The sequence below is a fragment of the Nocardia niigatensis NBRC 100131 genome (assembly GCF_000308655.1).
Classification (GTDB): domain Bacteria; phylum Actinomycetota; class Actinomycetes; order Mycobacteriales; family Mycobacteriaceae; genus Nocardia; species Nocardia niigatensis.
In genome coordinates this window covers 227,093-282,253 of sequence record NZ_BAGC01000041.1, presented here as the reverse complement: position 1 = coordinate 282,253, position 55,161 = coordinate 227,093, and the positions used below count along the sequence as shown (strand labels likewise).

Annotated in this window: 60 protein-coding genes and 1 pseudogene (1 of these 61 running past the window's edge); 35 read left to right on the top strand and 26 right to left on the bottom strand. The window is 67.0% G+C overall.

Annotated features, from left to right (window positions below; all coding sequences use genetic code 11):
- From ON33_RS16400 to ON33_RS16385, 5 genes are all read left to right on the top strand, one after another.
- On the top strand, nt 1–878 hold the 3' portion of the coding sequence (locus ON33_RS16400; protein ID WP_040859757.1) for a cobyrinic acid a,c-diamide synthase CobB. Its footprint begins 667 nt before the window's first position; the window shows 878 of its 1,545 coding nt (coding positions 668–1,545); its start codon lies beyond the left edge, outside the window; its stop codon occupies nt 876–878.
- A complete protein-coding gene (locus tag ON33_RS16395) occupies nt 865–1,233 on the top strand; it encodes a cobalamin biosynthesis protein (RefSeq protein ID WP_040859756.1) in 369 nt (122 codons plus the stop codon). The genes ON33_RS16400 and ON33_RS16395 overlap by 14 nt, the downstream gene beginning before the upstream one ends.
- Before the next feature lie 75 nt (nt 1,234–1,308).
- Nucleotides 1,309–2,394, top strand: a complete 1,086-nt coding sequence (locus ON33_RS16390; RefSeq protein ID WP_083869006.1) for a DUF222 domain-containing protein — start codon at nt 1,309–1,311, stop codon at nt 2,392–2,394.
- 18 nt (nt 2,395–2,412) lie between these two features.
- Entirely contained in the window at nt 2,413–2,757 is a 345-nt protein-coding gene (locus ON33_RS38270; protein WP_373281033.1) for an HNH endonuclease signature motif containing protein, read from the top strand.
- A 195-nt stretch (nt 2,758–2,952) separates the two neighbouring features.
- A complete protein-coding gene (locus tag ON33_RS16385) occupies nt 2,953–3,315 on the top strand; it encodes a hypothetical protein (protein ID WP_040859754.1) in 363 nt (120 codons plus the stop codon).
- A 127-nt stretch (nt 3,316–3,442) separates the two neighbouring features.
- Here the strand turns inward: ON33_RS16385 and ON33_RS16380 are convergent, their stop codons facing one another.
- Both ON33_RS16380 and ON33_RS16375 read right to left on the bottom strand, forming a co-directional pair.
- Nucleotides 3,443–4,543 (bottom strand): Rv3169 family protein, encoded by a 1,101-nt coding sequence (locus ON33_RS16380; RefSeq protein ID WP_040859752.1) that lies wholly within the window; start codon nt 4,541–4,543, stop codon nt 3,443–3,445.
- 11 nt (nt 4,544–4,554) lie between these two features.
- Nucleotides 4,555–5,682, bottom strand: a complete 1,128-nt coding sequence (locus ON33_RS16375; RefSeq protein ID WP_040859750.1) for a phosphotransferase family protein — start codon at nt 5,680–5,682, stop codon at nt 4,555–4,557.
- Nucleotides 5,683–6,005: 323 nt separating this feature from the next.
- Between ON33_RS16375 and ON33_RS16370 the strand changes: the two genes are divergently transcribed.
- The 3 genes from ON33_RS16370 to ON33_RS16360 all read left to right on the top strand — a co-directional run bounded on the left by ON33_RS16370 (nt 6,006) and on the right by ON33_RS16360 (nt 10,470).
- Nucleotides 6,006–7,361, top strand: a complete 1,356-nt coding sequence (locus ON33_RS16370; RefSeq protein WP_245550552.1) for a DoxX family protein — start codon at nt 6,006–6,008, stop codon at nt 7,359–7,361.
- Nucleotides 7,362–7,703: 342 nt separating this feature from the next.
- Complete coding sequence (cobA, locus tag ON33_RS16365; protein ID WP_040859917.1) at nt 7,704–8,909, top strand: uroporphyrinogen-III C-methyltransferase; 1,206 nt, start codon at nt 7,704–7,706, stop codon at nt 8,907–8,909.
- Between the two features lie 97 nt (nt 8,910–9,006).
- The gene (locus ON33_RS16360; protein ID WP_040859748.1) at nt 9,007–10,470 is read left to right on the top strand and encodes an MFS transporter; all 1,464 of its coding nucleotides are present in this window, start codon (nt 9,007–9,009) and stop codon (nt 10,468–10,470) included.
- A 3-nt stretch (nt 10,471–10,473) separates the two neighbouring features.
- On the opposite strand, the gene ON33_RS16355 is transcribed toward ON33_RS16360, so the two are convergent.
- On the bottom strand, nt 10,474–11,463 hold the full coding sequence (locus ON33_RS16355) for an SMP-30/gluconolactonase/LRE family protein (protein ID WP_245550551.1): 990 nt from the start codon (nt 11,461–11,463) through the stop codon (nt 10,474–10,476).
- Nucleotides 11,464–11,519: 56 nt separating this feature from the next.
- Here ON33_RS16355 and ON33_RS16350 point away from each other — a divergent pair, with 56 nt between their 5' ends.
- Nucleotides 11,520–12,095 (top strand): TetR/AcrR family transcriptional regulator, encoded by a 576-nt coding sequence (locus ON33_RS16350; RefSeq protein WP_040859746.1) that lies wholly within the window; start codon nt 11,520–11,522, stop codon nt 12,093–12,095.
- 74 nt (nt 12,096–12,169) lie between these two features.
- On the top strand, nt 12,170–12,799 hold the full coding sequence (locus ON33_RS16345; RefSeq protein ID WP_040859744.1) for an HD domain-containing protein: 630 nt from the start codon (nt 12,170–12,172) through the stop codon (nt 12,797–12,799).
- A 7-nt stretch (nt 12,800–12,806) separates the two neighbouring features.
- Here ON33_RS16345 and ON33_RS16340 read toward each other — a convergent pair whose 3' ends face one another.
- Nucleotides 12,807–13,283: an Lrp/AsnC family transcriptional regulator gene (locus ON33_RS16340; protein WP_040859742.1), complete on the bottom strand. Its 477-nt coding sequence runs from the start codon at nt 13,281–13,283 to the stop codon at nt 12,807–12,809.
- 84 nt (nt 13,284–13,367) lie between these two features.
- On the opposite strand from ON33_RS16340, the gene ON33_RS16335 reads away from it, so the two are divergent.
- Nucleotides 13,368–14,495: a metallophosphoesterase gene (locus tag ON33_RS16335; protein ID WP_040859740.1), complete on the top strand. Its 1,128-nt coding sequence runs from the start codon at nt 13,368–13,370 to the stop codon at nt 14,493–14,495.
- An 8-nt stretch (nt 14,496–14,503) separates the two neighbouring features.
- On the opposite strand, the gene ON33_RS16330 is transcribed toward ON33_RS16335, so the two are convergent.
- The 3 genes from ON33_RS16330 to ON33_RS16320 form a co-directional block, all read right to left on the bottom strand.
- Nucleotides 14,504–15,919 (bottom strand): NAD(P)/FAD-dependent oxidoreductase, encoded by a 1,416-nt coding sequence (locus ON33_RS16330; RefSeq protein ID WP_040859738.1) that lies wholly within the window; start codon nt 15,917–15,919, stop codon nt 14,504–14,506.
- Between the two features lie 246 nt (nt 15,920–16,165).
- Nucleotides 16,166–17,545, bottom strand: a complete 1,380-nt coding sequence (locus ON33_RS16325) for an aspartate aminotransferase family protein (protein WP_040859736.1) — start codon at nt 17,543–17,545, stop codon at nt 16,166–16,168.
- A gap of 25 nt (nt 17,546–17,570) precedes the next feature.
- Nucleotides 17,571–19,061 (bottom strand): CoA-acylating methylmalonate-semialdehyde dehydrogenase, encoded by a 1,491-nt coding sequence (locus ON33_RS16320; RefSeq protein WP_040859734.1) that lies wholly within the window; start codon nt 19,059–19,061, stop codon nt 17,571–17,573.
- 125 nt (nt 19,062–19,186) lie between these two features.
- On the opposite strand from ON33_RS16320, the gene ON33_RS16315 reads away from it, so the two are divergent.
- A complete protein-coding gene (locus tag ON33_RS16315) occupies nt 19,187–20,788 on the top strand; it encodes a PucR family transcriptional regulator (RefSeq protein WP_040859732.1) in 1,602 nt (533 codons plus the stop codon).
- A 62-nt stretch (nt 20,789–20,850) separates the two neighbouring features.
- A complete protein-coding gene (locus ON33_RS16310; RefSeq protein ID WP_040859729.1) occupies nt 20,851–21,087 on the top strand; it encodes a hypothetical protein in 237 nt (78 codons plus the stop codon).
- On the opposite strand, the gene ON33_RS16305 is transcribed toward ON33_RS16310, so the two are convergent.
- Nucleotides 21,077–22,162 carry an NAD(P)H-dependent amine dehydrogenase family protein gene (locus tag ON33_RS16305; protein WP_040859726.1) on the bottom strand — a complete coding sequence of 362 codons (1,086 nt, stop codon included), beginning with the start codon at nt 22,160–22,162 and terminating at the stop codon, nt 21,077–21,079. The two genes, ON33_RS16310 and ON33_RS16305, sit on opposite strands and share 11 nt — an antisense overlap.
- A gap of 39 nt (nt 22,163–22,201) precedes the next feature.
- Nucleotides 22,202–23,230, bottom strand: coding sequence for a Rieske 2Fe-2S domain-containing protein (locus tag ON33_RS16300; protein WP_040859724.1), 1,029 nt, complete (start codon nt 23,228–23,230; stop codon nt 22,202–22,204).
- 141 nt (nt 23,231–23,371) lie between these two features.
- Here ON33_RS16300 and ON33_RS16295 point away from each other — a divergent pair, with 141 nt between their 5' ends.
- Both ON33_RS16295 and ON33_RS38265 read left to right on the top strand, forming a co-directional pair.
- On the top strand, nt 23,372–23,989 hold the full coding sequence (locus tag ON33_RS16295) for a TetR/AcrR family transcriptional regulator (RefSeq protein WP_040859723.1): 618 nt from the start codon (nt 23,372–23,374) through the stop codon (nt 23,987–23,989).
- 224 nt (nt 23,990–24,213) lie between these two features.
- Entirely contained in the window at nt 24,214–24,786 is a 573-nt protein-coding gene (locus ON33_RS38265) for a methyltransferase family protein (RefSeq protein WP_051152310.1), read from the top strand.
- 92 nt (nt 24,787–24,878) lie between these two features.
- Here ON33_RS38265 and ON33_RS16285 read toward each other — a convergent pair whose 3' ends face one another.
- Nucleotides 24,879–25,721 carry an SCO6745 family protein gene (locus ON33_RS16285; RefSeq protein ID WP_040859721.1) on the bottom strand — a complete coding sequence of 281 codons (843 nt, stop codon included), beginning with the start codon at nt 25,719–25,721 and terminating at the stop codon, nt 24,879–24,881.
- Nucleotides 25,722–25,783: 62 nt separating this feature from the next.
- Between ON33_RS16285 and ON33_RS16280 the strand changes: the two genes are divergently transcribed.
- From ON33_RS16280 to ON33_RS16270, 3 genes are read left to right on the top strand one after another with little or no spacing between them, the layout of a single operon-like run.
- Nucleotides 25,784–26,233: a nucleoside deaminase gene (locus ON33_RS16280; protein WP_051152366.1), complete on the top strand. Its 450-nt coding sequence runs from the start codon at nt 25,784–25,786 to the stop codon at nt 26,231–26,233.
- The gene (locus tag ON33_RS16275) at nt 26,230–27,189 is read left to right on the top strand and encodes an isopenicillin N synthase family dioxygenase (protein ID WP_040859717.1); all 960 of its coding nucleotides are present in this window, start codon (nt 26,230–26,232) and stop codon (nt 27,187–27,189) included. Before ON33_RS16280 ends, ON33_RS16275 begins: the two co-directional genes overlap by 4 nt.
- Before the next feature lie 47 nt (nt 27,190–27,236).
- Entirely contained in the window at nt 27,237–27,938 is a 702-nt protein-coding gene (locus ON33_RS16270) for an NADPH-dependent F420 reductase (RefSeq protein ID WP_040859715.1), read from the top strand.
- Between the two features lie 80 nt (nt 27,939–28,018).
- Here ON33_RS16270 and ON33_RS16265 read toward each other — a convergent pair whose 3' ends face one another.
- Nucleotides 28,019–28,381, bottom strand: coding sequence for a DUF4189 domain-containing protein (locus ON33_RS16265; RefSeq protein WP_040859713.1), 363 nt, complete (start codon nt 28,379–28,381; stop codon nt 28,019–28,021).
- A gap of 171 nt (nt 28,382–28,552) precedes the next feature.
- Nucleotides 28,553–29,041, bottom strand: a complete 489-nt coding sequence (locus ON33_RS16260) for a nuclear transport factor 2 family protein (protein WP_040859711.1) — start codon at nt 29,039–29,041, stop codon at nt 28,553–28,555.
- Nucleotides 29,042–29,097: 56 nt separating this feature from the next.
- Here ON33_RS16260 and ON33_RS16255 point away from each other — a divergent pair, with 56 nt between their 5' ends.
- Both ON33_RS16255 and ON33_RS16250 read left to right on the top strand, forming a co-directional pair.
- The gene (locus ON33_RS16255) at nt 29,098–30,174 is read left to right on the top strand and encodes an NAD(P)H-dependent amine dehydrogenase family protein (RefSeq protein ID WP_040859709.1); all 1,077 of its coding nucleotides are present in this window, start codon (nt 29,098–29,100) and stop codon (nt 30,172–30,174) included.
- A complete protein-coding gene (locus tag ON33_RS16250) occupies nt 30,171–30,659 on the top strand; it encodes a carboxymuconolactone decarboxylase family protein (RefSeq protein ID WP_040859707.1) in 489 nt (162 codons plus the stop codon). The genes ON33_RS16255 and ON33_RS16250 overlap by 4 nt, the downstream gene beginning before the upstream one ends.
- A gap of 642 nt (nt 30,660–31,301) precedes the next feature.
- Here ON33_RS16250 and ON33_RS16245 read toward each other — a convergent pair.
- The 3 genes from ON33_RS16245 to yaaA form a co-directional block, all read right to left on the bottom strand.
- The gene (locus tag ON33_RS16245; RefSeq protein ID WP_040859704.1) at nt 31,302–31,505 is read right to left on the bottom strand and encodes a hypothetical protein; all 204 of its coding nucleotides are present in this window, start codon (nt 31,503–31,505) and stop codon (nt 31,302–31,304) included.
- A gap of 177 nt (nt 31,506–31,682) precedes the next feature.
- Nucleotides 31,683–32,075 (bottom strand): ankyrin repeat domain-containing protein, encoded by a 393-nt coding sequence (locus tag ON33_RS16240; protein ID WP_040859702.1) that lies wholly within the window; start codon nt 32,073–32,075, stop codon nt 31,683–31,685.
- 63 nt (nt 32,076–32,138) lie between these two features.
- A complete protein-coding gene (gene yaaA, locus ON33_RS16235) occupies nt 32,139–32,885 on the bottom strand; it encodes a peroxide stress protein YaaA (protein WP_040859701.1) in 747 nt (248 codons plus the stop codon).
- Nucleotides 32,886–32,943: 58 nt separating this feature from the next.
- On the opposite strand from yaaA, the gene ON33_RS16230 reads away from it, so the two are divergent.
- Nucleotides 32,944–34,692, top strand: a complete 1,749-nt coding sequence (locus ON33_RS16230) for a proline--tRNA ligase (RefSeq protein ID WP_040859699.1) — start codon at nt 32,944–32,946, stop codon at nt 34,690–34,692.
- 52 nt (nt 34,693–34,744) lie between these two features.
- Here ON33_RS16230 and ON33_RS16225 read toward each other — a convergent pair whose 3' ends face one another.
- Both ON33_RS16225 and ON33_RS16220 read right to left on the bottom strand, forming a co-directional pair.
- Nucleotides 34,745–34,951, bottom strand: a complete 207-nt coding sequence (locus ON33_RS16225; RefSeq protein WP_040859697.1) for a hypothetical protein — start codon at nt 34,949–34,951, stop codon at nt 34,745–34,747.
- Nucleotides 34,932–35,168: a hypothetical protein gene (locus tag ON33_RS16220; RefSeq protein ID WP_040859695.1), complete on the bottom strand. Its 237-nt coding sequence runs from the start codon at nt 35,166–35,168 to the stop codon at nt 34,932–34,934. Before ON33_RS16220 ends, ON33_RS16225 begins: the two co-directional genes overlap by 20 nt.
- 111 nt (nt 35,169–35,279) lie before the next feature.
- Between ON33_RS16220 and ON33_RS16215 the strand changes: the two genes are divergently transcribed.
- The 4 genes from ON33_RS16215 (at nt 35,280) to ON33_RS41290 (ending at nt 38,055) form a co-directional block, all read left to right on the top strand.
- The gene (locus tag ON33_RS16215) at nt 35,280–36,434 is read left to right on the top strand and encodes a DUF5753 domain-containing protein (RefSeq protein WP_157184567.1); all 1,155 of its coding nucleotides are present in this window, start codon (nt 35,280–35,282) and stop codon (nt 36,432–36,434) included.
- Nucleotides 36,431–36,622 (top strand): DUF397 domain-containing protein, encoded by a 192-nt coding sequence (locus ON33_RS16210; RefSeq protein ID WP_040859691.1) that lies wholly within the window; start codon nt 36,431–36,433, stop codon nt 36,620–36,622. The genes ON33_RS16215 and ON33_RS16210 overlap by 4 nt, the downstream gene beginning before the upstream one ends.
- A gap of 724 nt (nt 36,623–37,346) precedes the next feature.
- Nucleotides 37,347–37,739: a hypothetical protein gene (locus ON33_RS16200; protein ID WP_040859687.1), complete on the top strand. Its 393-nt coding sequence runs from the start codon at nt 37,347–37,349 to the stop codon at nt 37,737–37,739.
- A gap of 115 nt (nt 37,740–37,854) precedes the next feature.
- Nucleotides 37,855–38,055 (top strand): hypothetical protein, encoded by a 201-nt coding sequence (locus ON33_RS41290; protein ID WP_157184566.1) that lies wholly within the window; start codon nt 37,855–37,857, stop codon nt 38,053–38,055.
- A 181-nt stretch (nt 38,056–38,236) separates the two neighbouring features.
- On the opposite strand, the gene phoU is transcribed toward ON33_RS41290, so the two are convergent.
- Nucleotides 38,237–38,908 (bottom strand): phosphate signaling complex protein PhoU, encoded by a 672-nt coding sequence (gene phoU, locus ON33_RS16190; RefSeq protein ID WP_040859683.1) that lies wholly within the window; start codon nt 38,906–38,908, stop codon nt 38,237–38,239.
- Between the two features lie 297 nt (nt 38,909–39,205).
- Between phoU and ON33_RS44410 the strand changes: the two are divergent.
- Together ON33_RS44410 and ON33_RS16185 are read left to right on the top strand one after the other, a co-directional pair.
- Nucleotides 39,206–39,277 (top strand): annotated as a pseudogene (locus ON33_RS44410) (pyridoxamine 5'-phosphate oxidase); the annotation flags it as partial.
- 392 nt (nt 39,278–39,669) lie between these two features.
- Nucleotides 39,670–40,092: a hypothetical protein gene (locus ON33_RS16185; RefSeq protein WP_040859682.1), complete on the top strand. Its 423-nt coding sequence runs from the start codon at nt 39,670–39,672 to the stop codon at nt 40,090–40,092.
- A 393-nt stretch (nt 40,093–40,485) separates the two neighbouring features.
- Here ON33_RS16185 and ON33_RS16175 read toward each other — a convergent pair whose 3' ends face one another.
- Both ON33_RS16175 and ON33_RS16170 read right to left on the bottom strand, forming a co-directional pair.
- Nucleotides 40,486–41,469, bottom strand: coding sequence for a lysophospholipid acyltransferase family protein (locus ON33_RS16175; RefSeq protein WP_373281037.1), 984 nt, complete (start codon nt 41,467–41,469; stop codon nt 40,486–40,488).
- A gap of 151 nt (nt 41,470–41,620) precedes the next feature.
- Nucleotides 41,621–42,070: a MarR family winged helix-turn-helix transcriptional regulator gene (locus ON33_RS16170; protein ID WP_040859678.1), complete on the bottom strand. Its 450-nt coding sequence runs from the start codon at nt 42,068–42,070 to the stop codon at nt 41,621–41,623.
- A gap of 130 nt (nt 42,071–42,200) precedes the next feature.
- On the opposite strand from ON33_RS16170, the gene ON33_RS16165 reads away from it, so the two are divergent.
- Entirely contained in the window at nt 42,201–42,668 is a 468-nt protein-coding gene (locus ON33_RS16165) for an SPW repeat protein (RefSeq protein WP_040859676.1), read from the top strand.
- A 185-nt stretch (nt 42,669–42,853) separates the two neighbouring features.
- Here ON33_RS16165 and ON33_RS16160 read toward each other — a convergent pair whose 3' ends face one another.
- Both ON33_RS16160 and ON33_RS16155 read right to left on the bottom strand, forming a co-directional pair.
- Entirely contained in the window at nt 42,854–43,252 is a 399-nt protein-coding gene (locus ON33_RS16160; protein WP_040859674.1) for a PPOX class F420-dependent oxidoreductase, read from the bottom strand.
- A 678-nt stretch (nt 43,253–43,930) separates the two neighbouring features.
- A complete protein-coding gene (locus tag ON33_RS16155; RefSeq protein WP_157184565.1) occupies nt 43,931–45,112 on the bottom strand; it encodes an alpha/beta hydrolase family protein in 1,182 nt (393 codons plus the stop codon).
- Nucleotides 45,113–45,520: 408 nt separating this feature from the next.
- On the opposite strand from ON33_RS16155, the gene ON33_RS16150 reads away from it, so the two are divergent.
- From ON33_RS16150 to ON33_RS16130, 5 genes are all read left to right on the top strand, one after another.
- Entirely contained in the window at nt 45,521–45,967 is a 447-nt protein-coding gene (locus ON33_RS16150; RefSeq protein ID WP_157184564.1) for a hypothetical protein, read from the top strand.
- A 165-nt stretch (nt 45,968–46,132) separates the two neighbouring features.
- Nucleotides 46,133–46,681 carry a hypothetical protein gene (locus ON33_RS16145; RefSeq protein WP_040859670.1) on the top strand — a complete coding sequence of 183 codons (549 nt, stop codon included), beginning with the start codon at nt 46,133–46,135 and terminating at the stop codon, nt 46,679–46,681.
- A gap of 451 nt (nt 46,682–47,132) precedes the next feature.
- Nucleotides 47,133–47,582: a hypothetical protein gene (locus ON33_RS16140; RefSeq protein ID WP_157184563.1), complete on the top strand. Its 450-nt coding sequence runs from the start codon at nt 47,133–47,135 to the stop codon at nt 47,580–47,582.
- A gap of 283 nt (nt 47,583–47,865) precedes the next feature.
- Nucleotides 47,866–48,522: a TetR/AcrR family transcriptional regulator gene (locus ON33_RS16135; protein WP_063711003.1), complete on the top strand. Its 657-nt coding sequence runs from the start codon at nt 47,866–47,868 to the stop codon at nt 48,520–48,522.
- A 36-nt stretch (nt 48,523–48,558) separates the two neighbouring features.
- On the top strand, nt 48,559–49,449 hold the full coding sequence (locus ON33_RS16130; RefSeq protein ID WP_040859662.1) for an alpha/beta fold hydrolase: 891 nt from the start codon (nt 48,559–48,561) through the stop codon (nt 49,447–49,449).
- A gap of 206 nt (nt 49,450–49,655) precedes the next feature.
- Here ON33_RS16130 and ON33_RS16125 read toward each other — a convergent pair whose 3' ends face one another.
- The 4 genes from ON33_RS16125 to ON33_RS16110 all read right to left on the bottom strand — a co-directional run bounded on the left by ON33_RS16125 (nt 49,656) and on the right by ON33_RS16110 (nt 53,859).
- Nucleotides 49,656–50,063, bottom strand: a complete 408-nt coding sequence (locus tag ON33_RS16125) for a hypothetical protein (RefSeq protein WP_157184562.1) — start codon at nt 50,061–50,063, stop codon at nt 49,656–49,658.
- Nucleotides 50,064–50,071: 8 nt separating this feature from the next.
- A complete protein-coding gene (locus tag ON33_RS16120) occupies nt 50,072–50,491 on the bottom strand; it encodes a hypothetical protein (protein ID WP_040859658.1) in 420 nt (139 codons plus the stop codon).
- Between the two features lie 658 nt (nt 50,492–51,149).
- Nucleotides 51,150–51,740 carry a hypothetical protein gene (locus ON33_RS16115; RefSeq protein ID WP_157184561.1) on the bottom strand — a complete coding sequence of 197 codons (591 nt, stop codon included), beginning with the start codon at nt 51,738–51,740 and terminating at the stop codon, nt 51,150–51,152.
- Between the two features lie 1,207 nt (nt 51,741–52,947).
- The gene (locus ON33_RS16110; RefSeq protein ID WP_040859656.1) at nt 52,948–53,859 is read right to left on the bottom strand and encodes an SDR family oxidoreductase; all 912 of its coding nucleotides are present in this window, start codon (nt 53,857–53,859) and stop codon (nt 52,948–52,950) included.
- Nucleotides 53,860–53,964: 105 nt separating this feature from the next.
- Between ON33_RS16110 and ON33_RS16105 the strand changes: the two genes are divergently transcribed.
- Both ON33_RS16105 and ON33_RS41280 read left to right on the top strand, forming a co-directional pair.
- A complete protein-coding gene (locus ON33_RS16105) occupies nt 53,965–54,552 on the top strand; it encodes a TetR family transcriptional regulator (RefSeq protein ID WP_040859655.1) in 588 nt (195 codons plus the stop codon).
- A gap of 397 nt (nt 54,553–54,949) precedes the next feature.
- Nucleotides 54,950–55,096 carry a hypothetical protein gene (locus tag ON33_RS41280; protein ID WP_157184560.1) on the top strand — a complete coding sequence of 49 codons (147 nt, stop codon included), beginning with the start codon at nt 54,950–54,952 and terminating at the stop codon, nt 55,094–55,096.
- Nucleotides 55,097–55,161 lie beyond the last annotated feature (65 nt).

The following is a 55,161-nucleotide window of genomic DNA, read 5'->3' as shown; positions in this document are numbered from 1 at the left end:
ATATCGATCTCGCGGCCGTGGCAGCTCTGGCAACATCGACCGCGCAGGGTCACGGCTGGGATCCCCTTGCCGAGATGATCGCGGCCGAAGCCGGGCCGCTGATCGGGGCGGAGTCCGCGTCGGTGACGGCGTCGGGATCCGGACCGGTTGTCGCGGCCCGATTCGGGTCGGTGGGGGTGGCGGGACCCGGGGCGGTTGTGGCGGCCCGAACGGGGTCGGCAGTCGGGTCGGTTGGGGCGAGAGCCGAATCCGGTCCAGTGGTGGCGATGGCAGGCGGACCGGCGTTCACCTTCGGGTATGCCGAACACCGTGAGTTGCTGGCGGTTGCGGGTGCGCGGGTGCGGGTCTTTGATCCGCTCCGAGACGAATTGCCCTCTGATGCTGCCGGATTGGTCCTTCCGGGTGGATTTCCCGAAGAGCACGCGGCCGAGTTGGCCGCCAACACGGGCCTGCTCGCCACCATCGCCGAACTGGCCGGCCGCGGCCTCCCGATCCACGCGGAATGCGCGGGCCTGCTCTACCTGACCCGAACCCTCGACGGCCACCGCATGGCCGGAGTCATCGACGCCGAAGCCGAATTCGGTCCGCGCCTCACCCTCGGCTACCGGGATGCCGTGGCGCTCACCGATTCCCCACTCTGGAGCGCGGGCGAACGCGTCCGCGGCCACGAATTCCACCGCACCCGCCTGGTCACTCCCAGCTCCGCTCCCGCGGCCTGGGCCTGGCGCGCACCCGCCGGAGAGACCGTCCGCGAAGGCGCGGTGGTGAATCGCGTCCAGGCCTCCTACCTCCACACCCACCCCGCCGGGAATCCCGCCGCCATCGCCCGATTCGTCACCACCGCAGCCGATTTCGCCCGCACCCATGCCCCGGCCTGACCTGGCCGTCGGAGTCGGCCTACGCCCCGGAACAACCACCGACACCATCCTCACCGCCATCCGAGCCGTGATCGGCGACCGCCCGATCCGCTGCCTGGCCACCCTCGACCGGCGCTGCTCGGAACCCGGAATCCGGTCAGCCGCCGACCGATTGGGTGTCGAACTGGTGGGGTTCACAGCCGCGGAACTGGAGGCCGTGCCCGTTCCGAACCCATCCGACCGGGTTGCGCTCGCTGTCGGCACCGCAAGTGTCGCGGAGGCAGCCGCCCTCCTCGCCAGTCATGGCGGGGATTTAGTCATTCCCAAAACGGCCTCCACTGGTTTGATTATTGCTGCGGCACAATATAACTCGTAATCATAAATGTGAAAATCTGTGCAATACAGGATATTTCGTGTTCCTGGGCTGTGTTTGCGGCGGTAAAATTAGTACATGAATTCGATGGGGGTGACACTGGACACGTGCGGTATCGCCGAAGTGGCTACCGTCGTCGAGGCCCTGTCGAATTCCGTCCTCCACGCAAATCTCGACACGTTCGCCGACGGCGATGTGGTGGAGTTGATGCAGCGCCTGGAGACCTGCAAAAGGCAACTGTCGGCGTTGGATTCACGGCTGATCATCGAAGCCTGCGACCGTTCCCTGCCGAAGGGCAGTGCGGCGGAGGAAGTCGTACCGTTCCTGCGTCAGACCCTGGGTTTGTCGAGGTACGACGCGTCGGTGCGGGTGAAGATCACCCTGCAGTGCGGGGAGTTCTTCGAATCCACCGGCCACCTGCGTCCGGCCACCCTCGCCAAGACCGCCGAAGACTATGAGGCCGGCGATATCTCCCGTGATCATGTGCGCAACATCATCGACGTGATGAACCACTTGCCCACCGATATCCCTGCCGAAGGCCGTGTCGAGGCTGAGGAGATCCTGGTCGGTCATTCCCGTGTCGGGTGGCCCGATGATTTGCCCAAGATCGGGCGTGACATTCTCGCCCGTATCGACCCCGACGGGAAAGTCGTCTCCGACGCCGACCGCCGTCGCCGTCGTGGCCTGATATTGGGTCGTCCCGGCGTGGATGGGATGTCGTGGATCGAGGGCTGGCTCACCCCGGAGTTGCGTGCGCTGCTCGATGCCGTGTTCGCCAAGCTCGCCCGTCCGGGCATGTGCAACATCGACGATGTCGACAGCATCGCCACCACCAAGGCCGTCGATTCGAAGGTATTGGACGCTGCCGCGTGTCGTGATCGTCGTGACGCGGGTCAGCGCACCCACGACGCTGTGTACGCGGTGCTGCAGCCCGGTGCCGACCCCGCCGAACTCGGCTCCCACCGTGGCCTGCCGGTCCAGGCGATCGTGACCATGTCCCTCAACGACCTGGAGCGCGGCGCAGGGGTCGCGACCACCGCCTCCGGCGGCCACATCTCGATCAACGAAGCCCTGACGATGGCCGCGGGCACCAAACCCGGTCCTGGCGGTCCTGGACTCGAACGGGCTGCCGCTCTACCTCGGCCGCTGCAAGCGGTTGGCTAGCCCGGCGCAGCGGTTGCGTTGATCGCCCGCGACAAGGGCTGCACCCGCCCGGGTTGTGAGACCCCGGCTTCGATGTGCGCGGTGCATCACGTCACCGACTGGGTCCAGGGCGGGCCCACCGACCTGGACAACCTGACCCTGGCCTGCGACCACTGCCACGCACTGGTCAACGACAGTGCCGAGGGCTGGAAAACCGTTGTGATGGGCAAAGATTCCCCATACAGGGGACGCACCGGGTGGATCGCCCCGAGGAGTCTCGACCCCACCGGTATCCCGCGTGTGAACGACAGGCATCACGTCGGGGAGCGGGTCGCTGCTGCGATCGAATCGAGTTGCCTGGGGTGGGGTTCACGGGCCGCATGAACTCCCGGCTGCTCGTGTCCTGCTGGCGTGCGCAGGAAGGTTGGGGACGCGCCTTCGGCTACCAGCCCCTCGCCTTTGAGCCTGCACGTGGGTGTCGTTGCAGGAGGTCCCGTTCCCCTCCCTCCTCGAGGCTTCTTTATTGTTTTCTGTCTTTTGCCTTTGGTCTTTCGTCCTTCGTTCCTTATCTTTTGCGATGTGGCGTATCCCACCCTCGTACCCGACAGCTGGCGCAGCTTCCTGATGTGGTGGCGTTTCTGGGGCACCGTAGGCTTCTGCGTCACCGCCTTCCTCTCGTTCCTGATCATCAGAAACCTGGACGGTATCCCAGCCTTCTGCGGTTGGCGGCACCCCTGCCCACCCCAGATCATCCTGTGGATCGGCGCCTTCCCGCTCTATAGCTGGGCAGCAGGCGGAGCTATCTCGTGGCAGCTGGCTCGCATGGCATTACGCCACGGCTGGCGTCCCACATGGGGAATCGGAGTCGGCGCCCTGGTCTTCCTCTCCGGCCTGATCCTCAGCCTCTACATGGTCGTCAACTACTGGTGGCCGACGCCCTGAGCGATCAATCGCCCGCCGCACCGACCAGTTCGCCGCCGCGATCTTGCGGCTCCTGAGTACCCGAGCGCGACATGCCGCAGCCCCCGCCGGGTGGTTGGAAGCCGGCGGGGGCTGCGGTTGTGCGCGATCAGGGTGCCACAGAACCCCAATCGGCGAACCCGGTCGGATCGTGGCGACCCATGCTGCCGTGCTCGAAGAGGCCCCAGCCTTCGGCGTCGCCGCAGCGCGCCTTGCCGACGTGGTCGATGACGCCGAATGGAATGCGCCCCGCCACAGCGGGATCGGTCAGATCGTAGAGGCGGCTCTCGGACCAGTTGCGGCCCTTCCACTGACCGTGCTGCCAGTCCGGGTCGCCGCCGTAGCCGCATCCGGCGTTGAGCGCGATGAAGGTGCCGGCCTCGACCTCGACCTCGAGCGGCTTGCCGTCCGGGGTGTTGAGTTCGAGTCGCAGCGCGGTGGGGATGCGGGTGCCGGACTTGTAGGTGAGATGCACACGCGGCCAACCCAACTGCTCGATCCGGCCGTCGTTCCAGATCCGGGTGGCGTCGTTGAGGGTGCGGAAGCCGTTGGGCTCCTCCTGCACGATCACGATGATGGAGAAGTCGTCGAACTTCAGCGGCACGTACAGCCACCAGAAACCCTCGGACGGCTCGTCGGCCACGCGACCCGCCGGGTCGGATTCGCCGACCGGCCGGATGCCCCAGGACCGGTCGCGGGTGCCGCACCACACGCCGGGGTCGATGCTGAAGTCGGCGCCGTCGACATTCAGTGTGCCCGACCAGGTTCCGACCTGCGCGAACCGCTGCGCGTCGATGATGGGCCGGTTGAGCCCGGTGATGATGGTGTGCGGCTGCTCCTGCACGGTCGGGAACGCGCCCTCCCAGATCAGGTCGAACGACAGGTCGTCGTGCTCGCACACGACGCGCAGCTTCTGCAGCGGTTCCAGCACCTCGATGCGGTAGCCGCCGACGGCCAGGTCCAGCCCGCGCTGGTCGAGCGCGTCCGAGAAGCGCACCGCGCGCTGGCTGTTCCCGCGTCGCACGGTGGCGAAGGCATCGGTCACGCCCAGGTTCGGGTACACGCCGAACCCGGTGATGAGCATGGTGTCGCCGCCGGTCTCGATGGCGTTGTAGTAGCTGCGGTCGTAGAAGTTCCGATCGCTGCTCGCCACCCGCGCCATGGGCAGCGGGGTCTGATGGATGGGGTATTCGTCCAGCGGACCGATCATGTCCTCGTCTCTCAATCCCAGTCGTAGGTGCCGTCGAGCAGCGCCTTCAGCAGCGGTGTGTGCATGACGAATTCGTCGCGGTGCTCCGGTTCGGTGGTCTCACCGAAGTGGATCATCCGACGCCAGATCCGGGCCATCACGATGCCGTGGCGCAGGGCGGCGTAGGTGAGGTACCAGTCCAGATCGCGGGGGGTGTATCCGGTGGCTTCGGTGTAGAGCTTCTCGACGTCGCTGCGGCGCATGTAGTCCGGTACGCCGGGCTGCCCGTACTGGGTGGCCATGTCCTGGAAGAACCGGTGGATGAGCAGGGTCCAGGCGATATCGAGTTCACGCGGGCCGAGGGCCGCCATCTCCCAGTCGAGGATGGCGGTGGGCGCGAAGTCCTCGAACATGATGTTGCCCGGCCGGGCGTCGCCCCAGCTGAGCACGTCGGGTCCCGGGTCGGCGGGGAAGTTCTCCTCGAGCCAGGCGAAGGCCCGGTCGAGAATCGGGATGTTGTACCCGTCATCGGTCAAAGCCCATGCGTACCAGCGCTTCTGGGCGTCGAGGTGCCGGCGCAGCGCCGATCCTTCGCCGTCGAGGTGCGGGAAGCGCTCGGCCGGGTTCTCGATGGCGTGGATGCGGGCGATGACGTCCACGGTGTGCTGCGTGATCTCGAGCCGCTGCTCCGGGGTGGCATCGAACAGCCAGCCGGTGAAGACGTACGGCGGATTGTCGGACGGCGCCTGGCCGTTCACCCGGCGCATCACCAGGAACGGTGAGCCCAGCACGCCGCCGTCGGCCTCGAACCAGCACAGCGGCGGGATCGGCAGGTCGGTGGCCGCCGCGACGGCCGCCATGGTCGCGAACTGGCCTTCGAGGTCGTATTTCTCGAACACCGGGAAGGAGTCGGCCTCCGGGGCCAGCCGGGCGACGAAGGAGCCGCCCGCGGGCTGCCCGCCCTCGGTCCATTCGGCGTCGAACAGCAGTGTGGCGCTGGACATTCCGCCGGCCTGAGGATGGGTCAGCGAGGTGACGACCGGCGGTTCGTCCGACTCGACCTTGGTGGCGAGCCACTGCGCCAGTTTCGTCGCGAGCTCGTTGTCATCGCGGTCGGAGACCGTCAATTCCCATTTCTCATTGAGGTCGTCGGCGGACATCCCCGTCCCTTCTAGCGGACCAGCATCAGCGTTGTGCGTCCCGTTCCCCGTGTGCTCTCGAGATGGCGCTGTGGTCTGGGTAACACGTGTCCAAAAATGTAACGCGTTCTAGAGGGGCTGGGAAGCGAACCGAACAAATATCGTCCGCAGTACCGGTGACCGGGACGGCCGTTGTTCGGGGGCCGGACTCGTGCTGCCACGTAATCCCTTGGGAGTACTTCCGATTAGGCATATTCCGGGTCGGCTCGGGGTCTTCACGGAGGCGGCCGGGCGTCCCGGCGGCCTACGGTCGAGATTCCGGATCGATGACGAGGGGACATGGGATGAGCCTGCTGACAGCCGATAGCGCAACCGATCTGGAGGGGAGGGATCGGGACGCGGTCGACGAGTGGAGACCCGCCATCCGGATTCTGTTTCGATTCAGCTTTCTGTATTTCGGCCTTTTCTGCGTCTTCTATCCGCAGCCCGTCTACGCCTTTCTCGGCGTAATCGCGCGATGGCTGCCGGACAATGCGCCGATAACGGTGGTCAACTGGTACAGCGGCCCGGTGAAATGGGTCGGCCGCACCGTTTTCGGCGCCGATGTCGCGCTGAATCCGAACTCCGGGAGCGGCGATCAGGCCTACCTGTGGGTCCTGGTCTTCTGCGTCCTGATGCTCGCCGTCGTCGGTACTGTCGTCTGGAGTGTCCTGGACCGCCGCCGCACCGAGTACCGCCGCCTCGCGGGCTGGTTCCTGCTGTTCATCCGCCTGTGCCTGGCCGGGCAGATGCTGGGTTACGGCTTCGCCAAACTGGTTCCGACGCAAATGCCGGTGCCCCCGTTGGACGCCTTGATCCAGCCGCTGGGCAATATGACTCATTCGTCCATGCTGTGGCTGCAGGTGGGCACCTCGCCGGTCTACGAAATGCTGCTCGGCGCCGCCGAGGTGATGGGCGGAATTCTGCTGCTGCTCCCGCGCACCACCCTGGCGGGCGTGCTGCTGAGCCTGGTGAGCATGGCGCAGGTCTGGATTCTGAACATGACCTTCGACATCCCGGTGAAGCTGCTGTCGTTCCATCTCATGCTGCTGTGCCTGGTGCTGCTGGCTCCCGAAGCGCGCCGATTGACCGCGGTCCTCACCGGATCGGCGGCCGGACCGGCAGCCACGCCCGAGCCGGTCGAAAGTGCCCGCGGACGCCGGATCATCGCGATCGCGCAGGTGGCATTGCTGATCTGGTTCCTGATCGCGGAGGTGACCCTGAGTGTCAAGGCGTACCACGACTGGGGTCCGGGCCGTCCGAAGTCGGACCTGTACGGCATCTGGACCGTCACCGAGTTCACCCGCGACGGTCAGCCCGTGCCGCCGCTGACCACGGACGAAATCCGTTGGCGTCGAATGGTGTTCGACAATCCCGGCGCGGTCGGCGTTCAGGCCATGGACGACTCGCTGACCACCGTCGGCGCGCAGCTCGACGGCACCGCGCACACGCTCGTGCTGCAGTCCGCGGGCGGGCCGTCCGAGGCGCCGCACGCCCTGGCGACTTTCACCTTCGATCGCCCGGCCACCGACCGGCTCGTCCTCACCGGAGACCTGTCCGGTCACCCGGTGACCATCGCGTTGCAGCAGGTCGACGAGAGCACGATTCGCCTGCGGCAGGGCGGAATCCACTTGATCCAGGACGTCCCGCGCTTCAACTGATCCCGCTGCTCTGGTTGTCCCAGTGCGGGTTCGGGGCGAGGAACTCGCCGGTCCCGGCGACGAAGTCCGGCTGGGCGTCCGCGCGGCGCAGCAGGCGGGCGGTCGGATAGCCGAGGTAGCCGTGGACGCCCGAGGTGCACGGCCAGGCGGCCTGTGAGGCGTGTTCGCGGCGAAAGACGTCCCGACCGTTGTGAACTCTGTATCGATTGCCACCAGGACGCCAGGCGATTGTCGTGCGCCGCCGCTCACGCCGTACGCTGAATCCTTGTGCAGAGCCCCGAAGCCACCCCCGATGACCAGCCGGTTCCCGAGTCCCGGGTCGACACCGGTGATCCGAACTACCTGGTCGGTCTCGATCTGAACGGTCGCCGCGTGGTCGTGGTCGGCGGCGGCACGGTGGCCCAGCGGCGGCTCGGACTGCTCATCGCCTCCGGTGCGGACGTGCACGTGATCAGCCGCGAGGCCACGCCCGCGGTGGAGGGCATGGCCACCTCGGGCCAGCTCACCTTGGAGTTGCGCGCTTACGCCGACGGCGATCTCGACGGCGCCTGGTACGCCATGGCCTGCACCGACGAGCCGGACACCAATGCGGCCGTGGTCGAGGAGGCCACCCGCCGCCGCGTGTTCTGCGTCCGCGCCGACATCGCCCGGTTCGGCACCGCGGTCACCCCGGCCACCGCCCGCTACGACGGCATGACGCTGGGCGTCCTGGCCGGCGGGCAGCACCGCCGTTCGGCCGCGGTCCGCAACGCGCTGCTGGAAGCCCTGCAATCCGGTGTGGTGACCGATGATTCGGCTCCCGTGACCCCGGGTGTGGCGCTGGTCGGCGGCGGCCCCGGTGACCCGGATCTCATCACCGTGCGCGGTCGCCGTCTGCTGGCCCGCGCGAATCTCGTTGTCGCCGACCGGCTCGCGCCGCCGGAGCTGCTGGCCGAGCTCGGGCCGGAGGTCGAGGTCATCGACGCCGCCAAGATCCCGTACGGCCGGGCCATGGCGCAGGAGCACATCAATGCCGCGCTCATCGAGGGCGCGAAGGCGGGCAAGTTCGTGGTGCGGCTCAAGGGCGGCGACAACTATGTCTTCGGCCGCGGCTACGAGGAGCTCGAGGCCTGCGTCGACGCCGGTATCCCGGTGACCGTGGTTCCCGGTGTCACCAGTGCGATTTCGGTGCCGGCCCTGGCCGGTATCCCGGTCACGCACCGCGGGGTCACGCACGAGTTCGTGGTCGTCAGCGGCCATGTCGCCCCCGAGCACCCGGATTCGCTGGTCGACTGGCCGGCGCTGGCCCGGCTGCGCGGCACCCTTGTGCTGCTGATGGCGGTCGAGCGGATCGAGAAGTTCGCCGACGCGCTCATGTCGGGTGGTCGTGCGGCCGATACCGCGGTCACCGTGATCCAGGAGGGCAGCCTGCGCACCCAGCGCATCCTGCGCGCCGACCTGGCCACGGTCGCCGAGCGGGTGCGGGCCGAGGGCGTTCGCCCGCCGGCCATCATCGTCATCGGCCCGACCGCCGGATTCACCGCGGGCGCGCCGGACCCGCGCTCCTGACGGTGTGTCCCGAGGTCGCGACGGTGCGCCCTGAGTTCGGCGACCCGATCACCGCATCTATTACAGTGGGCGGGTGCTCGATAACCCCGCTGCGACGATGCAGTATCCGGTAACCAAGCGGGCGTTCGGGCTCGCGATTCTCGTCCTCAGCGGGCTGCAGCTGATGGTCGTGCTCGACGGCACCGTGATGATCCTGGCGCTGCCCCGACTACAGGAGCAGCTCGGCCTGTCGAGCGCGGGCAGCGCGTGGACGGTCACCGCCTACGGTCTGCCGTTCGCCGGACTCATGCTGCTGGGCGGCCGCCTGGGCGACTCGTTCGGCCGCAAGCGCATGCTCATCCTCGGCGTCGGGCTGTTCACCCTCGCCTCGGCGCTGTGCGGCACCGCGCAGAACGAGGCTTGGCTGATCGCGGCCCGCGCCCTGCAGGGCACCGGCGCGGCCATTGCCGCCCCGACCGCCTTCGCGCTGGTGGCGAGCACCTACGCGCCCGGTCCGGCCCGCAACCAGGCGGTCGCCATCTTCGGTTCCATGGTCGGTGTCGGCTCGGTCGGTGGTCTGGTCATCGGCGGCGCGCTCACCCAGGTCGACTGGCGCTGGATCTTCTGGATCAATGTGCCGATCGGCCTGCTCATCGTGTGGGGCGCGATCTACCAGCTGCGCGACACCGCCCACCAGCGCATGTCCATGGATGTGCGCGGCGCGATCCTGGGCACGCTGGCCTGTGTGTCGATCGTCTTCGGCGCGACCGAGGGACCCGAAATGGGTTGGGACAGTCCGGTCATCCTGGGCGCGGTGATCGGCGGCCTGATCCTGCTGATCGTGTTCGTCCTCGCCGAGCGCGATGTGGAGAACCCGCTCCTGCCATGGTCGCTGTTCGACAGCCGCGACCGCGTGATCACCTTCGCGGCCATCTTCCTGACCTCCGGCGTGCTCGGCGCGACCACCTTCTTCGTGGCGCAGTTCCTGCAGAACGTGTTGCGCTACAGCCCCTTGCAGGCCGGTCTGGCCAGCATCCCGTTCACCCTCGGCGCGGGTGTCGGCACCGCGGTCGCGTCCAAGGCGTGCATGTACGTCCGCGCGCGCTGGCTGCTGCTGGCGGCGGCGATCGTGCTGGCGGGCGCGCTGTATTTCGGTTCCACGCTGGACAGTTCGGCCGACTACTTCCCGACGCTGCTGGTCATGATGTCGATCGTCGGCTTCTGTGTCGGCACCGCGATCGTGATCCTGCCGCTGTGTGTCCTGGTCGGCGTGGACATGGCCCACATCGGCCCGCTGTCCGCGGTCGGGCAGATGTTCATGAACATGGGCACGCCGTTCGCGGTCGGCATTCTGGCCCCGGTCGCCCTGTCGCGCACGCTGTCACTGGACAAGAGCGCGACGGGCAAGGTGAGCGGGATGTCGCAGCATCAGATCGATGCCCTCGGCAGCGGGTACACCCTCGTCCTGCTGGTGTGTGCCATCGGCACCGCGGCCATGGGCCTGCTGGCGCTGACGTTGCGGTACACGCCGACGCAGCTGGCCCAGGCGCAGCACGCGCAGGACGAGGCTCAGAAGCGCTAGGGCCTAGGGCACCCGGGTCACGGCGATCGCCGGTTCCGAGAGGCTGCCCAGATAGAGCGTGCCGTCCCGTTCCGCGACCCCGGTGACCATCGCGTAGTCGGTGCCCTCGCGCTGCAGGTCGTGCACGAGGTTCCCGTCGAAGTCGAAGGCCTGCACCCACACCGTCCGCGCCGGTTTCGGCTGCAGCGCTTCGGGAATCGCCCACACCAGCCGTCGCAGTACGCCGGGCAGCGGAAGCAGTGTGTCCAGCAGCGGATTTCGCGGCGACACCAGCGCCACCCACGCCAGCCCGTCACTGCCGAGGCCCATATTGTCGGGGAAGGCGGGCAGGTTCTCGGCGAAGTAGTCGTGGGTGCCGGCTGTCGGCCCGGTCAGCCAGTAGCGGGTGATGCTGTAGCCGCCGGTCTCGGCGACCAGCACGCACGAGCGGTCCGGGGCCAGCACGATGCCGTTGGCGAATTTCAGCCCGTCGACCAGGGTTTCGACGCTGCCGTCGGGATTGCGGCGCAGCAGCCGCCCGGTCTCGGAGTGCTCGAGCATGTCGCCCATGTACTCGCCGAGTTTCCAGTGCCGGGTGGATTCGGAGAAGTAGATGGTGTCGCCGTCGGCGACCACATTGCTGGCGAAGTTCAGCGGCACCCCGTCGACCTCGGACACCAGTACCTCGATCTGACCGCCCGGCTTGTCCAGGCGGAGGAGGCCGCGCTCGGCGTCGCAGATCAGCAGTGAGCCATCGGCATCGGCGTGCAGCCCGAGCGGCCGTCCGCCGGTGTGTCCGATGCGCTCGACCGCGCCGTCGGCCGGGTCGACCGCGACCAGGGTGCCGTCCGCGAGTCCGGCGAGGATTCTGCCGTCGGGGGCGATCACCACATCCTCGGGTCCGGTTCCGGGCACCTCGAGTCGCCGTACCGGCGGCATGGGTGGCGCACTGTGGTTTTCGCGGGCGCGGGCGGTCGCCTTGGGTGGCGTCCAGCGCTTGGGCTGCATGGACATGGCTCACTCTAACCCGCCCATTGGTAGTCAACACCTGTTGGCCTACACTTGTGGGCATGACTGTGGAGACGGGTCCGCGGCGGTCGGATGCGACCCGCGCGGCGATCCTGGAGGCGGCGCGACGCCGCTTCGCCGAGGACGGCTACCGGAAGGCCACGATCCGGGCGATCGCGGCTGATGCCGGGATCGATCCGTCGATGGTGATGCGCTACTACGGCAACAAGGACGGATTGTTCGACGCCGCCCTGGATGTCGACCTGGAGCTGCCGGATCTCGGTGCGGCCGCCCCGGATTCGCTGGGCGCCCTGCTGGCCGCGCGCTTCCTGGAACTGTGGGAGCAGCCGCCGACCAGCGAGATCCTGCTCACCCTCATGCGTTCGGCGCTGACCGACGAGGCCGTGGTCGAACGCACCCAGCGCATCTTCGCCCAGCAGCTGATGCCGGCCGTGCTGCGTTTCGGTGACCCTGCCGACGCCTCGTATCGGGCCGGCCTGATCGCCACCCAGATCCTGGGACTCGCCCTGTGCCGCTACGTCCTGCGGCTGCCGCCGGTGGTGGCCCTGACCTCGGAGCAGATCGTCGCCGACATCGGGCCCACCATTCAGCGTTACCTCACGCTCGGCGACGCTTGACCCTATGTATCAGTGGTGAAAACCACGCTGCCCGAGGGGTTTTCTCCGGACCGAAGATTCGGCACACTGCCCGGATGGGGATGAGCCTGGACGCGGACCTGCTGGACCGCTGGACGAAATTGGCCGGGCCGCGGGCGCGCCCGGTCGGGGAGGACCTGGTCCGCCGATACAGCGAGCCGCACCGCCGCTATCACACGGTCGAGCACCTGGCCGCCATGCTGGTCGTCATCGATGATCTGGCCGCCGACGCCGAGGATCTGGACGCGGTCCGATACGCGGCGTTCTTCCACGACGCCGTGTACGCCATGGACGGCGGCGACAACGAGGAGGCCAGCGCCCGCCTGGCCGAAACCACCCTGCCCGCACTGGGTGTCGACGCGGCGACCGTCGCCGAGGTGGCGCGCCTGGTCCGATTGACCGGCGGCCATCACCCGGAGCCCGATGATCGCAACGGCGCCGTCCTCTGTGATGCCGACCTGGCGATCCTCGCGGCCGACGAATCCGCCTATGCCGCATACACGGCCGCGGTCCGCGCGGAATACGCGCACGTCCCCGACGAACTGTTCCGGGCGGGCCGTGCGGCGGTGCTGGCGGCATTGGCCGAGCAGCCCCGGCTGTTCCGCACCCCGGCGGCCTGCGACCGCTACGAATCCGTCGCCCGCGCCAACCTCGCCGCCGAACTCGCCGAGCTCACCGACGAGTGAGGCGCGTTCAGCGCGTGCCGTACTTGTACGTCTGCTTCCGGAGCTTGAGGTAGACCATGATCTCGGCGTGCCGGACACCGGCCAGCGCGCGGATACGGTTGGACACCAGATCCAGCAGGGCCTCGTCGTCCGGGCAGACCGCTTCGCAGAGGATGTCGTAGCGGCCCGCGCAGATGACCACGTAGTTGATCTCCTCGATCGCGGCGAGGTTGTCGGCCACCGGCTGGGCCGGCCCGTCCACGGTGATCGCGATCATGGCCTGCCGGAACAGCCCGACCTGCAGCGGATCGGTGACTGCCACGATCTGGATGACCCCGGCGTCGGCGAGTTTCTGGACCCGCTGGCGCACGGCCGCCTCGGACAGGCCCACCGCCTTGCCGATGGTGGCGTAGGCCCGGCGGCCGTCCTCCTGGAGTTCGGCGATGATCTGTTTGGCGATGTCGTCGAGGATCGGCGCTCCCCGGCCGGAGGTCTGGTCGGTCACGTGTGATCATCCTTCCCGATGGGCGCGGTACGTTGGATAGCACGCCTTCTCCGGCGGCGTTCGGTCCGACAAGGATGATCTCCCGTGAAGTATGTTCCCCGTGCGGTTCTGTTCCTGGCGGTTCCCGCGCTGCTGTTCCTGCTCCCGTGGTGGCTGCTGGTGTACACGACCCTGTCGGGTCCGTGGTTCTGGCTCGGTACCGCAGTGTTCCTGCTCGGTTATCTGGCATTGCCGGCGGGCATGCTGCTCGGGCACGGCCCGCGGCAGTCCGACACGGCGTCGCTGGTGGGCGACACCATGCTGGGCGTGATGTGGGTGGTGTTCACCTGGTCGGTGATCGGCGCCGCGGCCCGCGGCGTGCTCGCGGTCGCGGGGGTGGACGATCCGCTGCGCTCGCGTGTCGTGGCCGGCGGGGTGCTGGCGGTGTCGGTGGTGCTGACCGCGTGGGCGATCTACGAGGCGCGCCGGCTGCCCCGGGTGCGGACGGTCGAGGTCGAGATCCCCGGTCTCGGTGCGGGTTTGGACGGTCTGCGGATGGTGGTCGTCACCGACACCCATTACGCCGCGACCGATCGGCTGCGCTGGTCGGAGCGGGTGGTCGAGGAGGTCAACGCCCAGCGTCCCGATATCGCCTGTCACGCTGGCGATCTCGCGGACGGTTCGGTGGCGAAGCGCCGGGCCCAGGTCGATCCGCTCGGCAAGGTCGAGTCCGAGTACGGCCGTTTCTACATCACCGGTAATCACGAGTACTTCGGTGACGCCCCGGGCTGGATCGAGCACATGTCCGGGCTGGGCTGGCAGCCGCTGCGCAACCAGCACGAGGTCATCACCCGCGACGGCGACAGCCTGGTGCTGGCCGGTATCGACGATCCCACCGGCAGCGGCCTGCCCGGCCACGGCCCGGACATCGAGGCGGCCCTCGCGGGCGCCGATCCCGCGCTGCCGGTGATCCTGCTGGCCCATCAGCCCAAGCAGGTCACCGACGCGGTGTCCGTGGGTGTGGCCCTGCAGATCTCGGGCCACACCCACGGCGGGCAGATCTGGCCGTTCCGCTATCTGGTGCGCCTGGATCAGCCCGTGGTGGCCGGGCTCAGCCGCCACGGCGAGCGCACCCAGCTCTACACCAGCCGCGGCACCGGCTTCTGGGGTCCGCAGCTGCGCCTGTTCGCGCCGAGCGAGATCTCCGTCCTGATCCTGCGCTCGCCCCGGTGATCCACTGATCAGCTGTCGAAGCCCAATCCGGTGTAGTCCAGGGTCTTGAGCCACAGGTTGCGGCGGCCCTGGTGGGCGTCGGCGCGGGCCAGGGACCACCGGGTGAGGTGAATTCCCGCGGAGCGCAACGGTTCCGGTGGCAGGGGCAGCGGCCGGGAGCGCACCATGCGCAGGCGGGTGCGTTCGGTGTCGCGGCCCCACAGCTGGTCGAGCATGACCTCCGCGCCGAAGCGGGTCGCGCCCACGCCGAGCCCCGTGTAGCCGGCCGCGTAGACGAGCCGGCCCTTGTACGCGGACCCGAAGAAGGCGCAGAACCGGCCGCAGGTGTCGATGACCCCGCCCCAGCGGTGGGTGAAGCGCAGGCCGTCGAGCTGCGGGAAGATCTGGAAGAAGTGCCGGGCCAGGGTTTCGAAGGTGGCCTCGTTGTATTCGAGGGCGGGGGCGATGCGATTGCCGAAGTGGTAGATGGCGTCGTAACCGCCGAAGAGGATGCGGTTGTCGCTGCTCAGCCGGTAGTAGTGGAAGCGGTAGGAGGCGTCGCCGAGGCCCATGCGGGTGCCCCACCCGATGCTGTCGAGCTGTTCGGCGGTGAGCGGTTCGGTCATGAGCGCGTAGTCGTAGACCGGCACCACGTGGCGGGACACCTTCGGCACCGGGCCCGCGAAAGCGCTGGTGCACAGGGCGACCCGGGGCGTCCGGACCTCACCGTGCGGGGTGTGCAGGGTCAGCGTGCCACCCGGTGATTTCGAAATGCGTTGTGCGGGAGTGCCTTCGAAGATGCGCACACCGGCGTCCAGGCACGCCCGGCGCAATCCCCAGGCCAGCCGGGCCGGATCGAGCATGGCGACGCCGTCGCGGTCCCACCAGCCGCCGAGGTAGGTGGGGGAGTGCACCAGGTCCCGTACCTGGCCGGCGTCGAGCAATTCGGTGCGGTAGCCGAGGGATTCGGCGGCCTCGTGGCTCTCCTGCAGCCATTCGATCTCATGTGGCGCGGTGGCGATCTCCATCTCGCCGGTGCGTTCGAAGTCGCAGTCGATGCCGTAGCGGAGGATGGCCTTCTCGATGTCGTCGAGATTGGACCGGCCCAGTCGTTCCAGCTGGGCGATCTCGTCGGGGAAGCGTTCGAGGCCGTTGGCCAGGCCGTGGGTGAGGCTGGCGGAGCAGAAGCCGCCGTTGCGACCGGAGGCGGCGTGCCCGCAGAGGCCGGATTCCACCAGCGCCACGTCGGTGCCGGGATCACGTTCCTTGGCCAGCAGAGCGGTCCAGAGCCCGCTGTAGCCGCCGCCGATGACGGCCAGGTCGGCGTCGGTGGCGGTGGTGAGGGGGTCGGTGGGTGTCGGCCGCTCGGGCCGGTCGGTCCAGTACGGCGTCGGCGCTGCGTCCTCGAGTGCCGACGCCCACGGTTTGCTTCCCTTGGCCGACATGGCCGATCAACTCCTTCTCTCTCGTGCCGAAACGGCGAATTGTCGCGTCTCCGAGCCCGGGGTACGCAAAAGCCGCCGATGGTCACCCGAAGGGGGACCTGTCGGCGGCTTTCGAGAGAGTCAGCTGGTGGCGGCGCGATCCTCGGAGCGGCGGGGCATGCGCGCGATGGACCGCAACACCTGCGTCGGCGTCGTCGGCCGGTCCATGTCCGCCTCCTCCTGTGTCCTGAGGATAGCCCAGCGGATTCACCCCGTGTGCGCGTCGGCCACTGTGAGTGCGTGATCGAGAATCGCGAGTCCCTCCTTGGCCTCGGCTTCGGTGATGATGCAGGGCGGAACCACGTGCAGGCGGTTGAAGTTCACGAACAGCAACAGTCCGGCGGCCTTGGCGGCGGCCACGGTCTCGGTCATGGCCGGGCTGCTGCCGCCGTAGGGTGCCAGCGGTTCGCGGGTGTCGCGATCGAGGACCAGATCGAGGGCCCAGAACACGCCCAGGCCCCGGACCTCGCCGATGCTCGGGTGCCGGTCGGCCAGCTCGCGCAGGCCGGGACCGATGACCCGCTGGCCGATATCGGCGGCGTTCTCGACGATGCCCTCGTCGCGCATGGCATTGATGGTCGCGACCGCGGCTGCGGTCGCGAGCGGATGCCCCGAGTAGGTGAGCCCGCCCGGGTAGGGGAGGTCGTCGAAGGTGGCCGCGATGTGCGGTGCGATGGCGACGCCGCCCAGCGGCACATAGCCCGAGTTCACGCCCTTGGCGAAGGTGAGCAGGTCCGGGACCACGTCGCGGTCCCCCTCGGAAGCGTGCTCGATGGCGAACCATTTTCCGGTACGGCCGAAGCCCGACATCACCTCGTCGGCGATGAACACGATGCCGTACCGGTCGCACAGTTCGCGCACGCCCGCCAGGTATCCCGGTGGCGGGACCATGATTCCGGCCGTGCCCGGCACGGATTCCAGGATGACGGCGGCGATGGTGCCGGGTCCCTCGAAGGCGATCGTCTCCTCGAGGTGCCGCAGTGCCCGCTGGGTCTCCTCGGCCTCGGTCGTCGCGTGGAAGTGCGAGCGGTACAGGAACGGCCCGAAGAAGTGCACGACCCCGGCATTGCCGTGATCGTTGGGCCAGCGCCGCGGGTCGCCGGTGAGATTCACGGCTGTCTCGGTGCCGCCGTGATAGGACCGGTAGCGCGCGAGCACCTTGTAGCGCCCGGTGTGCAGCCGCGCCATGCGCACCGCGTGCTCGACGGCGTCCGCGCCGCCATTGGTGAAGAAGATCCGGTCCAGGTCACCGGGCGTGCGTTCGGCGATCAGTCGCGCGGCTTCCGAGCGGGCGTCGTTCGCGAACGCCGGGCCGATGGTGCACAGCGTCGCCGCCTGCTCCTGGATGGCGGCCACCACCTTCGGATGCTGGTGCCCGATATTGGTGTTCACCATCTGCGAGGAGAAGTCGAGCAGCCGGTTGCCGTCGCCGTCCCACACGTAGCAGCCCTGAGCGGCGGTGATCACCATGGGGTGCAGCGACTTCTGCGCAGACCAGGAGTGGAAGACGTGCTTGCGATCCAGTTCGTAGGCGCGGGTGGCGATCTCGCGCGCGGCCTCCGGGGTCGGGCCGTGGTGCAGGGTCATCGCATGTCCTTCGGTGTCGTCGCCGTCAGTGGTTCTGGGGGAAGCCGAGATTCAGGCCGCCGTGGCTGGGGTCGAGCCAGCGGGTGGTGACGGCCTTGGTGCGGGTGAAGAAGTGCACGCCGTCGGTGCCATGCGCGTGCGAGTCGCCGAACAGGGAGTTCTTCCAGCCTCCGAAACTGTAGTAGGCCATGGGGACCGGGATGGGGACGTTGATGCCGACCATGCCGACCTCGACCTCGTTGTGGAAACGCCGGGCGGCGCCGCCGTCATTGGTGAACAGGGCGGTGCCGTTGCCGTAGGGGTTGGCGTTGATGAGGGCGAGGGCTTCGTCGTAGCTGTCCACGCGGAGCACCGACAGCACCGGGCCGAAGATCTCGTCGGTGTAGACGCTCATGTCGGTGGTGACGTGGTCGAGAATGGTGGGGCCGAGCCAGAATCCGCCGACCGCGCCGTCGGCGGAGACCGTGCGGCCGTCGAGAACCACTGTCGCGCCGGAGGATTCGCCGGCGTCGATGTGGGACGCGACCTTGTCGCGGTGGGTCGCGGTGACCAGCGGGCCCATGTCGGTGCCGCGGGTGCCGTCGCCGGTGCGAATAGTGTTGGCGCGCTCGGTGATTCGCGAGACCAGGTCATCGGCGATGGGCCCGACCGCGACCAGCGCGCTGATCGCCATGCAGCGTTCCCCGGCCGAGCCGAAGCCAGCGTTCACCGCCGCGTCGGCGGCCAGGTCCAGGTCGGCGTCGGGCAGCACCACCATGTGGTTCTTGGCCCCGCCGAGGGCCTGTACGCGCTTGCCGGCCGCGGTGCCGTGCTCGTAGACGTACTTGGCGATCGGGGTGGAGCCGACGAACGAAACCGCTTTGACGGCAGGGTTTTCCAGCAGCTCGTCGACGGCGACCTTGTCGCCCTGGACCACGTTGAACACGCCGTCGGGCAGTCCGGCCTCCTGCCACAGTTCGGCGAGCCACAGCGACGGTGACGGGTCCTTCTCGCTCGGCTTGAGCACCACGGTGTTCCCGGCCGCGATGGCGACCGGGAAGAACCACATGGGCACCATGGCCGGGAAGTTGAACGGCGAGATGACGGCCACCGGGCCCAGCGGCTGGCGCACGGAGAAGATGTCGACCTTGGTGGAGGCGTTCTCGGTGTAGCCGCCCTTGAGTAGATGCGGGATGCCGCAGGCGAATTCGACCACCTCCAGGCCACGGGTGACCTCGCCCAGGGCGTCGGCGAGCACCTTGCCGTGCTCGGCGGTGATGAGCGCGGCCAGCTCCTCCTTGCGCTCGTTGAGCAGTTCCCGGAACCGGAACAGCACCTGGGTGCGCTTGGCCAGGGAGGAGTCGCGCCAGGCGGGGAAGGCGGCCGCGGCGGCGTCGACGACCGTGCGGACGTCGGCGGCCGAGGCGAGTGCGACCTGTCCGGTCACCTCGCCGGTGGCGGGATTGGTGACCGGTGCGGTCGCAGTGCTGGAACCGGTGAAGCTCTTGCCGTCGAGCCAGTGAGCGATGGTCTGCATGTCTCCTCGATTCCGTGATGCCGCCGGCCCCGCCGCGGATTGTCCGTCCCTACTGTGCGCTGCTACCGGCCGGTTGATACCCGACAATGTGTATGCAATTTCGGTGTTCGTATTACGATTCGTCGGTGCTCCTCTCCGTTGCTGACGTGCTGGACATGCCGGTGGTGCGGGCCGGGCAGCCGGAGGTCGTGGGTGGCGGCCCGCTGGATCGGCCGGTGCGCTGGGTACACGCGAGCGAACTGCCCGATGTCGCGGCGCTGCTGGTGGGCCGGGAACTGATTCTCACCACCGGACAGGCGCTGGCCGGTAGCGACGCGGCGACCGTGGCCTATCTGGAAGCACTCGCGGCGGCCGGGGTATCCGGGCTGGTCGTCGAACTGGGCACCTCCGTGCGGGAATTGCCGCCGGTGGTGGCGCGGACGGCGGACCGGGTGGGGTTACCGGTGGTGGCGCTGCACCGGGTGGTGCGGTTCGTGGAGATCACCGAGGCGGTGCACCGGGCAATCGTGGCCGACCAGTACGCGGAGCTCGAGTTCGCGCGCACGGTGCACGAGACCTTCACGGCCCTGAGTGTGCGGCGGGCGTCGCTGGCCGAGATCGTGCGGACCGCTGCCGGAATGCTGGACGCGTCCGTGGTGCTCGAGGATCTCGCGCATCGGGTGCTCGCGCTGACGGCCCGGCACACCGGTGCCTCGGCCCTGCTCGACCAGTGGGAGGCCACCTCCCGGCTGCTGCCCGACACCGACCCGAATGTCGTTCCGGTGGGCCCGCATACGCAGCCGTGGGGGCGGCTCATCCTGCGGTCGAGCCGAGTGCCGGGCGCTCGCGCCCGGATGGTGCTCGAACGCGCGGCGCAGACGCTCACCCTGCACCGGATGATCGAGCGTGACCGGTTCGGCCTGCACCGGCAGGCGCAGACCGGACTCGTCGATGATCTGGTCACCGGCCGCGTCACCGACGAGCGGGACGCGGTGGCGCTGGCGGCAGCGCTCGGCCTGGCCCGCCGCGCCCGCTATGTCCCGCTGGCGGTGGAGGTCGCGGCCGCCGCCGAATCGGATCCACTGGCGCAGCAACGCCGTACGGCCGCCCTGCTGGACGCGACGCTGCACGGTGTGGCGCTGGCCAGGGCGACCGCGCTGGCCGCGCCCGACCACGGCACCCGGGTCACCGTCGTGCTGGCCGTGTCGCGCAGCGGTGACCTGGACGCCGCCCTCACCAAGGTCTGCTCGGCCGTGCTCGCCGAGATCCGCCGAGTCGCCGGCGTGGAACGCGCGGTCATCGGCGTCGGCGGCGAATCCGACTCGCTGCTCGACACCGCCCGCGAACTGGCCCAGGCCGCCCACGTCGCGGAAGTCGCTCTCGCCCTGGCCGTTTCGACACCGCGCCCCTTCTACCGCAGCGGCGACGTCCGCCTGCGCGGCCTGCTGTCCCTGATCCGCGACGAGCCCGGCGTCCAGCGCTTCGCCGAGACCGAACTGAGCGCCCTGCTCCGCCACGACATCCGCCACGCCACCGACCTCACCCCCACCCTCCGTCATTTCCTCGACCTGGCCGGCAACAAAACCGAACTCGCCAAGCGCCTCAACATCAGTCGCCCCACCCTCTACGACCGCCTGGCCCGTATCGAACGCATCCTCGACGTCGACCTCGACGACGGCGAAACCCGCACCTCCCTCCACACCGCCCTGCTGATCCGGGACCTGGTCGCCCCTGCCGAATCCCGTTGAGCCCAAACCGATCTCCCGGCGAGATCGCCCGGTCACCGCTGCCCGAGACGCCCCGCGCGCCCGTGAGCGCCGCAGCGGCAAAGGCGGTCCAGGTCCACGCGCTGAGCTCCGGGCACACTGGCCGCGCCGAGTTCGGGATTCCGGGGCCGATCGACGCGGCGATCGCGGTGAACACCGAATTGGGTTGGGCCGCAGACGCCGCCGATCTGCTGACCCGGCGCGGCGATATCCACTTCGGGGACCCGGAGCAAGATGCCGAGCAGGGGACGTCGATGCACGACCTAAGACCTAGATTTTGAAGCGGCCCGCCAGTCCGCGCAGCGGCAGGTCGGCGCTGGTGATGATGCCGGGCGGGGCGGCGACCACGGACCGGATGGCATTGAGGGCGGGCAGTCCGGTGACGGTCATGCCAATCGAGGCGAAGCTGGCCGGATCGGAGAAGTCGAAGCCCTTCTTCGGCAGGATCATGTGCTTGCTGTAGATGGTGGGGTCGCCGATGACCTGAGTGATGTAGCAGCCCTTGATCTTCCAGGACGGGGACGTGTGCGGCGTCATCTGCCATTCCAGATGGGACTCCACCCGCGGCACACCGTCGACCATGCCCTGGTACTTGATGTAGTTCGCGCCGAGTGACCCCTTGGGCAGGAAGTACCAGCCGAGGTCCACGTCCTCGGTGCACGCGCCGAGTTCGTAGCTGAACTTCACCTCGTCCAGCTCGAGCCCGAACGCGTCGGCCATCAGATACACCGAGTCGGCGAACACGGCGGTGTATTTGTACAGCGAGTCCGGGATGGTCGGGTCGTCGATCGGCCGGCCGTAGCCGACGGCCTTCCACGTCTCCACCGAGTGGTGGCAGGACACGTCGACCGATTCGGTCACGGTGACATTCTCGATGTCTGCCACGTCGGCGGTGTGCACGATCCCGAGGATCTGGCAGAGGCCGGGGTTCATGCCGGTGCCATAGAAGGTCGCGTTGCCGCGGTCGCACGCCGCGGCGATCACCTCGCTGACCTTGCGGCCGGACGGGTGCGGGTGGTTGGTGTCGCGGTGGTATCCGGTGATCCAGTCCGCGGTGGTGACGATGTTGATGCCCGCCTCGAGCACCTTTTCGTAGAGGTCTTCGTCGGGGAATACTCCGTGGAAGGTGAGCACGTCCGGCCGGGCGGCGATGATCTCCTCGACGGTGCCGGTGGCGCGTACGCCGATCGGTTCCAGGCCGACGATCTCGCCCGCGTCGCGGCCGATCTTCTCCGGCGTATAGCAGTGCAGGCCGATCAGTTCCAGGTCGGGGTGGTTGCGGATGCGGCGGATCATCTCGGTGCCGAGATTGCCGGTCGCGACTTGAAACACGCGAGTCTTCGTCGATACGCCCATGCTGCTGCCTTCTGCTTCTTTCTCCGGTTGGTGCTGTGGTCAGGAATTGACGGTGGTGTCGTCGCGGTCGGCGTTCGCGCTTGCGTCGTGTCCGTCCGGATAGAACTGGGCCGCCCACGCGCGCAATGCCTTGAAGCCCTCGTATTCCTTGCGCGACAGGGCAGGTGGCTCGGTGTAGCGCATGCGCGACCAGATATCGATGTCGGCCTGGAATTGCTCGATCACGAAATTGGCCATGGTCTTGGCGAAGCCGCTCATCTCCGGCCGCTCGTCGCCGGGTTTGCGCCCGATCCACACGGTGAATCGCACATCCGAGGTCGACTCGTCCACCGGCGTCACCGCGGACAGGGTGCGGTTGTCCACCATGCCCCAGCTTTTGGTGACCGCGACTCCGAGCCCGCCGTTGATGGCCTCGACACCGCTGTTGATCTCGTCCTCCGGCGTGTCGTCGAACGCGACGGTGAAGTCGACGTACGACACCGGGCCGCTGAAATCCTGACGGGTGAATTCCGGCACGAACGGCGTCTTGTGCACGAATTTGAAGTGGGCGAAGTCGACGCCGTTTTCCATGATGTACTGCGGATGCAGTTCCAGCCCAGCGCGATACAGCGTGCCCGCCGGGAAGGCCGGGTAGTAGTCCGCCGCGGACTTGTCGTCGCCGAAGTCGGCGAAGATGTCCGGCACGTCGAAATACGGTGCGCGGCCGTCGATATCGAACCAGATCCAGACCGATTCGTTGCGCTCGACGGTCGGGTAGCTACGGATCCGTCGTCCCCGATTCGGGTGTGACTCATAGGGAATGCAGACGTTGCGGCCGTCCTGGTTCCACTCCCATCCGTGGAACGGGCAGACCAGGCTCTCCCCTTCGACGTGACCGCCGTAGCCCAGATGCGCGCCCAAATGCTCGCAGTAGGCGTCGAACACCGTGACCCGGCCCGCGGCCGAACGCCAGGCGACCATCTCCCGGCCGAAATACTTCATGGTGCGCACATCGCCGATGGCGATCTCGCTCGACCAGGCCACCTGGAACCAGCCAGTCGGCTGCATCGACAACGCCGGCTTCACCATCTCGATCCTCCAGTAACTCCGAGCACCCCGCGAGATCATTCGCCGGTCGTGCCGGAATAATAATAGAGGGCTCTACTAAAATATAGTAGAGGTCTCTATGAAAAATTGGCCTGTGCAGGTCAGGCCGCTAGACTCGACCAAATGACGGAAGCGGAGGTGGCGACGCGGCGAGCCAACAAGCGCGGTATCGCCACGCGGGACAGCATGATCAAGGCCGCGATCGCCTCCCTGGCCACCGGCGATCCCGCTGCGGTGTCGGGCAAGCGGATCGCCGCCGACATCGGCGCAACGTGGGGGGCGATCAAGTACCAGTTCGGCGACATCGACGGCCTGTGGGCCGCGGTCCTGCGCTACACCGCGGACCAGCGCGGCGACTTGCCCGCGGGCACCAGGCCCGACGGCTCCCTGGAGGAGCGGGTTACCGCGCTCATCGAGGCGATGTGGGTCGGCCTACGGACGCCGGAGTCGCTCGCCATCGAGACTTTGCGTGCGGCATTGCCCCGCGAGCATTCCGAGTTCGAGCGCGACTACCCCCAGACCGCGGCGGTCTTCGCCTCATGGAAGCCCCGCTGGGACGAAGCGTGTCAGCGGGCCTTCGCGGACCTCGGCGTCGACCCGGTCAAGGTTCGCCAAGTGGCGGGGCTGATCCCGGCAGCCATGCGCGGCATCGCGTCGGAACGGACGCTCGGCACCTACAGTGACTTGGACGACACGCGTGCGGGCCTGGCCGGAGCCATCATCGCCTACCTCAGCCAATGACCTTCGCGGGACACAGATTTCCGGTGTCGACGTGAGTGAGCGGTGACATCGGCGTCGGCGCGGAGCAACAGTTCGCCCGGCGGGGGAGGCCGCCAATGTCATTCGACTCCAGAACTACTGGGGGCTCTCAGGGTTCATTCTCCGGGTGGATCCCGGATGTGCCCCGGGCCGGTTGGATGGGAATCTCGACGAGTCGGACATCGAGCGCGGAAGGGCAGCCGGACGTGACCATCGCCGTCTTCACCACCTGGGCGTGGCTGGCATTCGAAATCGGCCTGCGAGTGCGGGATCGCGTGCGCGGTACCGGCTCCACCGCGGGTGACGGCGGCACTCGCCTGGCCATCATGCTGCTGGTGGCCGGCGCTATGACGGTCGCCGCCTTCACCGGTATCTTCCTCCCGGCCGACAGCCCGCTGCGCTTCCCGGGCCCTGTGGTGCCGTGGCAGGTCCTCGGAATCGCGCTCATGTGGCTCGGCCTGATGGTCCGGGTCTGGGCGATCACGGTGCTGGGCAAGCATTTCCGCACCACCGTCGAGGTGGACGCCGATCAGCCGGTCATCAGCCACGGCCCCTACCACTGGGTCCGGCACCCCTCCTACACCGGCATCCTCTTCGTCACCATCGGCTTCGGCCTCGCCTCGGCGAACTACCCGGCTCTGCTCCTGACCACCGTGATCCCCGCCTACGCCCTGCTCCGCCGCATCCGCCTCGAGGAACGCACCCTCGTCGAAACCCTCGGCGCCCCTTACGAGACCTACCTCCGCACCACCAAGCGCCTCGTCCCCGGCGTGTGGTGACCGGAAGATCCGGACCGGCGTAGGTCCGTGGTGGATCGGGCCACTGTCGGTTCCTCATAATGGGTTTCGTGCCTGGCGGCGATGGGGTTGATCTAGGCCGGATCGGCGCCCATCGGGTTCGGGTAGGGGACCTCACCGCTGCGGGCCACGGCCCGGGCCGCGGGGGTGAGGACGGACAGGGTTTCGAGGATGCCCGGGATGCCGCGGTAAGCGGTCATGGCGAGGGTGTCGGTGCGGGCCTCGATGTGCTCGCGCAGGGCCCGCCCGGCCTCGGTGAGACCGTCACCGTTCAGGAGTCCGCGGTCGGTGAGCCGCTCTTGTGCTGCCTGCCAATCGGTTTCGCTCCAGCCGCGATTGTCGCGCATCACCTGTGCGGGCATCCCCGTCGAGGCGGAGAAAAGGACGTGCGCCTCGCAGCCGTCGATGCCCTCGGCGACCAGGCACGCCACATGCCCGTCGCCGCGGTGCTCGCGCAGCGCGGTGACTGCCTGCCAGAGCGCGTGCACCGGATCGCCGGGTGCGGGCAGGTCGCGGTTGGCGGCGAAGAGCGGGCGGCCGGCGGCGGGTGCGGCCTCGATCGCCCGCCGCAGGTGCGGGACGGCCCGCGCGGCGACGGTCGCGATATCGGGGACGATGCCGCGCAGCACCGCGGCGGCCGCGAGGGTGCGGGTGGCGAGGACCGCGTCGGGCGTGGCGTAGCTCCAGGCGTCCGGGATGGCGCGCCGCACCATGGCCGGATGGAAGTTGTAGAAGGTGGCCTCGACGACCGAGGGCCCGGCCGCGCCGAGCGGGGCGGAGCGGGCCGCGAAGTAGCCCATCCAGAAGCCGCGCAGGCCAACGGCTTTGTTGGCGGCGATACAGTCGGCGGCGAAGTAGGTGACGGCGTGCAGCGGTTCGATGACGCGCCATACGTCGCGGGCCAGGGCGTTGTTCATGACCTCACAGTAGCGGCTGAGTTGACCTAACTGAAGCCAGGATTGGTGGCAGCATGATCGGCATGGTGAACGCACAGGATCTGCTGGTCACTGCCTTCGAGGAGGCGCAACTCGGGTTGCGCGAGGGCGGAATCCCCATCGGCGCCGCCCTGTTCGACAGCGCCGGCACTCTGCTCGGGCGCGGCCACAACCGCCGCGTTCAGAACGACGACCCCAGCGTGCACGCCGAGACCGATGCCTTCCGCAATGCCGGCCGCCGCCGCGACTACCGCGACACCATCATGGTCACCACCCTTTCCCCGTGTTGGTACTGCAGCGGCCTGGTGCGGCAGTTCGGCATCGGAGCGGTCATCGTGGGCGAGTCGCGCACCTTCACCGGCGGCCACGACTGGCTGGCCGCCCACGGGGTTTCCATCACCGTGCTCGACGACCCGGCCTGCGTCGACATGATGACCCGCTTCATCGCCGAACGCCCCGAACTCTGGCACGAGGACATCGGAGTGGCGGAATGACTCCTATCGCGACCGTGGACCTGAACCGCTGGCGCGCGGGCGGCGAGTCCGCCGCCGCGGTGCTGCGCGAGGTGGACGCGGGCCTGCAACGCGCCGGCTTCCTGCTGGTGCGCGGACACGGTGTGCCGGAAGAACTTCCGGCCGCCGTGCGCGCGGCGGCCCGCCGCTTCTTCGCCCTGCCCGTCGCGGTGAAGCAGCGGTACGCGGTATCGGTCGGCGGTCGCGGCTGGATCGCCCCCGGACTGGAGGCCAACGGCTACGCCGAGGGCACCGAGACGCCGCCGGATCTCAAGGAGACCTTCGCGATCGGCGCGGACACCCGCACCGGCGACCCGGTCGTGGACCGGGTCTGGTTCCGCGACAATGTCTGGCCCGGCGAGGTGAGTGAGCTGCGCGAGTTGCTGCTCGCCTACACCGCCGCCGTGCGGGTGCTCTCCGACGACCTGCTGGCCCTCTGCGCCGCCGCGCTCGCCCTGCCGCACAATCCGTTCGAGGGCCTGGCCGCCCATCCCACCTGGACCTGCAATATCAACCACTATCCGTCGCTGACGCGGATCGGCACGCCCGAGCCCGGCCAGTTCCGCATCGGCCCGCATACCGACTTCGGCACGGTCACCGTCCTCGACCGGGAACCCGGTGCGGGTGGACTCCAGATCTTCACCGAGGACGGCGGCTGGGCGGATGCGCCTTACGACCCGTACGCCCTCACCGTGAACATCGGTGACCTGCTGTCGTATTGGAGCGGCCACCGCTGGCCCGCCGGCCGCCACCGGGTGCTGCCGCCGCAGGCCTCGGCGCCGGAAGAGGACCTGGTGTCGCTCATCTACTTCTACGAACTCGACCACGACGCCCGCGTCATGCCGCTGGAGCCGCCCGTCGGCCGGGTCTCCGGCCTGCGGCCGGTCGTCTCCGCTGAGTTCCTGCGCACCCGGCTGGACGCCATCACCCTGGGCTGATGGTGGCGCGGGGAACAAGCCCCGCCGCGACCGCGTTGCCAGCGGACATGACGACGCTCGGATTGATCGGCAGCGGAAATATCGGCGGCACCCTGGCCCGGCTGGCCGTGGCCGCGGGAATCGATGTGGTATTGAGCAATTCCCGAGGGCCGCAGACCCTGGCGGAGCTGGTGGCCGAACTGGGGGAGCGGGCGCGCGCCGCGACCCCGGCCGAGGCGGCCGCCGCGGGGGACATCGTGGTGGTGACGGTTCCGCTCAAGGCGTATCAGGACGTACCCGTCGATCCGCTGGTCGGCAAGCCCGTCGATCCGCTGGTCGGCAAGGTGGTCATCGACACCAACAACTACTACCCGGGCCGCGACGGTGAGTTCCCCGATCTGGACGCGGGCGTGGCCACCAGTTCCGAACTGCTGCAACGGCATCTGCCGCGGTCCCGCGTCGTGAAGGCGTTCAACAACATCCTGTTCAAGCACCTGGCGGTCCTGGCCCGCCCCACCGGAGCGGCCGACCGCACCGCGCTGCCCATCGCCGGTGACGACACCGCGGCGAAAACCGCTGCGGCGGAACTGATCGGCAAGCTCGGCTACGACACCGTCGATATCGGCTCCCTCGCCGACAGCTGGCGCACCCAGCCCGACACCCCCGTCTACGGCACGCCATATGCCGTCGCCGCGCCGTTCTGGGAGAACGAGGCGGCCCCGGCCGATGCGGAGACCGTCCGCAAGGCGGTCGAGGCCGCCGAACGCTGAAGCTCTCGAAAGAGACTTCAGCGCAAGCGATCCCGGGGCCGGGACGACCGTGTCAGGGCGGTCGTCCCGGCCCCGGTGGTTCAGTCGTTGCAGATGGCCGTGCGCACCAGGTACGAGTCGGAGTACCACTTGGCCGAGTTCTCGGCGTCGGCAGGCGTCGCGCCGTAGCCGCCGGTGTACTTGTTCATCGAGTCCGAGAAGGCCACCGCGCCACAGCCGGTGAAGGTGGTGACGGTCGAGCAGCTGGCCCTGGCGCACTTGTCGATGGCGGCCTGGCTCGCCCCGCCCTCGGTGTCGTAGTTCCAGGCCCAGCCCAGATCGCCGTTGTCGGACACCGCGATTGCGCCCCAGGCGCCGGGGGAGGCCTGTGCCGGGGCCGCGGGCAGCACCGCGGCGGCGGTGGCGAAGGCGAGGCCGGACAGGGCGAACAGAGTCTTGCGCATGTTGTTCCTAGCGTTGATCGAAACGGCGCGCGCATCCCGATGGGGTGGGGGTGCGGGCGCCACTGTCGAGTCAAGATCGGCATGTTCCGGGAACGCGTTAACCGGCACTGTGGTTGGGGCACAGTGCATCAGCGGCCGGAGTTCGCCGTGCGCGTCGGCGACCGGGGCGAGTCAGCCCTGCTTGGACTCGGCGGTCGGAGCCCAGCGGTTGGCGGTGAGTGCGTACCCGGGCAGCGCGTCGGTGGACATCTTGGATTCGTAGATGCGCTGGTAACCGGTGCTCGCGATGCGCCAGATGCCGTCCTCGCGGCGGTAGGTGTCGTGGTAGTAGGCCGCGCCGCGGATCAGCAGGCCGTAGTCGGCGGCGATCACCGTGTCCTCCAGACACCAACTGCCCGAGGCGGTATCGCCGTCGACGGTGATCTCCGGGTGGTTGGCGACGTGCACGGTGATGATGTTTCCGCTGAGCGCGCCGCGCATGAAGTCGACGATCTGGTCGCGGCTGGTGAACTGGGCGGGCAGACCGCCCGAGGGCGATCCGTAGGAGCCGATGATGTCGGCGCAGAGGGTGTCCGCGAATTCGTCCCACTGCTTGAGGTCCAGGGTGCGCAGATAGCGATACTTGAGTGCGCGAATCGATTCGAGAGCGGCGAAATCCATACCGCAATGTAGCCGAATCGGACATCCACCTACCAAGCATTTGCTACGTTTCGTGAATGATTTCCACCCTGGTCTGGGGCACGGGCAACGTCGGTCGTGCCGCCATCCGGGCCGTCGCGGCGCACCAGGGTCTGGCGCTGACCGGCGTCCTGGTCCACAACCCGGCCAAGGTCGGCCGCGACGCCGGTGACCTGGCCGGACTGGACACCGAACTGGGGATCGCGGCCACCGCCGACATCGACGCCGCGCTCGCGGCCGGACCCCGCGCCATCGTCTACGCCGCCTCCGGCGACATCCGCCCCGACGACGCCCTCGCCGACATCGATCGCGCCCTGCGCACCGGCGCTGTCGTCGTGACGCCCGCGCTCTACGCGCTCTACGACCACCGCAGCGCCCCGGCCGAACTCCAGGAGCGGGTGTCCGCGGCGATCGCGGCCGGCGGCGGTTCCCTGTTCGTCTCCGGCATCGACCCCGGCTGGGGCAACGATGTCCTGCCGCTGCTCATGAGCGGCCTCGGCAGTAGCGTGGATGTGCTGCGCTGCCAGGAAATCTTCGACTACACCACCTACGACCAGCCCGACTCGGTGCGCTATCTGGTCGGCATGGGCCAGCCCCTGGACTATCAGCCGCCCATGCTCGCGCCCACCATCCCGACGATGGTGTGGGGCGGGCAGATCCGCATGATCGCCCGTGGACTCGGGGTGGCGCTCACCGATATTCGCGAGGTGGTGGAACGGCGCGCCCTCGACGAGACCGTCGAGACCGAGTTGATGGGCAAATTCGAGGCGGGCACCCAGGGCGCGGTGCGCTTCGAGGTGCAGGGCATCGTCGACGGCAGCCCGCGCATCGTCATCGAGCACATCACCCGCATCCACGCGAGCTGCGCCCCCGACTGGCCGCAGCCGCCCAGCGGCGCCGGCGCGCACCGCGTCCTCATCGAGGGCCGCCCGCGCATCGAGATCACCGTCCAGGCCACCGACGAGGACGGCAATCACTCCGCGGGCGGAAACGCCACGGCAGTCGGCAGATTGGTGAACGCCATTCCGTGGCTGGCCCACGCCGAGCCCGGCCTCTACGACGCACTGGATGTCCCGCTGCCGTTCGGCACTCTCGGAAGGAACCCATCGGCATGATCATCGACATTCCCGAGGGCAAGGACCCGATCGGCTACGTCTGGGGCGAGATGGTGCCCGGCATCGGCGTGGCGGCCTCGAACTTCTCGCTCGCCGTCTATGCGCACAGCACCCTGGGCCTGCGCGAGTTCGAGGCGGCGCGGCTGCGCATCGCCCAGATCAACGGCTGCCTGTTCTGCCTGGACTGGCGCACCGATCGCAATGGCGAGAAGGTCGAGGAGTCCTTCGCCGACGACGTGACCGAGTGGCGCACCACCGAGGCCTTCGACGACCGCACCCGCATGGCCGCCGAGTACGCCGAGCGCTACGCCCTCGATCACCACAATCTCGACGACGAGTTCTTCGAGCGGATGAAGACGCTCTATTCGGACGCCGAAATCGTCGAACTGTCCATGTGCCTCGGATCCTGGCTGGCCTTCGGCCGCCTGAACCACGTGCTCGGCCTGGACGCGGTGTGTGTCCTGCCCGGTCACGCCGCCCAGTAGTAACTTCACGCCCTCCCGGCCCCGTGACCGGAGCTTTTCCGGGCGCGGGGTGGGGTCTTGTCCGAGATAGGACAAGGGGGCCTGCTCGAGCAGTTCCAGCTCACCGAGGCGCGGAACCACAAGGTGTCCAAGCTCTCCGGCGGGACGCGCGGCAACTGGATGTCGCGGTCATCGAAGGCACACCGGCGCAACCGAAGTCGGTTCTCGACGGCGACACCCTCATTCACCGTTCGGTCGACACCCCGCTGAGAAACGACGCGCCATTCGCCCCGGCAGAGTCCGGCTGAACATGGTCTGTTCTCGCCGTATCGTCGCACGCCGCAAGGAATGTCGGTCGTAGATCGGTGCGAGCCGCGGTGGCGGATACGTTCTCGCTGAGTGTGTCTTCATGGCTGAACAGCCGGGTCCGAGTGTGCTCGTCGCTCACAGTTATGTTCTCTCATCCGCTGAAGGTGGTCTGACGCGGCTCGCGCTGAGCTGCGCGATACGCCCTGATACGGGTCAGGGTTCGCGGTGCGATGGATAGTGCGGTTCCTGCTCGACCTGGCCCCCGGGTCTCGGGAAACGATGAAGCCTGCGCAGGCGGCGCGGGTTCAGGTTGCAGGCGTCTGGAACGAGCGGGCGGTCTGGCCCTGGCCGGGCTTATCTGCCGTCTCGCTTCAATTCGGACGGATCGAGGCCGAGTATGGCCAGCAGATGCGCGCAATCGGCGGCATCGTGTGCATGGTCGGCGACCGTCTTCGCGGCCAGCGCATTTCGTTCGAGGAGTGCCGCCTGCTCAGCGGCGAGGACATCTGCGAACACGTTTGCCGGACGGGCGAAAATGTTGCTTCGGGCCGAGGTCATGAAGGCTCCTTGCGGGTAGCCCCGACCGAACACCGAATGCCTGCGATCGAGGGCCGATCACCGATCGCGGCCCTCGTGCGTGAGGGCCGCGATCGTATTCGGCTGATGCCGACGTTACCCGCTGAACCGCCGCAATGCTCGACTGCCCATCGAACCGGCCAGTCGTCGATCCTTGTCTCAGTTGTCGAACAGCTTCAGATACTTTGTCTGGCCGAACATCTCGGCGGCGTCGCGGGCGGAGGGGCTGCCCGCGTTCGGGTCGGCGCCCGCCGCCAACAGGGCGTGGACGATTTCATCCGAGCCCTTGAAGACCGCGCCGGAGAGCGGGGTCTGGCCCTTGTCATTGCCGAAGTTGGGGTCCGCCTTGCGTTCCAGCAGGGCGTTCACCGCCTCCGGGTGCGAGTAGTAGGCGGCCAGCATGAGCAGCGTGTCGCCATTGTCGTTGGTCAGGTTCACCGGTACCCCGGCGTCGAGGTAGGCGCCCAGGGTGGCGGCGTCGCCGCTGCGGGCCAGATCGAAGATCTTGCTCGCCAGCTCCAGCACTTCCGGATCCAGGTCGTTGGGTTCCACCAGGTCACTCTAACGAGCGGAACCGCCACGGCCGAGCGAAGTTCCCGGATGGAGTCCGGGCGCTCAGGAGGTGATGATGAGCAGCTCGGTCGGCGAGGCGATCTCGGTGCGCAGCCCGGATTTCTCGGCCACCCGCGCGAGCCCGTCGATGGTCGAGGGCTCCGACCGCGACAGCACCAGCGCCCGCGCCAGCAGGCCCTTGTGGTGTTTGTTGAAGTGGCTCACCACGGTTCGCTTGCCGTCCGGGCGCTCGGTCAGCACGGTCGCGGTGACCGCACCCGGGACCCGGCCCAGGTTCTGATACGTACCCGACCGCAGATCCACCACCAGGTGACCGGCCGCCTCCGCCCGCAGCGCCTCCGGCAGCACCGCCTTCCACAGCGATTGCAGCGTCGGCAGCCCCGGCAGTTTCGACCCGCCCGAGAGCCGGTATGCCGGAATCGGATCGCCCGCCCGGACGACCCCGAACAGCGCCGACCCGATCCCCAGCCGGGCTTCGGCCTTGGCGCGCTGGGCCTTGGTGAACCCGGCCGCGTCGAGCGCGTCGTAGAGCACGCCGGTATAGCGGTCCAGAGCCGGACGCGTGGCGGAGGTGCGCAGTGCGGCGTTGCGCGCGATCTCGGCGTCAGCCCCCTTGCCCAGCGCGAGTGCGGCGCGCGAGGCGTCGGGGTCGGCGGCCAGCGCGATCACCTCGGTGACGAGTTTGTCCCGCACCGCTGTGAGCTGCGGCATCGCGAGGGAATCCAGGTCCAGGGGACCGCCCGAACCACCGTCGGACTTGGTTTCTGAGGGAGGCAGCAGCACCAGCACGAGCCAACACGGTAATGCCCTGTGAACTGTGCGCGAGCAGCGGCTACTGTGTTGAGCCGTGATCACCCGCCTCTCCCACCTGTTCCTGCGCACCCTGCGCGACGACCCCGCCGACGCCGAGGTGCCCAGCCACAAGCTGCTGGTGCGTGCCGGTTACGTGCGTCGTATCGCGCCAGGCGTCTACTCGTGGCTGCCGCTCGGCCTGCGCACGCTGCGCAAGGTCGAGGATGTCGTCCGGTCGGAAATGAACGCCATCGGGGCCCAGGAGATCTCGCTGCCGGCGCTGCTGCCGCGCGAACCGTACGAGACCACCAACCGCTGGACCGAGTACGGCGACGGCCTGTTCCGGTTGAAGGACCGCAAGGGCCAGGACTACCTGCTCGGCCCCACCCACGAGGAGCTGTTCGCGCTCACCGTGAAGGGCGAGTACAACTCGTACAAGGATCTGCCGGTCACGCTGTACCAGATCCAGACCAAGTATCGCGACGAAGGCCGTCCGCGCGCGGGCATCCTGCGCGGGCGCGAGTTCATCATGAAGGACTCGTACTCCTTCGACCTCGACGAGGACGGGCTGAAGAAGAGCTACAACGCTCACCGCGAGGCCTACCAGAAGATCTTCGACCGCCTCGGCGTCAAGTACGTCATCGTGGCCGCCACCTCCGGCGCCATGGGCGGCTCGGCCTCCGAGGAGTTCCTGGCCGACAGTCCCGTCGGCGAGGACACCTACGTGATCTGCCGTGAATCCGGTTACGCCGCGAACGTGGAGGCCGTGGTCACCGCCGCGCCTCCGGCCATCCCGCTGGAGAGTCAGGCCGACGCCGTCGTCCACGACACCCCGGACACGCCGACCATCGCGACGCTGGTCGACTGGGCCAACAGCGCGAACGTGCTGGGCCGCGAGGCGACCGCCGCCGACACCCTCAAGAACGTCATGGTCAAGCTGGTCTACCCCGACGGCAAGACCGAGCTCCTCGGCATCGGCATCCCCGGCGACCGCGAGGTCGACGAGAAGCGCCTCGAGGCGTCCGTCGAACCCGCCGAGGTGCAGCTGCTCGACGAGACCGACTTCAAGGCCAACCCGTTCCTGGTGAAGGGCTACATCGGCCCGAAGGCGCTGCAGGCCAACGGTGTTCGCTACCTGGTCGACCCGCGCGTGGTCTCCGGCACCAGCTGGATCACCGGCGCCGACGAGCCCGGCAAGCACTACGTCGGCCTGGTCGCCGGCCGTGACTTCGTCGCCGACGGCACCATCGAGGCCGCCGAGGTTCGCGACGGTGACCCGTCGCCCGACGGCCGCGGCGTCCTGGAGGCCGCGCGCGGCATCGAGATCGGCCACATCTTCCAGCTCGGCCAGAAGTACACCGACGCCTTCGAGGTCGACGTGCTGGGCGAGAACGGCAAGCCGGTCCGCCTCACCATGGGCTCCTACGGCGTCGGCGTCTCCCGCATGGTCGCCGTGCTCGCCGAGCAGATGCACGACGAGAAGGGCCTGCGCTGGCCCCGCGGCGTGGCGCCGTTCGACGTCCATGTCGTCATCGCCAACAAGGACGAGGGCGCCCGCGCCGGCGCCGAACAGGTTGCCGCCGAACTCGATTCGCTCGGTTTCGAGGTGCTCCTCGACGACCGCACCGCCTCCCCGGGCGTGAAGTTCAAGGACGCCGAACTGCTCGGCATGCCCTTCATCGTGGTCGTCGGCCGCGGCTGGGCCGAGGGCAAGATCGAACTCCGCGACCGCTTCGCCGGCACCGCCGAGGAGCTGCCCGCCGAGACCGCCGTCGCCACCGTGGCGGCCAAGATCCGCGGCTGATCCTTCCGAATTCGAAGTGGCGCATCACCTTCCGGGTGATGCGCCATTCTCGTTACCGGGCTCGGTCGGTGTCCGGTCGCCAGATGTTCCAGCCCGGGCCGGGCCCGCGAACCATCTGCCGGATGGCGACCTGGTAGTACTGCTTCGCGTCACAGTCGTCCACGCACGCCAGATGCCGGTCGAGCCCGCTCTTCGCCTCGGCGAGCGTGGCGGGCCGCCGATGGGGCGCCCGGTGCCGATTACGGATCGCACGTGCCACAACCCGGCTCCTTTCGGCCGACCGGAAACCGAATGACCTTCGCGGACTCGACCCGCTCCGCCTCGATCTTGACGATCTGCCCCGCCGCCATCTTCCGCTCACACCTCGCCGTGACGCAGTCATGGTGCAGCACAAGCGATTCCATCGCTTCGGTGGGGGTCATCGCCGGTTCCCGCTCCCCGACATCGCAACTTTCCAGCCGCTCGTAGTCATCCACGTCCCATTCACCTCCCGCCGCTCGCCAATTCCCTTCCGCCCACGTCGATGACGGCCTCGATTTCTCTTTCCGTACCGACCGGAATTTCTTATATCCCCGGCGAGGCAGGCGATGAAGACCAACGCCTCAACCAGAGTGAAGAGCATCAAAGCCCAAGCATCCCAAGGCATTACAGCTCCTATCGGCTTTCCGGATGAATTCCCTGTGGCAGCCGATCTGGTGGTAGCCGCTGGGTGTGATGGGTCAAGTGTGCACCCAAAAGCATCGGATTTAGGTGCGCACCCAACAGTGCGTGAAATAAAGTTGAAAGTGCGACGCGCACATGTGCGTAACGAACGTTTCCCAGATAGCGAGGCTAACAAAATGGCCGGTTTGACTGTCTCGCGCATGGATTTCGGCAACTTCATGAAGTCCGTGCGATCCAAGGCCCCTCGAACGGCTCTGTCGGCCGCGGCAGCGCACCTCGAGGTCACGCGATTCGTCTTGATGCGAATGGAGGAAGGTTCGCCGACCAAGCTCACCAGGCCGCAGATCAAGGACCTGCTCGAGTACTACCAGGCTTCCCATGAAGACGCGGCCAAGGCACTCGGGCTGCTGGAAGAGGTTCGAGCACAGGACAGTGCGGCCAAGGCACAGGGTAACTCGAAAGGGTTCTGGAAGCCGTACAGCGACCAAGTCGCGCCGAACTTCGAGAAGCTCCTCCGGCTCGAAGGAGTCGCGGATCAGATCATCACGTATCAACCGGTTATCGTGCCCGGCTTGCTTCAGACCCCTGACTACCGACGGGAAATCGTCCGCGTCACCCTGCCACGCCTGTCCGCTGTGGATGTAGAACGGCGGGTCGAGCTCACCCAAAAGCGGCAAAAACGGTTGGACGATACCGGTTTTCGGTTGGAGGCGTTCATATCCGAAGCGGTCTTGTGGAACAGGCCCGGACTGCCGGAGGTCATGTCAGCGCAACTGCGGTGGCTTGCCGAAGTTGGAGACCGGGACAATATCGAGATCCGGGCGCTCCCCTTCGCTATCGGCCCGCATCCGGGGCTGGTCATACAGCAGTTCATTCTGCTCCATCTGCCCAAGGGCGCGAGTGGGATGACTTTGCCGCCAGTGGTATACGCCGAAGGCGCTATTGGCAGCGTTCTCCACGAGCACGACGAGGAGATCAATGAATATCGTGAAGCAATCGCCGGTCTCCGGGCTGTAGCGTTGACGGCGCAGGACACCCGGGACTTTCTGGTGCGAATCGCAAAGGAGCACGCGGCATGAAGAAGCCGGCAATGAGCGAGTGGTACAAGTCGAGCTTCTCCGATGCTGGCAAGGAGTGTGTCGAGGTTCGGCACGACCCAGCTGTCACGCTGGTGCGCGATACGAAGGACAACGGTCGCGGTCCGATCCTGGCGTTCCCCGCCGATGTGTGGACGGACTTCATCGACAGTCGCATCTGGCAGCGTTAGCAGCCCGGAACCGCGAAAGCCCCTGTCCGGCAATCGATCCCGGCGGGGGCTCACCATCCGGCCTGGGCATCGGCATCGGCGGGCAGCCGCTTTCCGCGCTCCCCGGCCGACCTCAACTCAGAGGTCGCCGTGCCCCACGTGGCACAGATTCAAGTCCATGAACACCGCGAGGCACAGCCCGGGCCCCAGGGCATTCGCCACAGCGGGCAAGAATGGCAGTAGCCCACTACTGCCCGAGTCGTAGAGTACCGAACTCTCGACGCCCACCGGCGGCACCGAACTCCCGGTCCTCACCACCGGCGAAACCGGCTCAGTGGCGGCCGAGGTAACCCCGACCGCCGGCCCGGACATCACCACGCCCGCGACAACAGCCGCCCGAACCGCTTACCCATCGTCTTCTCCACTCTGAAACGATGAAATTCCAAACTGGTCGGATCCTAATCCGATTCGCTTGAACCCAAGCCGTTTTCGCTCCAGTGGCCGCCCGCAACCTCTGGCGGCCCGAACCGGCCGTCGCGGGTCCGTGGAAGATCGACGGACAAGGATCGACTCCGAGAGTGCCGTGCAGTCGGCGTTCCACCGGGCTGTATCCAGCTCCCGTCTCGCTGCCGGAAATGACTGTTTTCCGCTGATCATTACCTGGGTAGGATTCAGTTTGCTCGGATTTTGCCCGCCGAGGCGGAATTCACAGCCGGAAAGGCAATGTTCCGGAAAGGCAATTCTGATGACCAACGAAACTCACCGAAGCGCCACGCATCGGCTGTTGACCACGGCCGTGCTGGCCGGGGTGGCGATGGCGATTCCCCCGCTGGCAGCCGCACCGGCCGTGGCCGCGTCGAGCCCAGCGCCTGCCATAGTGCAACTCGATCGCCCGCTGAGCCGGCCCGTCAACGACGCCGTCCCACCTGCCCCACCCCCGCCGGTCCCACCCCACGGCTGCGACACCGGAAACTGCGACGACAACGGCGGAGACGACAACACCTGCACCGATCCCAGCCAGACCGGTAACGGCTGCACCAACCCCGACGACAACGGCGGCACCGGAGGCGGCCCAGCAGCCACCGACGCCCGCGGACTCCACCACACCACAGCCACACCGCAAACTACCGAGAGGTAGTCCACCGCCGTCCGCTCTGTTGCCCGATTCAGCGAACATGACCGTCGTGTGATCCTGCGCTCCGGATATCCAACAGGCGGAACCGACTGCGGCCCAGGGCATCCGCTGGGCCCTCGTGCTCACCGACCACGCCGCTCGCATCGTCGATTTCCAGTGTGCGGCCGGGACGATCCACGGTGCGTTGCGAGATCTGGGGATCGCGCGTGGCGTTCGCCTCGGCGAAGACGTGATCTGGCCGATTGCGGGACAACCGGTGTATTCGCGCACAATTGGCTGCAAATCACCCGACTTACTTCCGCTGATTCCGCAGCGGTAGTGCGCGTTTGGACCGTACGACCCCAGCACCGGCTGGCATACGCCCTGGTCCGCCGCTGCTCGCGCCGGCCGAACCGGCCGGCGCGAGGTGCCGGCAGCCGGGGACCCGACCCTGACGCCAGTCTCCGACCAGCCGAGCACGTGATATCGGGCAGGAGTTCGGCGCCGCGTCATGGGCGTGGTCAGAGTGATTCCCGCTCCTCGAGCCAGGTCTGCGGGTCTTTGCCGGTGGCGAGGAAGATGGTGCGGCGGCCGACCTGCACGGCATGATCGGCGAAACGCTCGTAGTAGCGGCCGAGCAAGGTGAGATCGACGGCGGCGGTCACCCCGTCGGTCCAGTTCGCGCCGAGCACCGTGACGAACAGCTCACGGTGCAGCTCGTCCATCACGTCGTCCTGCTGATCGAGCCGCGCCGCGTCACCGGGGTCGCGGGAATCCAAGACGTGCGCGGCGCTCGTGACTATCGCGATCGCGGCCTCGCCCATCTGGGCGACAATCGGGCGGACCGAGTCCGGAACGGCGTGATCCGGATGGCGACGACGGGCGACATTGGCGATGTGACTGGCGAGGGCACTCATCCGGGTGAGATCGCTGACGAGATGCAGGGCGGTGACGACCTGGCGCAATTCGCTGGCGACGGGGGCTTGCAGGGCCAACAGCCCGACAGCGGCCTGCTCGCAGCTATCACGCATGGCGTCGATCTCCGCGCACACGTCGATCGTGTGCTCTGCCTGCTCGAGATCGGCATTGAGCAGAGCGTTCGTCGCGGATGCGATCGCGGTGCGGTCGTGCAAGCACATCGCCACGAGTTGTCTGGCCAAACGGGCGAGATCAGCGTGGTATTGGGTCCGCATGGCTCCATCTTCGTCTAGCGGCGATAGTTCCACTGACCAGCTAAAACAGGCAACTGATGGGCACGATACCCCTCGAGGAAGCGGAGCCCCGCGGCGAGCTCGGTCTCCGAGGGGCCGGTCGGCTCGGTGTGATGAACGTTCGGTGAGAGTCGCCGCCCACGCCGCCGATTCCGACTCGTCAGCGCGGGGCCGCTGGCGGACCGGAACCTGGTGCGGTGCAGAACATTTGCCAATAGCCGAGCTCCGGGAGGGTTGAGATGGCAGGAGATCGTATGAAATTGGGGGCAAGGCGACCCGGCGCGTCGGCACAACCGCCTGCGGTACGAGCGAGTCGCGGGCGGCTGGGCGCGTTCCCGGCTGTGGCCGTGAGCGCCTGACCAGCCATCGATACCCGCCCGAGTCCCGGTCTCTGGTCGAAGACGCCAGGAAGACCCACTCGGCCATCGCCACCGCGCGTCGGCCGAGCACGCGGACCGAGTGCGGTCAGCTGCCTGACCATCGCGCTCTCCTTGTCGAAGTCCGCAGTCCCGCGCCGGATACAGGCGACACGGTGCGCCCGAGGGCCGGTGATTAGCGGACCTCGTCAGCGGGTAGAGGACCGATGTCGGTGCTCACGCGTATCCAAGCCGAGAACACCGATGCAGCGCGTTGCCCGCCCACCCTGTCCGGACCTGCGCGCTCCTGGCACGCACGCCGGGGGCGGGCAACGCCCACCGGCAACTCCCGAACAACATCCGAGGGACTCAGATCAGGAGAACAGCATGGGCACGATAGGGCTCACCGGCGAGATCGGATCTCCCTTCACCATCGATCCCAGCTCAGAACAGGTGACCATCACACCGGGCGGGCCGCCGGTGCGCGTGGGTGTACGCGTGACGCCCACGGGAGAAGCCGGAGTCGGACACGTGCGCGTCGTCGTCGGCGTCAGCCCCGAATCGGGCCTGACCTTCATACACAGCCAGTTGACGATCGACGACGGGACCACCTATCCCGCCGGCGCCGACTCTCGCGAGGATGTCCTGTCCTTCGAGGCCGTCATCATCGACTCCGCGGCGAAGCCGGAGCTGACCGTCGAGGTGGCAGCCAGCGAGCAAGCACCGCACGAACCCACAGCCGTCTCGTTCGCAGTCGGCCTGTCCTCCTGCGCGGTACCCGTCAAGTTCGCGACCTCAACCGACGAATGACTCAGCGTGAGAGGCGAGCGGCCTGGACGCACGGTCGCCCGAGCTCGCGCCGAAGTTCCGCGGGGCCGCGGTCGCGATGCCACACCCGCCGAACAAGCTGCCGCACAACATGATCGCGATGTGCTCGATGCGCTTCCGGCGCCACTGGAACGCGAACTCGTCCACCTGGCCACCACGCTGATCAGGCAGACACCACACGGACTGATATCGGAGACGTTGCGGGCCCGGTTCACCGGCTCCGCACAGCGCGGCAGGTCCCCGACGGCCGATGACCATGCGACTACGCCAGCGGAACGAGTAAGACCCGTTCCGCCTGTCGTCCAACTACCGGCGCCGCGGCCCTTCGCTCACGCTCTGGCCAGGTCAGCCGCATCGGGCCCGGGTCGGACATCGCTAGCCGATGAACGGGTTGCGTCGCTGGATCAGCCGCTTGTACAGCGTGTGCTGGATCGTTTCGCGGATCTGGTCGGTGATCTCGAACATGGTCACGGGATCGTCGGCGGTTTCGGGGCCGTACGCGTCGGTGGGGATCGGTTCACCGAACTCGATGTGCCACTTCGACGGCAGCGGGACAGCGCCGAGCACTCCCATGTGCGGGAACAGTGGCGTCACCGGAAAGTACGGCAGCCCGAGCAGCCGGGCCAGCGGGGCGAGATCGGCCAGCTTCGGGTAGATCTCCTCCGAGCCGACGATCGAGCACGGAATCAGCGGCACACCGGTCTTGAGGGCCACCGAGGCGAAGCCGCCGCGCCCGAACCGCTGCAGCTTGTATCGCGCGCTGTAGGGCTTGCCGACGCCCTTGAATCCCTCGGGGAACACGCCCGCCAGCTCGCCGCTGCGCAACAGCCGCTCAGCGCCGGCGGGGCAGGCCGGCGTGTGCCCGGCCCGTCGGGCCAGCCCGCTCACGATCGGCAGCTCGAAGAGGAGGTCGGCGGCCAGCAGGCGCAGTGCCCGCTGCCGGGGATGGTGGTCGTGCACGGCCACTTGCAGCATCAGCCCGTCCAGCGGCAGCACACCGGCGTGGTTGGCCACGATCAGCGCGCCCCCGGACTCGGGGAGATTCTCGATCCCGGCGACCTGCACCCGGAACCACAGCTGCGACAGCGGCCGCAGCACCGGCAGGATCAACGAATCCAGCAGGTGCTCGTCGAGGCCGAACTCGTCGCACCTGTAGTCCCCGGTGAGGCGGCGACGAGCGAAATCGACCGCGCCGTGCACGCCCGCGGCGAGATTGTCTGCCACCAGACCGCCGAGGGTCATGCGGCGACCGCGGTGACGGCGAGTTTCCCGATACGCATGAGGTGGACCACCGTTCGATTCGTTGCGGGAACTGCAATCGTGAAGTGTGGAGCACTGAAACGGGACGAATGGCTCGATCTTATCCCGGTCCGGTCGCGCCCGCTGGAACGGGTGAGGGCTGCGACGGTCTCGGCCGGGTCGGCCCCGGGGTTCGTCGCACGGGTGCTGTTCGAGCGGAAAGAGTTGCTGGCCAGCGCATTTCGGTGGGATACGCGGGAATGGAACGGGGCTACCGTCCCTGCGGAGGGGCGGCGCTCGGGTCCGGTATCGCGTCGACGAGATGGGTCAGTCGCTGAAGCTCTTCCAGATGGGTAGTGCTGAGCAGGGCGAGGGTTTGGTGGCCGGTCTCGGTCAGGGTGAGGCGGACGACGCGGCGATCCTTGCCCTCCTCCCGCTTGCGGGCGACGAGCCCGAGTTGCTCGGTGCGATCGATCAGCTGCACCACGCTGTGGTGGCGGGCGCTCAAATATTCCGCGATTTCTCCGACGCTGGGCCCGCTCGGGTCGCGATGGCCCCGGATCGCCAGCAGCAGTTGATGCTGAGCGCCGGTGAGTCCCACGTCGGCCGCCCGCCGCTCACTCCAACGCAGGAACCGGCGTAGTCCGGCGCGGAACGCCAGCAGTCTCGAGTACTCCTGGTCGGTGAGGGGCTCGGGCGCCGCCATCGACTCATGTGTCATAACGTGATAATATCACGACATGACATATGGGCCGACGGTGACACGGATCGGTTCCGCACCCTCTTCATGACCGATCGCAGCCACCCCGGCGCCAGTGCCTTCACTGTGTGTCCGAAAGGTGGTGAAAGACATGGCTACTGAGGCCATGAACATGAGCCTGCATCCCGACATCGTGGAGTTGCGGGCCAAGCATGAGAAGTATGAGCTCGCCGCGATGGAACCGGCCGCTCAAGCTGTGACCGGCCTGATGTTCCTGACCGGGCTCTACATCGCGATCTCCGCGTGGGTCGTCGGATTCACACGGTTCCCGACCTTGACCGTCAACAACCTCGTCGTCGGGATCGCCCTGGCGGTGCTCGCGCTGGGGTTCGCCTCGATGTATGGACGGATCCACGGCATCGGTTGGACCGCTCCGGTGATCGGGGTGTGGATGATCATCGCCCCCTGGGTTGTCAGCGGCGATGTCGCCCATACCGCGACGATCTGGAGCAACGTAGCGGCCGGTGCGGTCGTCCTGCTGCTCGGGCTGGGCTCGATGGGGCTGGGCTCGATGAGGTTCGGCATGCGCCGACCCGCTGCACGCAGACGCCTTCCGTAGACATCGCTGTGATCGAGTCCGTCGTGGGTACGGCGGTGGGACCCGTTCGCGGACAACGAAGTCCAGAACGAGGCGATGACAATGAGGTCGGCCACCGCTGGGCCCGCGACCTGTGAGGTAGCGACGATCTTGGATGCCTGCTATTGCGCAGGTCGGCCCCCTTCTGCGGTGGCGCGGACCACTGACTACTCGGCGCCGCGACTGGTGAAGTCGAAGGATCCGCCGTCGATGCCCCAGGAGATGATCCGTTCGGGGTGAATTCGGATGACCGCGCGCTCCTGGGGAGGAAACGGCGGCTCCTCGTCATCGAGCGCCTCGGCCGTGCCGCGCACCTCGATCCCGCGAATCACATAGGGCTCCAAGGAAACCTGTTGGTCGATGACGAACGACACCCGGCTGCCCGCCTCGACATTGCGGAACTTTCGACTGCCACGCATCCGCATGCCCCCGATGTCGATCGTGCCGTCGGCGTTCACCCGATAGCTGGTCGGGTTGTTCTGCACAACGCCGTCGGGCGACACCGTGGCCAGCCGGCCGATCCCGGCCTCCGCGAGGAACTGCTGTTCATTGCTGGTGAAGGTCATGTCACTTACTCCTCGGTGAATGCGATATCAGGTGTGCTCCCGGCGATCAGCCGGAAGTTCGTGGGTTGCGGGAAGTGCAAGCTGTTGCCTGTCGCGCTTCCCGCTGTTCTAGCACCGCTAGGAACTGGAGCGACAGTAACACTCGTCCGCCAGCTTGTCTAGCGTTGCTAGATTTTCGATCGCTACCGTGGGACCGCGCTCGAATCAGCAAGCTGCACATGCCCGTTCCGGCCGGGCTAGACCCACCCGAAGATCGACGGCCCGAGATCATCCCGGGCCGCCCGTGCGTGCCCACGTTCGCCGTCTGGCCGGATCTCCACCCGAGTGGCCGTAGCGGGGCCGCCGGATCGCACACAGAATGGGAAGCGTTGTCGGACCCGAGTACGAAAGAACCTCCCTAGCCAGTTCCGCCGCTCTGACACGATCCGCGAGCATCATTCCTGGCCGCGCTATGGCCGTCACCGCCCTGCTGTCACTGGCCTCGTTCGTGCTGTCGGCAGCAAACACAACGACGCCAATCCACTCCACCTCAGCGCTGTCCGTCTTCTTCAGCGGCAGCTGTTGAGGAATCCGCGGGCCGATCATCCGTGAGGCGGTGATGGCAATCGCGGTGCGCCACGGTGCCATCGAGACCAATCCTGTTGGCGGGGTCGAAGAAGGCTCGAAGGTCGACCGGCCTCAGCGCATGACGGTGATATCCGGAATGGTCTCCGGGTGCTCCAGGACGGTAGATCCGTTGCCACGCAAGAATTTGTCGAAGAAGCTCGTCACCATCGTGCGCAGGGCGGCGTCGGCACGCGCGGGAGCGATCGGGCCGACGAGCATGCCGCCGCCCATCGACATCGGGCTGGGGATCAGCCGGTTCAGGTCGGTGAGGTCGTCGTGGGCGGAGTTCGCCAGTTCCAGCTCCGCCTTCCAGGTCTGGGCGTGATCAAGCATCGCTGCGAACGCTTCGTGTCCGGAGCCGTTGTCGACGGTCTGCGCGCTGCGCAGCACCAACAGGGGCTGACGCACACCGTCGGTGCCGGTCTTGCCCCAGTCGTCGCTGTCCGAAATGGCGCCGTCCATGTCGAGGACAGCATCGATGCGCGGGTCCCGGGCCGCCACCTCGACGGCAGTGGTGCCGCCCAGCGAATGCCCGAAGGTTCCGACCCGGGTGAGGTCCAGTGCCGCTCCCAAACCCATAGGCAGCGGCCGATTCTCGGCATCCGGGTCAGCACCGGCATGTAGTGCGGTCAACGCGTCCAGCACGAATTCCACATCGGCGACCTGAATGTCGCGCCGCTGTCCACCCGGCAGTGCGGTGAATTCCGTTGCGGCCCCGGCAATCCGGCCACCCGGGAACTCGACCACCGGGGAATCGCCGGTGTGGTCGACAGTGACGACGACGTACCCCCGGCTGGCCAGTTCCTCTGCGGTACCGGTACCCAGCAATCTCGGGATGCTCTGCCCGGGCGAATACAGCACAACCGGATACGAGCCCGCCGCGACTGGGGCATCCTGGTAGGAGTTCGACAGCAACACCGGAAGCGACATGCCCAGCTGTCGCTCCAACGAGGGCAGCACGACCGCGGACACCGCATGTGCGCGAGGCAGATTCGTGACATCGGCAGCCGGATAGAACACCGACACCATCAGTTCGCGATCACTGCCCGGCGTGAACGGATCGGGCCGGTCGTGCTGCACCAGATGCATGGTCGTGGTACCGACCGGCATGGGCCCGCCCGGTGCCGACAGCATGCTCGAACCGGGTGCGGCCTGCGCACCTCCGGCCTGCAACACCGATACCGCCACCGCGGCAGTCACCGCAACCAACCGACCGAACATGATCTCTCCCCGCTTAATTCCAGCCCCCGGCATCGTCGGCCGCCGACCGCGACGCTATCTCACGCGCCAGACCGCGTCTTGTGAATCCTGCCCGCGATTATCAGCGAACCCTGCCGTCATCGGCGAGCGTGCCCGGTTACTTGGGAGTGTTCAGCGAATGCCATGTAATGCCTCTTCCCGCGCTCACCGATCGGGCCAGCGCGGGACAGCGGAAGTTCAACCGGCCGTTGCCATCCGAGGCCGGAGTAACGCACGGTAATGCCGAGGACAGAGTGTTGAGTGGCGAGTTCGCGAGGGTCCTTATCGATCTTTCCTGCACGGTCGACAAGCTCGGCGTTGACTTCGCTCGGGCTCTCGATACCGCTGGTGGATCCCGGACACGGATGGTGTCGGTCGCTGTCTGTAGCGTCGCCGATGTTGCTTGAGCGCAGGGAGATTCAGGTGGGACCGGACGAAACAATGGAATACGACCAAGCAGGGCCGGCACCCGCGAACCAGAGCATGGACCTTATGGCGCATGGCGATTCGACCAGGATCCGACGTTTCTTCGTCACGTGGAGCACGATGGGCATGCTCGGGGTGTTACCGGCGGGGTTCGCGTCACTGATCGTGTGGCTGGCGCTGGACGAGCCTACACATTGCGGTTTCGAAACCTCCTGCTCGACGGACGGCATCTTGTCCAATGGTCTTGTGCCGCTGTGTTGCGTGTGGGGCTTCTGGTTCATCGCAGGGGTGATCGCCTGGGTAATCGGGCTGCCTGCCGCCGTGAAGAACCGCCGTTTCGGCTCGGCACCGGCTTTGGTGAGCGGCGCAATCGTCTTCGGCGTCGGATTGCTCCTCGCCGGCTGGACGTTGCAGCATGGAATAGACGCCAGCCACGGACCCTGATTACCCGAACGCGGTGTCGCGGCTTGCATTCTTATCTGCGTGCTGGCAGAACCCGCCAGCGAGGCAGATGAATGCCACCTTGCCGTGGCGACCCGCGTCCGGCCAATGCACGTACACGCCTGCTGAGCGGGCGTTCGATCGTTATCAGTTGCGGGAGGTGCCGGCATGGGGCTGGCTCTGGAGGAAATTGTTGCCGCTGCCGAGGTGCTGTTTGCCGGGCGGCCCGATCTGATCGATTCGGTGCGCCGAGCAGCGGCGGGCCTGCCGGGGGAAGATCTCGAGATTCCCACTTCGGAATGGGAAGAGTTGGCTCGCTACGAGCTGAATCACTGGCTGTCGGAGCCCGTTCCGATCGACGATGGCCCCGCCCTGATGGCGGTTCTCGGCGCGCGCAGTGACGCCGAGGAGTTTCGCTATCAACTGCAGGCGGTGAGCTCGCATCCGGAATCGCTGGGCTGGGAGTGGTTTCCAGGGTTCGTGGCACGCCTGCGCGAGGTCGGTTGGAGTACTGGCGAAATCGCCGAGAAGCTCGTCGACGAGATCGGTGATCGCGGCCTTCAAGCTGGTGCCGCCCTGGTCCAGGTGACCGAATTCGAGTCTGCGGATGCTGCGGACTCGTATGAACTGTGCTTCATCGACGCGGGCGCGGTCGACCGGCTCGACGCCATCTCGACTGCGGTTGGCTGCCACCTGGTGTTGCGCCGCACACGCTGACGAACCATTCGGACCAGTCAAGGCTATCGCCCGGCTGGCTGCTCGGGATCGACCCATATCGAACGTCCGATGATGCGCCCCTACAGGGCGATCCGCACCGGCTGGGCCGCGGTCAGCTGAACGCACCATCATGCCGAGATCCGAGTGGTTGGCCCTATCTCGCACAACCCCTTCCGAATCGGCGAATCCTGACCAATTCCGTTGGCAACGTGCGTGATCCAGCCAACCCGGAACGCCGACAACCCTCCAGCTTCAACGCACTACTTTGCCGCATACCGCGCTGACCGAACCGGCCAGCGCGACCGTCCGGTCATCTTCGTTGGACATGCGACCCCGTCCACGCTGTGATGGAAATTGAGCCGCCCCAACCAAACTGACTTCACAAACGATGCCCGACGCCTTCACAAACCACCGCAAGATCAGCCCACCAACCCGTGGAACCATCCGTTAGGTGGAATCCATAGACGTGTACGAATATGTGAGCCCCGAATGGCTCGACGCCGTGAAGTTGATCGTCACCGACCTGCTGCAAGACCAGGACCTCGGCTCTCTCGACTACGTCATCTGCGAGGACCTCGCGAGCCCACCACCCGGCCGGGCCAACACACCCGCCGGCACACTCAGCTGGTACCTCCGCATCCGCGGCAACAACCTCGAGGTCCACAGAGGATCCGTCGACGACGCCAACATTCGCGTCGTCGCCGATTATGCGACGCACCACGAGCTTTCGCGGCGCATATGGGCAGGCAACCCCGAAGCCATCGCCGCCTCTCAACACCAGCGCCAACTCGCGACAGCCAGCGGCAAACTTCGAATCGACGGCGATCTCATAGCCGCGCCGCCCGTCGTGCTGGAGTTGATCGCCCAACTCCACGACCCAGTCGCCGCGATCACGGCGTAGCCGCGACCGCGCCTTGGGCCAATCCGGACCAGGTCATTCCGCGCTTCTTGAACTTCATCGACAGCCACGATCCGGTCCGCGGATGAGACCTGCTGGAGTTCGAGGCATCCTGTAATGCCGCGACCCGGGCGGTTGGGAGCAGCCACGGCGTCTGCAAGTGGACCCACCATCAGGCCGATGTACGGATGTCGAAATGCCGGGCAGTTGTTCAGCGCCATTCGGCTTTCGGGATGACCGGACCGATCGGTGGACAACCAGCCGAATTCCACATACGGTACAGAACGTGTCGTTTCGTAATAGTCGCACCACGGATCCGGTACCTGAAGTGCGCTCAGGAAGGCCCCGTGATGCGGCGCGTGAGGTCGAGATCCTCGCGTGTGTGCTGGAGCTGGTGGGTGAGGTCGGTTATGACGCTTTGACGTTCGAGGCGGTCGCGCGTCGTGCTCGGGCGTCGAAGGCGACGCTGTACCGGCGCTGGGAGACCAAGCGGGACATGGTGGTTGCCGCGGTCAAGGCCGGTCCCGCAGCCGACACTTCCGCAGACCCGGTCGATACCGGTTCCCTGCGCGGAGACCTGATTGCCTTGTGCGAACGGCTCGCCACCACGATGGATGCTGCCGACCCGACGATGAGCTTGATGCTGCTGCATGCGGGTCTGGAGGATCCCGACCTGTGTCGCCACATCGAAGAAGCGAGCGGGCCCACCGGCGCCAAGTTGCCAGCCTCGGTGATATCGGCTGCCATCACCCGGGGTGAGCTACCAGCCGGTGCTCAACCATTCCCTTTCGAGGAAATCACCGGGTCAGTGCTGCTTCTACGCAGGCTGAACGGGCTTCCCGCCGGAGCCGAGTATCTGGCACATCTGGTCGACACGATTCTTGTCCCGGCTCTGCGAGCAAGCGCGAGTGCAGAACCTCCGCTACCCGCCATTTTCTCCTGACGACACGTCCAACCGATCGACGAAAGGTGCGCGCCCATGTCGGGCACGACAATCAACGACTTCGAATACCGCCATGTCCTGGGGGCGGACAGCGTCCATCTGAATGTCGCCGTCGGCGGTGACGGCCACCCCATCGTCCTGTTGCACGGCTTTCCGCAGACTCACCTCATGTGGCGGCATGTTGCCCGTGAACTGGCAGACCGCCACCGGGTGATCGTGCCTGATCTGCGTGGCTACGGTGCGAGCGACAAACCCGAAGAGGCGACGCCGGACACCTATTCGAAGCGGACCATGGCGCTCGACATCGTCAGTGTCGTGCGCGAACTCGGCTACGAACAGTTCAGCCTCATCGGCCATGACCGCGGAGCACTGGTCGGGGTCCGAGCAGCGCTCGACCACCCGGACATGATCACCCACTTGGGGATTCTGGATGTGTTGCCGACCATGGATACCTGGGACGTGCTGCACGGTGTCGATGCCGCCGTCGCTTGGCACCTATATCTGATGGCACAACCAAAGGGCTTGCCCGAGCGGATGATCGAAGCCGTCGCCGAAGACTTCTTCAGCTCGTTCCTCGACGCCTGGGACCCCAGCGGAACCACCTTCCCACCCGAGGTCCGCCGACACTACATCGACAGCTCCATGCGCGCTGTGCCATCCATCGTCGCCGACTACCGGGCCACCGCCGGAATCGACTTGGCGATGGACCGAGCCGACCGCAAGGCAGGTGCTCAGTTGGCCATGCCTGTTGCAGTGATCTCCCAGGACTGGGGGGCACGTCTCGGATTCGACGCAGCCGCTCTCTGGCGGCAATGGGCTCCGACCGCCACCTACCAGCCGATCGACGCCGGCCACTTCATGGCCGAGGAAAAGCCAACGGACGTAACCGCCTTCATCCTGGACCTAGTACAACGCACACCCGCATGAACCGACAAGCTCGGAGGAAGTTTTCAACTCGTCGAGTGGGCCCACTCAGCAGCGATAGCTGCTGGGTGGCGAACCGCCAACGTCCTGTAATGCCGCATATCGCGCTGACCGAACCGGCCAGCGTGGGCAGCCAACCGCGAGAGTGACTGGAGCGCACAATGTCCGCCACCGGCGAGTTGCGTGTTCTCGCAGTGTCTTCGGTCGGTCTACTCGATTGGCAGTGTGGGAGTGACGCCGAAACTAACGGCGATGAGTCTCCAGAACAGTGTCACAGCCTCGCCGACTGGCGCGACGACCCGATCGGCGTTCCCGCTGTCCGACAAGCAGTCGATTACCACGGTGCCCTCGGGTACCGGCACGAGCGAACTGGGTGCTCGAACAACGACTTCCTCGATCGGGGCTTTCGGTATCGGGCGCATCGTGACTATCAGGTCGTGCATCGTCGTCTGCGCGGCCAGCTTGTGGTCACAGCCGGACAGCAGGACGCTGTCCACGATGTCGGTCAGATACTGGAAGTTGGGAGAGCGCCGCGACATCGTCCGAAGCCGGTCCGCGACTTCCGTCCACGGAACATCGTGAAAATCCCCGGTCCAGGCACGCAGGCTGATCGTCATGTCCGTCACTATCTTTGCGGTGATCGGTCTGCCGACTCGTGAGGGGTGAAATCGTTCGGTCTCTCGCGCTCCAAGCGCGCGTAGCGGTACCGGTACTCCGCAATCGCGTCATAGACGTTTCCTTCGATCTCGGCATGGATCCTCAGAACAGCCCGGCCCATCTGCCCGGCCAAGATGAGTTCGTCGATCGGTGTTTCGTCGCGGGCTATCGGTACGGAAGTCGTTTTGTTGAGCCGTACGAGCACCGGCTCGACGGATTGCAGCAGGCCCCAATCGAAATATGCTCGGTAGGGACGCCGGCGCCCGGACTCTGGGTCGACAGCCTCGAAGTCGATTACGTTCCCGATCAACCCGAGGTTGATGTCTTGCTCGAACGGGCCCAGGCCGGAGTCCAGAAACTCCTCCTGCGTGCACGACCACGGAGTCAAGGTCCCGACCGAATCTAACAGGCACTCCCGACCTTCGGAGCAGTCGGTGGAAGAGGCGCCGATGACGTCCCATCGCTCTGAACTCGAACTGCAGGTCCGGCCAGAACGGCAGATCCCACCGAGCCGATCGAACCTCCATGTCGCCGCAGCGTTCGACGTGTTCCGAATCCGGTGCGCCCCAGACAGTTATGTGTTCGGCGATCGTCGTGAAGTTGTTCGTCGCGTCACCGAACCACCACCGTGCCTCAGCGATCGCGGTGTCGGCGTGCGTCGCACCGATCCGATCGAGCAGTTCCCCAGCCTGCGCCGGGGCGCTCCGGCACATCGGGCGAAGCATCGACAATTGGAAGTCATACAGTGTGGTCACAGGTTCGCTGGCCATCGTCCCTGCCCGTCGGCGCAAATCCTGGTTGACGCTACCAGCGGTACCGAAACACCAGGTTTCCCACGTTGCTTGGATCAGTCGGCCGAACTCACTCACATGGCGCATGCCGCGCTGACAGAACCGGCCAGCGCGACGCGGCGGAAGATCAACTGGTCGCGCGCATCCGGTGCCCCGTCAGGTCCGCCGACTCCGCTCGTGGGATCCGGCCCGGTGCCAACTGTCAGCGTGTAATCGGAATCGGCTGGTTCGCAACGACTGCCGGTCGGTGTCCCTTCATCCCCGCGCTTTCGCATCCGCAGCGATGGTGCGCAAAGTAGCCCGCATGATGTGCGCGACGAACGGGCGGATCAACCACCAGTACCGCAGAAACCGCTGCCGCGACAGCGGATCGGTGGTGACGGTGCGAACCTCGTAACTGACCAGGCTGGCATGCTCGCCATAGCGGACAACGGTGAAGTTCGCCGCGATCTTGCCCCATCCCGGCTCGGCGAAGCCGGCGAAGTCCGCCTTCGGTATGTCGCGCCATTCGATATTCGGCTGCCAGAACTTGCCGACCGCACCGAACGCGATCTCACGTCCTGGTATCTCCCCTAGCAGCAGCCAGCCCGGCAGCCCGACCCCCTCACCCAACACCAGCCGCGGCGGCGTGGCGATAGCCCGGCCGGTCCAGCGGGCGGGCAGGCCCCGAATCCACATCGCAACCGTCACCAGCGGTGTACGCACGCTCAGGAAATCCAGACCCCGTGCAGCCTCATAGGTTGCATGCGGATCAGCACGCACCACCAGATGCTCTACGAGGCCGGCGTCGAAGGTCGGCACCGCGGACTCGATCAACATCGGGCCGACACCGGATCCCATCGTCATAGATCCATCATCGGCACAGCCCCGCGGCCCGGCCCAGGGCCGAAGGTAACTTCGCCCCTCTCAGTACCCCCATGGCGTGGGCTCAGGCGTCACAGCTCGGGCCGGGCAAGAGTCGTGGGTTCGACACTGCACGACTGGAGCTTGGACGAGCTTCTCGTCTTCCACGTGGAGACTCGCTGAAATGCCTGACGCACGCTATGTCGCGACCCGCGCGGTTCGAACCGGCCACGGAACCGGTCTGCAAACGCACCATATTGCCGATGACCGCAACTACTTCGAACGGCGTCCACTGGTGACCGGCGCCCACCACCATCCGAGCTCGATCCACTTGTCTCTCAACCACCATTCGAGGTCTTTCCAGGGTCTCCACGGCGAGTGCCAGTCCTCGGGTTCATCGATACCCCCAGAAGTGATGGCGGTCTACCCAAGCATCGTCTTGCTACCGCTGCCACTTGTCCATGGCCGGAAAGTCGTTGCTGCAATAACGGCGAGCGATGAACTGCGCGAGACTTCCCGTTCCGAGTCGTTGACAAGGGTGATGGATTCGCGACCGGCGTGAATCCCGAAGACACCATCGGAGCGACGCCTGCTCCGCGCACTGGATCCAGTCTGTTCGTCCCCACTCACAGCCAGGCGATACGCTGAATAGACCGCACGGTAGGCCAATTCGCCTTCCTCTTCATGGATCTGGCGCTGCCAGAACCGCCCGTATCCATAGCGCATTAGATCATCGGATCGAGCAAACGTATCTAACCGAACGCACTGTTCTGCCGCATACCGCGCTGACCGAAACGGCCAGCGCGGGGCATCGGAAGATCAACGGGCAGAGCGCCATACAGCCGCCAGCAGTGCACGCTATTGCCGAATGCCGCGCGACTGGTCAAATCCCGCATAATCCGCTGTAGAAAGGCAATTTCGCGCCAATTCCTCAGCTGTAGTGAACGTTTAGAACAGGTGGGTTGGCTGTTCATGTCCGCGTGGCAGCGCACTCTCCTGCCGCGTGCGGGCGGTTCGCAGTCGTCGACACGATGCAGCCGAAGATCAACGGGCCGAGGTCATCTCGGCCCGCGGAACGCACTGAGATGGCCGATTTCAGTGTGGTTTGCAGAACTGCCGGTTGCGTAGGCTCACCACGCAAATCTCACGTCTTCGGAGTGGACCGTAGGAAGCGTCGAAACGTGTTAATCGCCGAATAGCCCTCGAACATTCAGGCCACGTCGAAGTAGTGGCCCTCCTCCAGATCTTCGAGGAGACCGGGATGGGTGGGTTTCCAGCTCATAGCCTCCCGGGTAAGAGAGTTGTCGGTCGGATTGTCCGCGCCTGCGATGAAACTCAGGAAGCCGAAGTGCTCAGCGGCCTGGTCCGGCTCGATAGGGGCAGCGGGGAGCCCGAGGCGGCGGCCGATAGTCTCGGCGATCTCCCGGAACGGGATGCCTTCGTCGCCGACAGCATGCAGGCGAGTGCCCGCGGGTGCGGATTCGACGGCCAGACGGAACAATTCGGCCGCGTCCAGGGTATGGCAGGCAGGCCAGCGGTTCGCGCCGTCGCCAAGATACCCGGCCACGCCCGTGCGGCGAGCGATGCCGATGAGGACATGGGCGAAGCCGTGGTGGTCGAGGTGACTGTGCACGATCGGCGGCAGCCGCACCATCGACGACCGGACGCCCCGCCCGGCCAGTCCGATGATCAGGTTCTCGGTCGCCACACGCGGCGAACTCTCTGCTGCCACATCGGTTTCCAACCCGGGCCTGTTCAGTCCCAGAGAGGCCAGCAGCAGCGTCCCGGAGGCAGCCGTGAATGGCTTGCCGCTGCCGGCCAGCGCGTCCCCGATGGCCTCTGCGACGCGCAAATCCGTCGCCGCCGCGCCCGTGATATCGCCGGAGACCATGGCCTCATGGTCGTAGGCCAGGTGCACCACGCCGTCGGCGGCCGCGGCGGCCGCGGCCAGAAGCTCGAGATCGGTCAGGCTGCCGCGGACGACCTCGACACCGCGGGCTTGCAGCGCAGCGGCGGCAGCGTCGGAACGGGCGAGACCGACGATCTGGTGACCGGCGGCTCGCAGCGCGGGGACGACGGCGGATCCGAGATGGCCGGACGCACCGGTGACGAATACACGCATGGGAATCACTCCAGGTAGAAGGGAAGATGAGCCGATGATGTCAGCTCCTGACATCACGTTACCCTTCATGTCAGCGCCTGTCATCACCTCGTGTAACATCGAGTCGTGAGCCGGTGGGAACCCAATGCGCGCGGCCGCCTGGAGGCGGCGGCCCTGGAGCTGTTTCGTGAGCACGGGTTCGACAGCACCACGGTCACCGAGATTGCCGCCCGCGCCGGACTGACCGAGCGCACCTTCTTCCGCCACTTCGCCGATAAGCGCGAGGTGCTGTTCGGCGGCTCGCAGCTACTGCGAGACCTGCTTATCTCCAAGGTCGGCGCCGCTCCCGCCGATGCCACGCCCTGGGCTGCGGTGGTGTACGCGCTCGAGGAGATCGCGGCCGAGGTCTTCGAACCGAGACGGCCGCTGGTGCTGCAACGGCAGGTCGTCGTTGATGCCAATCCCGAACTGCGGGAACGGGAATTGATCAAGAGCGCCACCATGGCCGCGGCCATCGCGGGCGCACTGCGGGACCGAGGCGTGGCCGACACCGCGGCGGAGCTGGCCGGTCAGGCCGGAATAGCGGTGCTGCACACCGCCTTCGGGCGATGGACCCGCCAGGACGGCGACCGTGAACTGTCCCGGTTCATCGGCGAGACAGCCGACGAGATGCACACACTCACCGCGCGGGAAAGCCCCACCGGACATCGTTAGCGAGTGCACCCCTGCGCGCCCTCAGCGCATGACACAGCTGAGCCGGTTGCATGTCGGCTGGTGACGGGCCGACCACGACCAGATCCGGTGTCAGCTTCGCACGGGTATCCAGCGCCCGTTGAACTCGAGTGCGCGCTCATGGCGAATGCAGGCGGTAGCTCTCGGGGCGCCACGGACGTCTACCCCGACCGACCTCTCGCAGCACCTGAACACGGACAACGTCTGCACATGGCGCATACCGTGCTGACCGATCCGGCCAGCGCGGCACCTCGGAAAATCAACAGGCGGGAGTTCTCAGGCAACCGACCGACCGCTGGCAGCGCATGGCAGTGGCTCCCCTCTCGTGTCAAGGCGTGGTTTGGAGGGCAGGGCTGGTCTGCGTGATGGTGAGTCCGGGTTGTGGCTTTCCGAAGAGCCGGTGTGCGGGGCCGGAAATCAGCTGCAGCTGCTTGGGAACTCCAACGCCACAGTCTTCGGCCTGGCCATCCTGATCTGGCTGTTCGGGCCGGTCTCCGGCGCGCACTTCACCCCGCTGTTTCCCTGACTGATTGACTCGCCGGGACGACGCGGCAGCGCAGACCTGACCGGAGTCTGGACTGTGGCCTACAC

Excerpts from the sequence above, each read along its gene's own strand:
- ON33_RS16295 (WP_040859723.1), top strand. The coding sequence starts at position 23,372 with ATGACGGAAGCGGAGGTGGCGACGCGGCGAGCCAACAAGCGCGGTATC.
- ON33_RS16200 (WP_040859687.1), top strand. The coding sequence starts at position 37,347 with ATGACCAACGAAACTCACCGAAGCGCCACGCATCGGCTGTTGACCACG.
- ON33_RS16280 (WP_051152366.1), top strand. The coding sequence starts at position 25,784 with ATGGTGAACGCACAGGATCTGCTGGTCACTGCCTTCGAGGAGGCGCAA.
- ON33_RS16215 (WP_157184567.1), top strand. The coding sequence starts at position 35,280 with ATGAAGACCAACGCCTCAACCAGAGTGAAGAGCATCAAAGCCCAAGCA.
- ON33_RS16350 (WP_040859746.1), top strand. The coding sequence starts at position 11,520 with ATGACTGTGGAGACGGGTCCGCGGCGGTCGGATGCGACCCGCGCGGCG.
- ON33_RS16245 (WP_040859704.1), bottom strand. The coding sequence starts at position 31,505 with ATGACCTCGGCCCGAAGCAACATTTTCGCCCGTCCGGCAAACGTGTTC.
- ON33_RS16375 (WP_040859750.1), bottom strand. The coding sequence starts at position 5,682 with ATGTCCGCCGACGACCTCAATGAGAAATGGGAATTGACGGTCTCCGAC.
- ON33_RS16330 (WP_040859738.1), bottom strand. The coding sequence starts at position 15,919 with ATGTCGGCCAAGGGAAGCAAACCGTGGGCGTCGGCACTCGAGGACGCA.
- ON33_RS16390 (WP_083869006.1), top strand. The coding sequence starts at position 1,309 with ATGAATTCGATGGGGGTGACACTGGACACGTGCGGTATCGCCGAAGTG.
- ON33_RS16300 (WP_040859724.1), bottom strand. The coding sequence starts at position 23,230 with ATGGTGAAGCCGGCGTTGTCGATGCAGCCGACTGGCTGGTTCCAGGTG.
- ON33_RS16165 (WP_040859676.1), top strand. The coding sequence starts at position 42,201 with ATGGCTACTGAGGCCATGAACATGAGCCTGCATCCCGACATCGTGGAG.
- ON33_RS16145 (WP_040859670.1), top strand. The coding sequence starts at position 46,133 with ATGGGGCTGGCTCTGGAGGAAATTGTTGCCGCTGCCGAGGTGCTGTTT.
- ON33_RS16355 (WP_245550551.1), bottom strand. The coding sequence starts at position 11,463 with ATGTCCATGCAGCCCAAGCGCTGGACGCCACCCAAGGCGACCGCCCGC.
- ON33_RS16115 (WP_157184561.1), bottom strand. The coding sequence starts at position 51,740 with ATGACGATGGGATCCGGTGTCGGCCCGATGTTGATCGAGTCCGCGGTG.
- ON33_RS16360 (WP_040859748.1), top strand. The coding sequence starts at position 9,007 with ATGCAGTATCCGGTAACCAAGCGGGCGTTCGGGCTCGCGATTCTCGTC.
- ON33_RS16130 (WP_040859662.1), top strand. The coding sequence starts at position 48,559 with ATGTCGGGCACGACAATCAACGACTTCGAATACCGCCATGTCCTGGGG.
- phoU (WP_040859683.1), bottom strand. The coding sequence starts at position 38,908 with ATGCGGACCCAATACCACGCTGATCTCGCCCGTTTGGCCAGACAACTC.
- ON33_RS16170 (WP_040859678.1), bottom strand. The coding sequence starts at position 42,070 with ATGACACATGAGTCGATGGCGGCGCCCGAGCCCCTCACCGACCAGGAG.
- ON33_RS16370 (WP_245550552.1), top strand. The coding sequence starts at position 6,006 with ATGAGCCTGCTGACAGCCGATAGCGCAACCGATCTGGAGGGGAGGGAT.
- ON33_RS16395 (WP_040859756.1), top strand. The coding sequence starts at position 865 with ATGCCCCGGCCTGACCTGGCCGTCGGAGTCGGCCTACGCCCCGGAACA.
- ON33_RS16250 (WP_040859707.1), top strand. The coding sequence starts at position 30,171 with ATGATCATCGACATTCCCGAGGGCAAGGACCCGATCGGCTACGTCTGG.
- ON33_RS16345 (WP_040859744.1), top strand. The coding sequence starts at position 12,170 with ATGGGGATGAGCCTGGACGCGGACCTGCTGGACCGCTGGACGAAATTG.
- ON33_RS16305 (WP_040859726.1), bottom strand. The coding sequence starts at position 22,162 with ATGGGCGTATCGACGAAGACTCGCGTGTTTCAAGTCGCGACCGGCAAT.
- ON33_RS16155 (WP_157184565.1), bottom strand. The coding sequence starts at position 45,112 with ATGCCGGGGGCTGGAATTAAGCGGGGAGAGATCATGTTCGGTCGGTTG.
- ON33_RS16265 (WP_040859713.1), bottom strand. The coding sequence starts at position 28,381 with ATGCGCAAGACTCTGTTCGCCCTGTCCGGCCTCGCCTTCGCCACCGCC.
- ON33_RS16160 (WP_040859674.1), bottom strand. The coding sequence starts at position 43,252 with ATGACCTTCACCAGCAATGAACAGCAGTTCCTCGCGGAGGCCGGGATC.
- ON33_RS16380 (WP_040859752.1), bottom strand. The coding sequence starts at position 4,543 with ATGATCGGTCCGCTGGACGAATACCCCATCCATCAGACCCCGCTGCCC.
- ON33_RS16325 (WP_040859736.1), bottom strand. The coding sequence starts at position 17,545 with ATGACCCTGCACCACGGCCCGACCCCGGAGGCCGCGCGCGAGATCGCC.
- ON33_RS16255 (WP_040859709.1), top strand. The coding sequence starts at position 29,098 with ATGATTTCCACCCTGGTCTGGGGCACGGGCAACGTCGGTCGTGCCGCC.
- ON33_RS16125 (WP_157184562.1), bottom strand. The coding sequence starts at position 50,063 with ATGACGATCAGCCTGCGTGCCTGGACCGGGGATTTTCACGATGTTCCG.
- ON33_RS16260 (WP_040859711.1), bottom strand. The coding sequence starts at position 29,041 with ATGGATTTCGCCGCTCTCGAATCGATTCGCGCACTCAAGTATCGCTAT.
- ON33_RS16320 (WP_040859734.1), bottom strand. The coding sequence starts at position 19,061 with ATGCAGACCATCGCTCACTGGCTCGACGGCAAGAGCTTCACCGGTTCC.
- ON33_RS16285 (WP_040859721.1), bottom strand. The coding sequence starts at position 25,721 with ATGAACAACGCCCTGGCCCGCGACGTATGGCGCGTCATCGAACCGCTG.
- ON33_RS16110 (WP_040859656.1), bottom strand. The coding sequence starts at position 53,859 with ATGCGTGTATTCGTCACCGGTGCGTCCGGCCATCTCGGATCCGCCGTC.
- ON33_RS16210 (WP_040859691.1), top strand. The coding sequence starts at position 36,431 with ATGAAGAAGCCGGCAATGAGCGAGTGGTACAAGTCGAGCTTCTCCGAT.
- ON33_RS16270 (WP_040859715.1), top strand. The coding sequence starts at position 27,237 with ATGACGACGCTCGGATTGATCGGCAGCGGAAATATCGGCGGCACCCTG.
- ON33_RS16275 (WP_040859717.1), top strand. The coding sequence starts at position 26,230 with ATGACTCCTATCGCGACCGTGGACCTGAACCGCTGGCGCGCGGGCGGC.
- ON33_RS16185 (WP_040859682.1), top strand. The coding sequence starts at position 39,670 with ATGGGCACGATAGGGCTCACCGGCGAGATCGGATCTCCCTTCACCATC.